The 57,671-nt window shown below is 74.7% G+C and carries 46 protein-coding genes and 2 pseudogenes (1 of these 48 cut by a window edge); 31 read left to right on the plus strand and 17 right to left on the minus strand.

Annotated features, from left to right (window positions below; translation table 11 throughout):
* The coding region (locus ACIPYS_RS07335) for a hypothetical protein (RefSeq protein ID WP_400744327.1) at positions 1-648 on the minus strand (648 nt) is incomplete at its 3' end.
* A 336-nt stretch (positions 649-984) separates the two neighbouring features.
* Between ACIPYS_RS07335 and ACIPYS_RS07340 the strand changes: the two genes are divergently transcribed.
* Entirely contained in the window at positions 985-6,783 is a 5,799-nt protein-coding gene (locus tag ACIPYS_RS07340) for an internalin (RefSeq protein WP_400744330.1), read from the plus strand.
* A gap of 174 nt (positions 6,784-6,957) precedes the next feature.
* Positions 6,958-8,340, plus strand: coding sequence for a serine hydrolase domain-containing protein (locus tag ACIPYS_RS07345; RefSeq protein ID WP_400744333.1), 1,383 nt, complete (start codon positions 6,958-6,960; stop codon positions 8,338-8,340).
* On the opposite strand, the gene ACIPYS_RS07350 is transcribed toward ACIPYS_RS07345, so the two are convergent.
* The 5 genes from ACIPYS_RS07350 to ACIPYS_RS07370 all read right to left on the minus strand — a co-directional run bounded on the left by ACIPYS_RS07350 (position 8,327) and on the right by ACIPYS_RS07370 (position 15,738).
* Positions 8,327-10,345 (minus strand): LamG-like jellyroll fold domain-containing protein, encoded by a 2,019-nt coding sequence (locus ACIPYS_RS07350; RefSeq protein WP_400744336.1) that lies wholly within the window; start codon positions 10,343-10,345, stop codon positions 8,327-8,329. The two genes, ACIPYS_RS07345 and ACIPYS_RS07350, sit on opposite strands and share 14 nt — an antisense overlap.
* A gap of 191 nt (positions 10,346-10,536) precedes the next feature.
* Entirely contained in the window at positions 10,537-11,379 is an 843-nt protein-coding gene (locus tag ACIPYS_RS07355; protein ID WP_400744339.1) for an SDR family NAD(P)-dependent oxidoreductase, read from the minus strand.
* Between the two features lie 164 nt (positions 11,380-11,543).
* Positions 11,544-12,050 carry a hypothetical protein gene (locus tag ACIPYS_RS07360; protein WP_400744342.1) on the minus strand — a complete coding sequence of 169 codons (507 nt, stop codon included), beginning with the start codon at positions 12,048-12,050 and terminating at the stop codon, positions 11,544-11,546.
* Between the two features lie 528 nt (positions 12,051-12,578).
* Positions 12,579-14,753 carry a serine/threonine-protein kinase gene (locus ACIPYS_RS07365; protein WP_400744345.1) on the minus strand — a complete coding sequence of 725 codons (2,175 nt, stop codon included), beginning with the start codon at positions 14,751-14,753 and terminating at the stop codon, positions 12,579-12,581.
* Positions 14,754-15,027: 274 nt separating this feature from the next.
* Entirely contained in the window at positions 15,028-15,738 is a 711-nt protein-coding gene (locus ACIPYS_RS07370; RefSeq protein ID WP_400744348.1) for a TetR/AcrR family transcriptional regulator, read from the minus strand.
* 103 nt (positions 15,739-15,841) lie between these two features.
* Here ACIPYS_RS07370 and ACIPYS_RS07375 point away from each other — a divergent pair, with 103 nt between their 5' ends.
* The 3 genes from ACIPYS_RS07375 (at position 15,842) to ACIPYS_RS07385 (ending at position 20,562) form a co-directional block, all read left to right on the plus strand.
* The gene (locus ACIPYS_RS07375) at positions 15,842-17,374 is read left to right on the plus strand and encodes a purine-cytosine permease family protein (RefSeq protein WP_400744351.1); all 1,533 of its coding nucleotides are present in this window, start codon (positions 15,842-15,844) and stop codon (positions 17,372-17,374) included.
* Between the two features lie 129 nt (positions 17,375-17,503).
* Positions 17,504-19,435 (plus strand): amidohydrolase family protein, encoded by a 1,932-nt coding sequence (locus ACIPYS_RS07380; RefSeq protein WP_400744353.1) that lies wholly within the window; start codon positions 17,504-17,506, stop codon positions 19,433-19,435.
* The gene (locus ACIPYS_RS07385) at positions 19,432-20,562 is read left to right on the plus strand and encodes a C45 family autoproteolytic acyltransferase/hydolase (RefSeq protein ID WP_400744356.1); all 1,131 of its coding nucleotides are present in this window, start codon (positions 19,432-19,434) and stop codon (positions 20,560-20,562) included. Before ACIPYS_RS07380 ends, ACIPYS_RS07385 begins: the two co-directional genes overlap by 4 nt.
* A gap of 5 nt (positions 20,563-20,567) precedes the next feature.
* On the opposite strand, the gene ACIPYS_RS07390 is transcribed toward ACIPYS_RS07385, so the two are convergent.
* Positions 20,568-21,382 (minus strand): IS5 family transposase gene (locus ACIPYS_RS07390; RefSeq protein ID WP_400744359.1). Its coding sequence is split into 2 segments (ribosomal slippage): positions 20,568-21,029 and positions 21,032-21,382, totalling 813 coding nucleotides; the frame shifts between segments, so codons are not numbered across the junction.
* Between the two features lie 127 nt (positions 21,383-21,509).
* Here ACIPYS_RS07390 and ACIPYS_RS07395 point away from each other — a divergent pair.
* A pseudogene (locus tag ACIPYS_RS07395) lies at positions 21,510-22,312 on the plus strand (IS5 family transposase); the annotation flags it as partial.
* A 56-nt stretch (positions 22,313-22,368) separates the two neighbouring features.
* Positions 22,369-22,912: pseudogene (locus ACIPYS_RS07400) on the plus strand (transposase); the annotation flags it as partial.
* A 182-nt stretch (positions 22,913-23,094) separates the two neighbouring features.
* Here the strand turns inward: ACIPYS_RS07400 and ACIPYS_RS07405 are convergent.
* Together ACIPYS_RS07405 and ACIPYS_RS07410 are read right to left on the minus strand one after the other, a co-directional pair.
* Positions 23,095-23,892: an MHYT domain-containing protein gene (locus ACIPYS_RS07405; RefSeq protein ID WP_093863792.1), complete on the minus strand. Its 798-nt coding sequence runs from the start codon at positions 23,890-23,892 to the stop codon at positions 23,095-23,097.
* A gap of 571 nt (positions 23,893-24,463) precedes the next feature.
* Complete coding sequence (locus ACIPYS_RS07410; protein WP_400744362.1) at positions 24,464-25,219, minus strand: esterase/lipase family protein; 756 nt, start codon at positions 25,217-25,219, stop codon at positions 24,464-24,466.
* Between the two features lie 366 nt (positions 25,220-25,585).
* Between ACIPYS_RS07410 and ACIPYS_RS07415 the strand changes: the two genes are divergently transcribed.
* From ACIPYS_RS07415 to ACIPYS_RS07455, 9 genes are all read left to right on the plus strand, one after another.
* Positions 25,586-26,215 (plus strand): TetR family transcriptional regulator, encoded by a 630-nt coding sequence (locus tag ACIPYS_RS07415; RefSeq protein ID WP_400744365.1) that lies wholly within the window; start codon positions 25,586-25,588, stop codon positions 26,213-26,215.
* Between the two features lie 122 nt (positions 26,216-26,337).
* Positions 26,338-27,255, plus strand: coding sequence for a LysR family transcriptional regulator (locus ACIPYS_RS07420; protein ID WP_400744367.1), 918 nt, complete (start codon positions 26,338-26,340; stop codon positions 27,253-27,255).
* A 227-nt stretch (positions 27,256-27,482) separates the two neighbouring features.
* Positions 27,483-28,580, plus strand: a complete 1,098-nt coding sequence (locus ACIPYS_RS07425; RefSeq protein WP_400744370.1) for a vWA domain-containing protein — start codon at positions 27,483-27,485, stop codon at positions 28,578-28,580.
* A 359-nt stretch (positions 28,581-28,939) separates the two neighbouring features.
* A complete protein-coding gene (locus ACIPYS_RS07430; protein WP_093863797.1) occupies positions 28,940-29,710 on the plus strand; it encodes an AfsA-related hotdog domain-containing protein in 771 nt (256 codons plus the stop codon).
* Positions 29,707-30,375 (plus strand): methyltransferase family protein, encoded by a 669-nt coding sequence (locus ACIPYS_RS07435; protein ID WP_400744373.1) that lies wholly within the window; start codon positions 29,707-29,709, stop codon positions 30,373-30,375. Before ACIPYS_RS07430 ends, ACIPYS_RS07435 begins: the two co-directional genes overlap by 4 nt.
* Positions 30,372-31,100 (plus strand): nitroreductase family protein, encoded by a 729-nt coding sequence (locus tag ACIPYS_RS07440; protein WP_400744376.1) that lies wholly within the window; start codon positions 30,372-30,374, stop codon positions 31,098-31,100. Before ACIPYS_RS07435 ends, ACIPYS_RS07440 begins: the two co-directional genes overlap by 4 nt.
* On the plus strand, positions 31,097-34,192 hold the full coding sequence (locus ACIPYS_RS07445; protein ID WP_400744379.1) for a PEP/pyruvate-binding domain-containing protein: 3,096 nt from the start codon (positions 31,097-31,099) through the stop codon (positions 34,190-34,192). The genes ACIPYS_RS07440 and ACIPYS_RS07445 overlap by 4 nt, the downstream gene beginning before the upstream one ends.
* Entirely contained in the window at positions 34,189-35,457 is a 1,269-nt protein-coding gene (locus tag ACIPYS_RS07450) for a cytochrome P450 (RefSeq protein WP_400744382.1), read from the plus strand. Before ACIPYS_RS07445 ends, ACIPYS_RS07450 begins: the two co-directional genes overlap by 4 nt.
* Positions 35,454-36,521 carry a hypothetical protein gene (locus ACIPYS_RS07455; RefSeq protein WP_400744385.1) on the plus strand — a complete coding sequence of 356 codons (1,068 nt, stop codon included), beginning with the start codon at positions 35,454-35,456 and terminating at the stop codon, positions 36,519-36,521. Before ACIPYS_RS07450 ends, ACIPYS_RS07455 begins: the two co-directional genes overlap by 4 nt.
* Positions 36,522-36,578: 57 nt before the next feature.
* On the opposite strand, the gene ACIPYS_RS07460 is transcribed toward ACIPYS_RS07455, so the two are convergent.
* Positions 36,579-37,265 carry an aspartate/glutamate racemase family protein gene (locus ACIPYS_RS07460; protein WP_400744388.1) on the minus strand — a complete coding sequence of 229 codons (687 nt, stop codon included), beginning with the start codon at positions 37,263-37,265 and terminating at the stop codon, positions 36,579-36,581.
* A 177-nt stretch (positions 37,266-37,442) separates the two neighbouring features.
* Here ACIPYS_RS07460 and ACIPYS_RS07465 point away from each other — a divergent pair, with 177 nt between their 5' ends.
* The 5 genes from ACIPYS_RS07465 (at position 37,443) to ACIPYS_RS07485 (ending at position 42,599) form a co-directional block, all read left to right on the plus strand.
* A complete protein-coding gene (locus tag ACIPYS_RS07465; protein ID WP_400744391.1) occupies positions 37,443-38,663 on the plus strand; it encodes a 4-hydroxybenzoate 3-monooxygenase in 1,221 nt (406 codons plus the stop codon).
* A 115-nt stretch (positions 38,664-38,778) separates the two neighbouring features.
* Complete coding sequence (locus tag ACIPYS_RS07470) at positions 38,779-40,653, plus strand: methyltransferase (protein ID WP_400744393.1); 1,875 nt, start codon at positions 38,779-38,781, stop codon at positions 40,651-40,653.
* Positions 40,654-40,756: 103 nt separating this feature from the next.
* Positions 40,757-41,131: a hypothetical protein gene (locus tag ACIPYS_RS07475; protein WP_400744396.1), complete on the plus strand. Its 375-nt coding sequence runs from the start codon at positions 40,757-40,759 to the stop codon at positions 41,129-41,131.
* A 54-nt stretch (positions 41,132-41,185) separates the two neighbouring features.
* On the plus strand, positions 41,186-41,806 hold the full coding sequence (locus ACIPYS_RS07480) for a hypothetical protein (protein WP_400744398.1): 621 nt from the start codon (positions 41,186-41,188) through the stop codon (positions 41,804-41,806).
* A 130-nt stretch (positions 41,807-41,936) separates the two neighbouring features.
* Positions 41,937-42,599 (plus strand): class I SAM-dependent methyltransferase, encoded by a 663-nt coding sequence (locus ACIPYS_RS07485; protein ID WP_400744401.1) that lies wholly within the window; start codon positions 41,937-41,939, stop codon positions 42,597-42,599.
* On the opposite strand, the gene ACIPYS_RS07490 is transcribed toward ACIPYS_RS07485, so the two are convergent.
* The 4 genes from ACIPYS_RS07490 to ACIPYS_RS07505 form a co-directional block, all read right to left on the minus strand.
* A complete protein-coding gene (locus ACIPYS_RS07490) occupies positions 42,578-43,318 on the minus strand; it encodes a helix-turn-helix domain-containing protein (RefSeq protein ID WP_400744404.1) in 741 nt (246 codons plus the stop codon). The genes ACIPYS_RS07485 and ACIPYS_RS07490 overlap by 22 nt on opposite strands.
* 85 nt (positions 43,319-43,403) lie before the next feature.
* A complete protein-coding gene (locus ACIPYS_RS07495; RefSeq protein ID WP_400744407.1) occupies positions 43,404-44,078 on the minus strand; it encodes a restriction endonuclease in 675 nt (224 codons plus the stop codon).
* A 91-nt stretch (positions 44,079-44,169) separates the two neighbouring features.
* On the minus strand, positions 44,170-44,370 hold the full coding sequence (locus ACIPYS_RS07500; protein WP_093863806.1) for a hypothetical protein: 201 nt from the start codon (positions 44,368-44,370) through the stop codon (positions 44,170-44,172).
* 317 nt (positions 44,371-44,687) lie between these two features.
* Positions 44,688-45,788 (minus strand): EamA family transporter, encoded by a 1,101-nt coding sequence (locus ACIPYS_RS07505; protein ID WP_400744410.1) that lies wholly within the window; start codon positions 45,786-45,788, stop codon positions 44,688-44,690.
* Between the two features lie 69 nt (positions 45,789-45,857).
* Here ACIPYS_RS07505 and ACIPYS_RS07510 point away from each other — a divergent pair, with 69 nt between their 5' ends.
* Positions 45,858-46,718: a LysR family transcriptional regulator gene (locus ACIPYS_RS07510; protein ID WP_093863807.1), complete on the plus strand. Its 861-nt coding sequence runs from the start codon at positions 45,858-45,860 to the stop codon at positions 46,716-46,718.
* Between the two features lie 201 nt (positions 46,719-46,919).
* Positions 46,920-48,650, plus strand: coding sequence for a serine hydrolase (locus tag ACIPYS_RS07515; protein WP_400744414.1), 1,731 nt, complete (start codon positions 46,920-46,922; stop codon positions 48,648-48,650).
* A gap of 254 nt (positions 48,651-48,904) precedes the next feature.
* On the opposite strand, the gene ACIPYS_RS07520 is transcribed toward ACIPYS_RS07515, so the two are convergent.
* Together ACIPYS_RS07520 and ACIPYS_RS07525 are read right to left on the minus strand one after the other, a co-directional pair.
* On the minus strand, positions 48,905-50,029 hold the full coding sequence (locus ACIPYS_RS07520; RefSeq protein ID WP_400744417.1) for a hypothetical protein: 1,125 nt from the start codon (positions 50,027-50,029) through the stop codon (positions 48,905-48,907).
* 440 nt (positions 50,030-50,469) lie between these two features.
* Positions 50,470-50,952 (minus strand): GNAT family N-acetyltransferase, encoded by a 483-nt coding sequence (locus ACIPYS_RS07525; RefSeq protein ID WP_093863810.1) that lies wholly within the window; start codon positions 50,950-50,952, stop codon positions 50,470-50,472.
* A gap of 356 nt (positions 50,953-51,308) precedes the next feature.
* Between ACIPYS_RS07525 and ACIPYS_RS07530 the strand changes: the two genes are divergently transcribed.
* The 3 genes from ACIPYS_RS07530 to ACIPYS_RS07540 all read left to right on the plus strand — a co-directional run bounded on the left by ACIPYS_RS07530 (position 51,309) and on the right by ACIPYS_RS07540 (position 54,676).
* A complete protein-coding gene (locus ACIPYS_RS07530) occupies positions 51,309-52,373 on the plus strand; it encodes a polysaccharide deacetylase family protein (protein ID WP_400744421.1) in 1,065 nt (354 codons plus the stop codon).
* 121 nt (positions 52,374-52,494) lie between these two features.
* On the plus strand, positions 52,495-53,169 hold the full coding sequence (locus ACIPYS_RS07535; protein ID WP_400744424.1) for a GPP34 family phosphoprotein: 675 nt from the start codon (positions 52,495-52,497) through the stop codon (positions 53,167-53,169).
* 127 nt (positions 53,170-53,296) lie between these two features.
* Positions 53,297-54,676: a cytochrome P450 gene (locus ACIPYS_RS07540; protein ID WP_400744427.1), complete on the plus strand. Its 1,380-nt coding sequence runs from the start codon at positions 53,297-53,299 to the stop codon at positions 54,674-54,676.
* Positions 54,677-54,728: 52 nt separating this feature from the next.
* Here ACIPYS_RS07540 and ACIPYS_RS07545 read toward each other — a convergent pair whose 3' ends face one another.
* Positions 54,729-55,169 carry a hypothetical protein gene (locus ACIPYS_RS07545; protein WP_400744430.1) on the minus strand — a complete coding sequence of 147 codons (441 nt, stop codon included), beginning with the start codon at positions 55,167-55,169 and terminating at the stop codon, positions 54,729-54,731.
* 223 nt (positions 55,170-55,392) lie between these two features.
* Between ACIPYS_RS07545 and ACIPYS_RS07550 the strand changes: the two genes are divergently transcribed.
* The 5 genes from ACIPYS_RS07550 to ACIPYS_RS07570 all read left to right on the plus strand — a co-directional run.
* Positions 55,393-55,632 (plus strand): hypothetical protein, encoded by a 240-nt coding sequence (locus tag ACIPYS_RS07550; RefSeq protein ID WP_400744433.1) that lies wholly within the window; start codon positions 55,393-55,395, stop codon positions 55,630-55,632.
* A complete protein-coding gene (locus ACIPYS_RS07555) occupies positions 55,629-55,955 on the plus strand; it encodes a type II toxin-antitoxin system PemK/MazF family toxin (protein ID WP_400744436.1) in 327 nt (108 codons plus the stop codon). Before ACIPYS_RS07550 ends, ACIPYS_RS07555 begins: the two co-directional genes overlap by 4 nt.
* Before the next feature lie 143 nt (positions 55,956-56,098).
* On the plus strand, positions 56,099-56,917 hold the full coding sequence (locus ACIPYS_RS07560) for a maleylpyruvate isomerase family mycothiol-dependent enzyme (RefSeq protein ID WP_400744439.1): 819 nt from the start codon (positions 56,099-56,101) through the stop codon (positions 56,915-56,917).
* A 245-nt stretch (positions 56,918-57,162) separates the two neighbouring features.
* A complete protein-coding gene (locus tag ACIPYS_RS07565) occupies positions 57,163-57,492 on the plus strand; it encodes a hypothetical protein (RefSeq protein WP_400744442.1) in 330 nt (109 codons plus the stop codon).
* 50 nt (positions 57,493-57,542) lie between these two features.
* Positions 57,543-57,671, plus strand: the 5' end (the start) of a protein-coding gene (locus tag ACIPYS_RS07570) for a hypothetical protein (RefSeq protein WP_400744445.1). Its footprint extends 228 nt past the window's final position; 129 of the gene's 357 nt are visible here — the first part of the coding sequence; its start codon is at positions 57,543-57,545; the stop codon falls past the right edge of the window.

The following is a 57,671-nucleotide window of genomic DNA, read 5'->3' on the forward strand; positions in this document are numbered from 1 at the left end:
GCCCGGGGGGACGGGCGACTGGGAGCAGACGGTGATCGAGCTCTGGGTGGTGATCCTGACCAGGGTGTAGCTGACGCCGGTGCCGACGCACCCGCTGTTGTTGAAGGCGCCGGTGATGACCCAGCCCGGGGGGATGGGCGACTGCGAGCAGGCGGTGACCGAGCTCAGGTTGGCGACACTGTTGATGGTGTAGCCGACGCCGGTGCCGACGCAGCCGCTGTTGTTGTAGGCGTTGACGATGACCCAGCCCGGGGGGACGGGCGACTGGGAGCAGACGGTGATCGAGCTCTGGGTGGTGATCCTGACCAGGGTGTAGCTGACGCCGGTGCCGACGCACCCGCCGTTGTTGTAGGCGCCGGTGATCACCCAGCCCGCCGGGATCGGCGACTGCGAGCAGACGGCGGAGACACTGGTCAGGTTGCTGGTGTCGGTGATGGTGTAGGCGACGCCGGTGCCGGTACAGCTGCTGCTGTTGTAGGCGCCGGTGATCACCCAGCCCGCCGGGACTGGGGAGTTGGAGCAGATGGTCGCGCTGCCGGTGAGCCGCTGCGGGGTGGCGTGGGCCTGGGCGGAGGCGGCCGTCACCATCCCCAGCATCAGCAGGACGACCGTCATCAGATGGGAGAAGTGGTTCCGTAGGGTCTTCATGCCGGGCCTCGGATTCCTCTTGATGCTCCATGGCGGAATGACAGAGCCGAGGCGGCCAGTGGTCTATACCGGTGGCCGTCCCGGCTGCGATGCTGTCAGAGTCGCTCCGGCGCCACCAGGGTGCCTCGGGGTGGCTCCCCCCTTCAGTGGAGACCCGCTGGTGCCGGTGCGCGGGCCCGGGGGCGAGGCGGGCGCGGTCCGGGTGCGGGCCGGGCGCCGGCCGGCATTCGCAGCCGGACGAGTGATCATCAGATCAACCGTCGGAGTGGGTGTTTGATGATCAGCTCATGCTGTGACTTTCTGTGACTGCCGCCGCCAGCCCACAGGAGTCGTGTCGTGAGGCCACTCGCCGCTTTCGGTCCGTCCGTCGAGCGCAGGCTCGCCCAGTTGCTCGCCCTGCTGCTCGTCCTGCCCTCGCTCGTTCTCTCCGGAGCGGGGCCCGCCCACGCCCAGAGCTGGACGGTGGAGGGGCAGAACGTGCCCTCCGCCTTCGACTGCGACCACCTCTACTACAGCAACTACCGCTCCGGCATGGAGTTCGCCAACGACGCCGCCGGCGCCGCGAGCATCCGCAACACGGTGATCAGCAAGCGGGTCGGCAGCGGACTGCCGGACTACTGGTCGACGAACATGGCGATGGGCACCGACCCCGACACCGGCCGGGTCGCCGCCTTCTACTCCAGCTACACCACCTCGAACCTCAAGCTCTACAAGCACGTCTCCGGCACCGACACGGTCACCGACCAGATCGCCGGCGGTGCCACCCGCAACCTGCCGAGCGGCGTCAACTGGGGCGGCCTGGGCGCGAATCCGCGCACCGGGATGCTCTACGGCGCGCAGAACGGCGGCGCGCCCGTGCTGTTCGAGATGAACCTGGCGACCGGCGCGACCCGCACCTGGTCGCGCGGCAGCACCCTCACCTCCGTCCCGGCGAACGACCCGGTGTTCGCCTCCGGCACCCTGGTGCCGGACATCTTCGTCGACGTCGACGGCGGCGTGTACTACGGGATCGTCTACTCCGGCTCCACCTACATCTACCGGCTCGACCCCGCCACCGGCACCACCGCCCAGGCCGTCCGGCTCACCGGCGCCGGCGCGAGCAACGGCTTCAACAACTACGGCATGGCCTTCTTCGACGGCGCCATCTACCTGGGCTACTACGGCGGCGCGCTCTATCGCGCCGACCCTCGCACCGGCGTCTCGGTTCAGGTCGCCGGCGGCAACGCCCAGGACAACCAGACCGGGCGGATCAGCTCCGAGTCCGGCGGTTCCTGGCCGATCACCGACCTGGCCAGCTGCGCCGTCGCGCCCAACCTGACCTCCCGGCTGGTGGTCGCCAAGACCTCCGACACCGCGACCGCCAAGCCGGGCGGCACCGTCCGCTACACCGTCACCGCCCGCAACGACGGCGCCGTGCCGGTCAGCGGGGCCGTGATCACCGACGACCTGACCGGCGTGCTGGACGACGCGGCCTACAACGGCGACGCGGCCGCCACCAGCGGCGGCAGCCCGACCGCGAACCAGCCGGTGTACGACCCCGCCGGCCGCACCCTGCGCTGGAGCGGGGACGTCGCGGCCGGGGCGACGGTGACTGTCACCTACTCCGTCAAGGTGGCGGACCCGCCGGGCGGGGACGGCGTCCTGCGCAACGCGGTGACCGTGCCCGACAGCAACTGCGGCGCGCTCTCCACCGACCCCGCCTGCACCACCGAGGTCCCGGTCGCCCGGCTGGCGATCCGCAAGTCCGTCACCCCCGAGGCCCCGCAGCCCGGCTCCACCGTCACCTGGACCGTCACCCTCGCCAACGACGGCGAGGCCGACTGGACCGGTGCCACCCTCACCGACGACCTCACCGACGTGGTCGACGACGCCGTCTACAACAACGACGCCGCCGCCCGCAACGCCGACGGCTCCGGCGCCGGTCCCGTCACCTGGACCCCCGCCGACCGCACCCTGCGCTGGACCGGCACCGTCGCCCGCGGCGGCACCGTCACCGTCACCTACTCGGCGCGGATCGGCTCACCACCCGCCGGGAACAAACGCCTCACCAACCGCGCGGTGGGCCCGGACGGCTCCAACTGCGCCGCGGGAAGCACCGATCCCGACTGCACGACGGACGAGACCATCAGCGGCCTGGTCGTCACGAAGAGCGTCTCCACCGCCTCCGCGAAACCCGGTGACACCGTCACCTACACCGTCACCGCCGAGAACACCGGCGGCGTCGCCCGCACCGGGGTCACCCTCACCGACGACCTCTCCGGACTGGTCGACGACGCCGACTACCGGGGCGACGCCACCGCCCGCAGCGGCGGCACGCCCACGCCCACCCAGCCCTCCTACGACGCCGGGGCCGCCCGGCTGACCTGGACCGGTGACATCGCGGTCGGACAGACGGTCGCCATCACCTACTCGGTCACCGTGCGGACGCCCCCGACCGGCGACAAGGTGCTGCGCAACGCCGTCACCGGCCCGACCGACTCCAGCTGCCCGCCCGGCAGCACCGACCCGTCCTGCGGCACCGAAACGCCGCTCGCCGCCCTGGTGATCGCCAAGGCCGCATCGGCCGCCACCGTCTCCGCCGGCGAGCAGCTGACCTGGACGGTCACCGTCACCAACACCGGCCGCGCCGCCTACCCCGGCGCCTCCTTCACCGACGACCTGACCGGCGTGCTGGACGACGCGAGCTGGGACGACGCCGTGACCGCCGGCTCCGGCACCACCTCCTTCGACCCGGTCGCCCGCCGCTTCGGCTGGCGCGGCGACGTTCCCGCGGGAGCCACCGTCACGGTCACCTACCGGGTCACCGTCGGCAGCCCGCCCGCCGGGGACAAGCGGCTGCGCAACGCCGTCACCGGCCCCGACGGCTCCAACTGTCCGGCGGGCAGCACCGATCCGGCCTGCGCCACCGAGACGGACGTCCGCTCGCTCAAGGTCGTCAAGAGCGGCACCCCGGACAACCCGAAGACCGGCGACACCGTCACCTACACCCTGACCGTCACCAACGACGGCACCGCGCCCTACCCCGGCGCCACCCTCACCGACGACCTCACCGACGTGCTCGACGACGCCACCTGGAACGACACGGCGAGCGCCAGCACCGGCAGCACCGCCTTCGACCCCGGCAGCCGGATCCTCACCTGGACCGGCGACCTGGCCGTCGGCGCCACCGCCACCATCACCTACGGCGTCACCGTCACCAACACCGGCGACACCTACCTGCGCAACACCGCCACCGCCACCGACTCCAACTGCCCGCCCGGCTCCACCGACCCGAACTGCCGGTCCGTCATCCCCCGCCCCACCCTCGCCGTCCGCAAGAGCGCCGCCCCCGCCGGCGCCCGCCCCGGCGAGACCGTCACCTACACCCTCACCGTCACCAACCAAAGCGCGGACGCCGACTACCGCGCGGCCACCGTCACCGACGACCTGACCGGCGTGCTCGACGACGCCGTCTGGGACGGGGCGGTGACCGCCTCCGGCGGGTCGGCCGTGTTCGACCCGGCCACGAAGCGGCTCACCTGGACCGGCGACGTGGCCCGCTCCGCCACGGTCACCGTCACCTACACCGTGACCGTCGCCAAGCCTCCGACCGGTGACAAGGAACTGCGCAACGCCGTCACCGGCCCGACCGACTCCAGCTGCCCGCCCGGCAGCACCGACCCGTCCTGCGGCACCGTGACCCCGCTCGCCACCCTGGCGATCGCCAAGACCTCAGTCCCGGCCGAGGCCAGGCCCGGCGAGCGGATCACCTGGACCGTCACCGTCACCAACACCGGCCGCGCCACCTACCGCGGCGCCTCCTTCACCGACGACCTGAGCGGGGTCCTCGACGACGCCGTCTGGGACGACGCGGTGACCGCCTCCACCGGGACCGCCACCTTCGACGCCGCCGCCCGGCGGCTCAGCTGGACCGGCGACCTGCCCCAGGAAGCCTCCGCCACCGTCACCTACAGCGTGACCGTCGCCTCCCCGCCCACCGGGGACCACCGGCTGCGCAACGCCGTCACCGGCCCCGACGGCTCCAACTGCCAGGCGGGCAGCACCGATCCGGCCTGCACGACGGAGACCCTGGTCGCCCGGCTGGTCCTCACCAAGACGGCCGACCCCGCCACCGCGCGCCCCGGCGGCAAGGTCACCTGGACCGTCACCGCCGCCAACCCCGGCACCGCCCCCTACCCGGGCGCCTCCTTCACCGACGACCTGAGCGGCGTCCTCGACGATGCCACCTGGAACGACGACGCGACCGCCACCCTCGGCACCGTCGAGCGCCGCGCCGAGCGGCTGCACTGGAGCGGCGACCTCCCCGCCGGGGCCAGGGCCACCATCACCTACAGCGTGACCGTCGGCAGCCCGCCCGCCGGGGACAAGGTGCTGCGCAACGCCGTCACCGGCCCCACCGACTCCACCTGCGAAGGCAACTGCGGGACCGAGACCCCCGTCGCCGAGCTCGTGATCCGCAAGACCGCCGACCCGGCCGACCCGGTGCCCGGGGGCCGCGTCACCTACACCGTCCGCCTCACCAACCCCGGCACCGCCACCTACACCGGCGCCACCGTCCGCGACGACCTGAGCGGCGTCCTCGACGACGCCACCTGGAACGACGACGCCCGGGCGACCTCCGGCACCCCGACCTACACCCGGCCGGTGCTCGGCTGGACCGGGGACGTCGCCCCCGGCACCCCCGTCGTCATCACCTACAGCGTGACCGTCGGCAGCCCGCCCGCCGGGGACAAGGTGCTGCGCAACGCCGTCACCGGCCCCACCGACTCCACCTGTGAGGGGGACTGCGGCACCGTCACCCCGCTGCCCGCCCTGCGGATCGAGAAGAGCGGAGCCCCCAAGGACGTCAAGGCCGGGGACACCGTCACCTACACCGTCACCGTCACCAACACCGGCGAGGCCCCGTACCCCGGCGCCTCCTTCCGGGACGACCTGAGCGGCGTCCTCGACGACGCCACCTGGAACGGTGACGCCCGGGCGGACACCGGCACCGTCGACTACGCCGCGCCCGTCCTCACCTGGACCGGCACCCTCGCCAAGGGGGAGCGGGCCACCGTCACCTACCGCCTGACCGCCACCCTCGCCGGCGACCAGCGGCTCACCAACACCGTCACCGCGAGCGGCTCCAACTGCGAGGCCGGCTCCACCGACCCCGCCTGCCGGGAGATCCTCCCCGCGCCGCTGCTGCGGGTCCGCAAGTCGGCCGCCCCCGCGGTCGCCACCCCCGGCGGCACCGTCGCCTACACCCTCACCGTCACCAACACCGGCAGCACCGCCTACCGCAACGCCTCCGTCTCCGACGACCTGGCGGGCGTGCTCGGCAACGCCACCTGGAACGGCGACGCCCGGGCGGACACCGGCACCGTCGGCTACGCCGCGCCCGTCCTCACCTGGACCGGCACCCTGGACGCCGGGGCGACCGCCACCGTCGGCTACTCCGTCACCGTCGTCCGTGAACCCACCGGCGACAAGACCCTCCGCAACGCCGTCACCAGCCCCGACCGCACCAACTGCCCGCTGCCGATGGGCGACCGACGGCGGGCGGCGGTCGACCCCGACTGCGTCACCGTCACGCCCGTCCGCTCGCTGCGGCTCACCAAGACCGCCGCGCCCACCGAGGTCCGCCCCGGCGGGACGGTCGGCTACCGCGTCACCGTCGTCAACACCGGCGCCGCCGCGTACGAGGACGCCTCGTTCACCGACGACCTGAGCGGGGTGCTGGACGCCGCCGTCTGGAACGGCGACGCCCGGGCGGACGGCGGCACGCTCGACTGGAGCGCGCCCCGGCTCGCCTGGCACGGGACCCTGGCCGTCGGACGGACCGTCACCGTCACCTACTCGGTCACCGTCCGGACCGACCTCACCGGGACGCGCACGCTGCGCAACGCGGTCACCTCCGGGACGCCGGGTGCCAACTGCGAGGACCCGTCGGAGCCCGGCTGCGGGACCGACACGCCCGTGCGGCCGCCGGTGGTCCCGCCGGTCGTGCCGCCCGTGGTGCCGCCGGTGGTGCCCCCGGTCGAGCCGCCGGTGCTCCCGCCGACGGGAAGCCGGGCGATCGACCTGCTGCCGGCCGTCGCCGCGCTGCTCACCCTCGGCGTCGCCCTGACCGTGCTGCGCCGCCGGACCGACTGACGGGAGGGCGCGGAGGACGGGGCCGGGTGGGCGTGCTCACCCGGCCCCCGCCGTTCGGCCGGGGACCCGGTCCTCCGGACGGAGCGACGATCACCCCCTGGGGAGGAGGCGCGGCCGCGCGGCCGTTGCGATCCTGAAGCCGGCGGCCCGACGGCCGGGTCGGGAGGGGGCACCATGACGAGTGTTCGAGTACGGACGGGCCTTCCGCGGTACGGACGGTTCGGGGCACGGCTCGCCGCTGTCGCGCTGGCCGGCACCACCGTTCTCGCGCTCGCCCCGGCCTCGGCCGCGGCGACCGGCGGCGAGGGCGGCCGGGCGGAGCGCCGGCCCCGCGTCGACGCGCAGCGGGAGTTGCGGGACCTCGTGGAGCACGGCGGGACGACCGCCGCGCTGGCCGAGATCCGCGGCGTCGGCCGCTCCCCGTGGCGGGGCGCCGCCGGGGTGTCCGACCTGGCCACCGGGCAGCCGGCCCGGCCGGACGGACGGTTCCGGATCGGCAGCGTGACCAAGTCCTTCGTGGCGACCGTGGTGCTGCAACTGGTCGGGGAGGGGCGGCTCGGACTGGACGATCCGGTCGAGCGGTACCTGCCGGGGGTGGTCCCCAACGGAGGCGCGATCACCGTCCGGCAACTGCTGAACCACACCAGCGGCGTGTTCAACCACACCGAGGACGAGCGGTTCCTGATCCGGACCCGGGCCGACCTGGAGGACTACGCGTACGGGAGGTGGCGCTACCGGACGTACCGGCCGGAGCAGCTCGCCGCCGTGTCCGCCGAGCACCCGCCGTACTTCGCCCCGGGCGCGGGCTGGCACTACTCCAACACCGGCTACGTGCTCGCCGGGATGATCGTCCGGAAGGTGACCGGCCGGTCCTGGCAGCAGGAGGCGGACCGCCGGATCGTCCGGCCGCTGCACCTGGACGACACGGTCTTCCCGGTGTCCGGGACCGGCTTCGGCGGGCCGCACGCCCACGCGTACCTCGACATGCCCGCCGGTCCGGCCGACATCACCCGGCTCGACCCGTCCGTGGTGGACGCGTCCGGCAGCGGTGTCTCCACCACGTCCGACCTCGACCGTTTCCACGCCGCGCTGTTCGGCGGGAGGCTGCTGCGGCCCGCCGAGACCGCGGCGCTCAAGGACACCGTGGCGACCACGGTGGCGGGCCTGCGGTACGGGCTCGGCGTGGTCCGGATCGACCTGGGACCGGGCTGCGAGGCCGCCTGGGGCCACGACGGCAGCCTGGCCGGCTGGAGCACCCTGCTGCTCGGAAGCGGGGACGGGAAGCGGCAGTTCGCGCTGTCGACCAACCCGTTCGTCGGCAAGGACGGGGCGGGGGGCACGGAACCGATCGGCTCGATCATCGCCAAGACGCTGTGCGAGCCGGGTGCCGGTGCAGATGCCGGTGTGGGTGTGGGAGTGGGTGCCGGTGCGGGCGTGGATGCGGGCGCCGGTGCGGGTGGTCCGGCGGCTGCGGCACCGGTGCCGCAGCCGTTCCCGGGGACGCTTCCGCGCACCGGCCCGGACCTCCCGCTGCCCGACCTCGTCAGCCGGTCATGAAGTCGTTCACCCGCAGGGCCCGCCGCACCACCCGGACGTCGCCGATGTACCCGTGGAACACCTTGTCCAGCACTCCCGCGTACGCGTAGCCGCCCACCATCCAGGGGCGTCCGAGGGTGGCGAGTCCCACGGCCGGGGTCGCCGGGTTGCGGGCCACCTCGCAGCCGTCCACGTACATCCGGCTGAACTTCCCGTCGTTGACGACCGCGACGTGCCACCAGCGGTCCAGCGGCAGCTGGTGACCCCAACACGTGGACGCCCCGGTCTGGTTGACCGGGTAGACACACCACTGGAGCGCGGGCGCCTCGGAGAGGCTGAGCGTCACGACGGGTTCGTCGGCATCCGTGCCGGGGCCGCTCCGGCCCGCCTCGGCCGCCGTTCCCCAGCGGCTGAGCAGGGCGGACCAGCGGCTCCGTCCGGAGTCCCAGTCGGCGGGCAGTTTGCAGAACGCCTCGACGGTGAAGCCGCGTTCGAAGGTCTCCCGGTTCAGCGGGGCGTTGGGCGCGGTCTGCAGATAGGTGCCGCGCACCGGCGAGCGGGTTCCCTTGAACAGGAGGCTGCCGTGGCCCGGCTGGTCCGGGTGGTGCTCGGAGGACCAGGTGAGGCCGCCGTCCGGAGTACCCGGGGCGCTCTGCGGGAACAGGTCGTTGCCCTGCCCCGTCAGGTCCTTGACGACCTGCCGGGCCGTGACCGGGGTGCCGTCGCCGCTGCCGCCGTCGAAGCGCCAGTAGGCCGCGGTGTCCCGGACCAGCAGGTCGGACGCCCGGCGGGCGGGGCGCGCCGGGACGGGCGCGAAGCCCGAGAAGCGCCGGTCGAAGTCGATCGAGAGCGAGAAGCGGTCCACGTCCGAGGTCAGTTCGACCTGCTGCGCGGCCAGGGTGTTGCGCTCCTCGGCCGCGATCTCCTGGATCCACGGCGAGTAGGTCGACACGTCGACGGTGTTGCGGTCCAGGTCGAAGCGGTACGCCCGGATCATCGCGGCGCCGCCGTAGTAGCGGTCCTGGTAGTTGGTGATGTGCACGTGCACGTCGTGACCGGCCTTGTTGGTCAGTACCGTCCGGCCGGGCGGCCAGTAGTGGCCGTTGACGGTCAGGAAGATCTGGTCGTTGGCGCTGATCAACCGCTCCCAGAGCTGCCGGCCGTAGTCGGACAGCTCGGCCCGGCCGGCGTCGTCGGCGTACGCGAGCTCGTGGGTGGTGAGGATCACCGGCACCTTCGGGTTGGCGGCGATGACGGCGTTGGCCCAGGCGAAGCCCGCGTCGGAGAGTCGCCAGTCCAGCGAGAGCAGCATCCACGGGCGGCCGCCGGCCGTGACGATGTGGCAGGTGTTGTAGCCGTCCGGGCTGGAGCTGTGGTACCCGGAGGTGCGGGCGGCCCGGGCCGGGCCGAAGGTCTCCAGGTAGGGCGTGCTGCCGCGCCGGTCGTCGGTGGAGGAGCGGATGTCGTGATTTCCGGCGAGCACGCCGTAGGCCGCGCCGGCGTCGTCCAGCAGGCCGAACACCTTGCTCACGGCGGCGAACTCGGTGGCCAGTCCGTTCTCGGTGACATCGCCGAGATGGGCCAGGAAGACGATGTTGTCGTCCGTCCCGTCCTCCCGGTTGACCCCGCCGTCGAGCACGTGGCGGAGCGCGGCCTCGACCGGGGCCGGGTGGATCCGGTCCTGGTCGAACAGGTACTGGGTGTCCGGCATGACGACGAGGGTGAACCGGCGGGCGTCCGGGTCGGGCTGCCAACGCTGCTTCCCGGCCGGCTTCTTGGCCTTCCCCGGTGCGGCGGCGGACGGGTCGGACCCGGCGGCGGTGCCGGGCGCGCCGGCCGGTCCGGGGCCGGCCGCGTGGGCGGGCGCCGCGCCGAGCAGGCCGAGCCCGGCCGTGCCCACCCCGGCGCCCAACAGGCCGGCGCCGCGCAGGAACCGGCGGCGTCCGGCCGCGGCGGGCCCGTCGCCGTCGAGTTCGGCGGTGCGCGGGCACTCGCAGGGATGTCCGGACTCGTGGTTGTCGTGCATGGTTCGCTCCCGGAAGTGGTGTGGTCCCCGACCGTAGGCACCGGGTCTGGTCGGAGATCATCGGCCGGGCCACGCCCCGCTGAACAGCGGCCGAACCCGTCGGGGCGGGGCCGGGGCGGGGGCGGGGCGGTGCGCGGGTCGGTGGTCGGGGTGCTGCTCGGGACGGCTTCCGGGAGCCGTCGGAGCGGCCGTCAGCCCTGCTGCGGATCCGACCGGTCCAGCAGCAGCGCGCGGGCGGTGGCGAGTTCGGTGTGGGTGGCGTACGCCGCGGCGGTGAGGTGGGCGAAGCTGCCGGGGCCGATCGGGATCCGCACCGGCAGCGGTCCGGAGGTGTCGGCGAGGCGGAGCACCTCCCGGGCGAAGTCCTCGGGGCGGCCGATGCCCGGCAGGGCCGCCATGTCACGCAGCTGCTCGCGCATCGGCCCGGTGGTCGGGCGGTAGGCGTCGGAGCGGCCGGCGGCGTCGGTCACCGAGGCGCCGTACCGGGTGGCGTACCCGCTGGCGGCCAGCGCCACGGCCCGGACGCCGAACGGGGCCGCCTCGGCGGCGAGTGCCTGGGTCATGCCCTCCAGCGCGTGCTTGCCCGTGACGTAGGCGGCCAGACCGGGGAAGGCCGTCCGCCCCGCGAGCGAGGAGACGTTCACGATCAGTCCGCCGCCCTGCGCGCGCATCACCGGCAGCACCAGCCGGGCGAGTCGCCAGGGACCCACGACCAGGGTCTCCAACTGGTCGCGGAGTTCGTGGTCGCCGACCTCCTCCACGGTGCCGAAGACACCGTTCCCGGCGTTGTTCACCAGCACGTCCACGCCGCCGAACCGTTCCACCGCCGTGGCGACGGCCTGCTCGCACTGCTCCGGCTCGCGCACGTCCAGGGGTGCGGCGAGGACCCGTCCGGGATGCTCGCGGACCAGGTCGTCCAAGGTCTCCGTCCGGCGCGCGGTCGCCAGGACGCGGTCCCCGGCGCCGGCCGCGGCCCCGGCCAGCGCCCGGCCCAGCCCGGTCGAACACCCCGTCACCAGCCAACGTCTTGTCATGCTCCGTGCCCCCGATCCGTCCTGCTCGGCTCCCGAGACCGGACACCGTCCCATTCCGGCGGTCCCTCGCCCAGCCCTCCGGCAACCCGCTCCGGAGGCGCGCGGGAGCGTTGGGGTCTCGCGGCTGCGGGAGTGCACGCCCCCGGCACGGCCCGGGGATGCCGTCAGGCCGGGCAGTCGTAGTCGAAGGAAGCGGTCGCGCTCAGGCTGCGGGGGGAGAGGATCTCGACGGTCGCCGTCGCGTGGACGGCGCCGTGGCCGACGAAGGACCAGCCGAGGACCAGGGTGGTGCGGTACTCGCCGGACCGGACGGGTTGCCGCAGCTCGTCGGAGGCGGTGCCGTCGTTGCGCCGCCAGCGGTAACGGAGGGTGCCGGGGCGGCCGTCGGTGGTGACGCTCGCGGTGAACAGGGCGCTGTTGTCGCAGTGCGGGCTGTCGGCAGGGGCGTTCGTCGGGCTGTTCGTCGGGCCGTTCGTGGTGGTGGAGGTGGCGACGGTGGTGACGGTGAGGGTGAGACCGGTCGGGGTGAGGGGAGGCTCGGTGGCCCGGCAGCGGGCGGGCAGTGCGGCGAGCAGCACGACCACCGCGGCCGCCGGGACGAGCCACGGCAGGGTCCGGTGGCGCCGGAGCCGTGCGGCGGGTCGGGCCGGTGGCGGCGGGCGTCGCCACACCGCGGCCACCGCCGGGGGTACGCCGGGGCCGAACCGGCGGACCTCGTGGGGCTGGTGCTGAGCGGGCGCCGGGGCCGGGGCCGCCTGGGTCGGGGCTGGGGGGTTCGCGGGTGGCGATGGCGGCGGGGGTGCGGGCGGTTGTGCGGGGGTGGGGGTGGTGGCCGGGGTGCTCCAGGCGGTCGGGTCGAGGACGGTGGCGCACCCGGCGGCCTCGCCGTCCGTGGTCCGCCCGGCACCTGGCCCGGCGGACGAGGGGGGACGGACGGGCCGGGCGGGTGTGCCGGGAACGCGCGGCTGGACGGGAGGAGGTTGGGGAACGGAGGGGTTGAGACGGACGGTGCGGTCGGGGCCGGACCGGGGGTCCGGCGGGGGCACGGTCACGGGAGCCTCCGGGGCGGGTGCGGGAGGTCGGACGACTGCCCGGGCGGTGGGCGGTGGCGGCGACCGGACGGTGGCGATCGGGAGTGGTGATCCGGGGATGGCGATCGGGGGGTGCTGATCGGGGGGTGCTGATCGGACGGTGCGGGGTCAGCCGGGCTGGCTGCAGTCGATCGCGGGCAGCTCGCGGTAGGCCACGGGTGCGCTCTCCGGCCGCGGGTCGCTGCCGACCAGGACGCCCCACTGGGCCGCTGGGTCCGAGCCGAACACGTGGGAGCGGCTGAGGGTGACGGACCCGGAGCCGAGACGGACGGTCTCCGTGGCGACGGTCGCCGGAGGGTTGGTCGCGCCGGAGTGATGCTGCCAGGACACGGTCAGTGTGGCGCCGGGCGGTCCCGAGGCCACCACCGTGATCCGGGCCTGGAGGCCGAACAGATTGCTGTCCAGGCACTGGAGGGAGTCGACGGTCAGCGACTCCACCCGGACGGGCGGTGCCGGCGGGGAGGTCACGACGGGCGGCTGCGGCGTGCGGGAGGGGGCGGTGCCACCGGGCGGGGCGGTGGAGGTGGCCGGCGGCTCCGTGAGCCGTGGCGAGGGGGAGGGCGGTGACGACGAGGCGGGGGCCGGGGCGTGGGAACCGGCCGGCGGAGCGGTGGTGGCCGGCGGCTGCGGTGCCGCCGACGACGGCGGCGGTACGGCCGAGGGTTGCCGGGGCACGGGCGGCGGGATCGGCGACGGGGAGATCGAGGACGGCCGGTGAGCGGGCGGTGGCGCGAACGGGGAGGACGCCGGGGACGGGCTCGTCGAGGGATGGTTCGTCGATGGCGGACTCGTCGAGGGCGGGGCGGCGACCGCTGGGGTCGACGTCCCGGAGGACGACGGGGAGCGCGGAGCGCCGGAGGAGTCGGCGGGCGCGCCAGGGAAGCGCGGGCTCGTCGACGCGGCCGGCCGGGTGGTCACGTTCCCGACACCCGCCGGGTCCAGGGTGGTGGTGACCCGCAGCATCGGACTGCCCGTCACCGTCGGGTCGTCCGGCCCGGTCGTCCCCGCGAGCGCCGCTCCGGCCAGCACGGCCGCCGTGAGCGTGCCCGCGACCGCCGTGGAGCGCCGCCGACGGCGCGAGCCTCCTGGGTACGACGTGGCCGAGGACACGGTCCGTTCGTGTGGCGTCGTAGCCGGTCCGGCCGGGGCGCCGGTCCCGGAGCCCCGGCCGACGCTGTCCCGGCCGACGCCGTCCCGGGGACGGGGGCGGTCCGGCAACGCGCCCTCCGCAGCGACCAGTTGCAGCGGCGGCGTGACCGCGCCGCCGGGCGCCGCCGCCGCACTCCGGGGCAGCAGCGAGGCCAGCAGCCCCACCAGGACGGCGAGGTCGGCGTGGCCCCGCTCCTCCCAGAGCTCCCCGTACGCGGTGACGGCCGCTGCCTCCAGCAACTGGAGGAACTCCACCGCGCCGGCCGGGCGTTCGTCCGGCCGCTTCGCCATCCCGGCCAGGACCAGCGGCCGCACGGCCTCCGGGACCAGCCCGGTCGGCACCGGCGACTCCAGGTGCTGGACGGCGAGTTCGATCGTCGTCGTGCCGCCGAAGGGCCGGACGCCGGCCAGGCACTCGAAGAAGGTGACGGTGGCCGCGTAGACGTCGGCGGTGGGCGAGGCCGGGGCGCCGGTCCACTGCTCAGGTGCCAGATAGGCGGGAGTGCCGGAGATGTCCTGGGCGTCGCCGCCGGGGACGGCGATGCCGAAGTCCACGAGCTTGGAAGTGGCGTCCGCCGCGACCAGGACGTTGGCCGGCTTGTAGTCGCGGTGGACGAGTCCGGCGGCGTGTGCGGCGGCCAGCCCCAGCAGGGAACCCTTGAGGACCACCAGCGCCGCCTCCGGGGTGGTGGCGCCCTCGGCCCCCAGCAGGGCGCGCAGGGAGAGGCCGTCGACGAGTTCCATCACGATGGCCGCGTTCGGCCCGGCCTCCACGTACTCGTAGAGCCGGGTGACGTGGGGCGAGTCGATCCGGGCCAGGACGGTCGCCTCCCGGCGCAGGTCGGCGCCGTCCGCCGGGTCGTGCAGGTACTTGATCGCGACCGGTGTGCCGGTGGGGCGGTGGTGCGCCAGCCAGACGCGGCCGCTGGCGCCGCTGCCCAACTCCCGTTCGTGGTGGTACTCCGGGAGCCACCAGCCGTCGGCGGACGCTGCGGCCGGGGTGGCGTGCGGTGGGTGTCTTCGGTCCTGCGGGTCGTGTGGGTCCTGCGGGTGGTGCAGGTGTCGCGGGTCCTGCCGGTCCTGTCGGTCCTGCCGGTCCTGTCGGTTCTGTTGTCCCTGGTCCTGGTCGCGCACGGTGGGCCCCTCCGCGAGTCGTCTCGCAGCCGTCGACGCGGCCACCGATCGACGGGTTCCCCCCTTCGGACACGGTCCGAACGTGCCCCGGCGGCCGGTCGTGCACGCCCCTGGGCGTTCCTGCTGGCAGGTGGCCCGACGTGGGCGGACGGCGGCCGGGGACGGAAAGGCGCACTCGGGCGGCGTGCGGTCCGCTTCCGCGCGCCCGGGTGCGCCTCCCCGCTTCCCCACGCGCTCACCGCGAGCGTCTGCGGTCGTCGCCCGAGTGGGTGCGTCAGAACGCTGCGGCGCGCAACAGGCCCGGGGTGAGGCCGAGTCGGTGTTCGGCGACGGTGAGAGCGAGGTCCTGAAGGGCCGGGTGGTCGACGTCGGTGCTGGTTCTGTCGCCGGTGCCGTCCTCGTCGTCGCCGTGGTCGCCGTGGTCGCCGTGGCCGTCGTCGATGTCGTCGTTGGCGTAGGCGGCGAGGCCGTCGACGGTGACCAGGATGTGCAGGGTCGCGCCGAGCGGATCGTCGGTGCGGAACTCACCGCGGCGTACGCCCTCCTCCACCAGTCCGGTCAGGGCCGTCCGGGTGAGCGACTCCTGTTCCCGGACGGTGGCGCGCAGGCCCGGTTTGAAGCGGCTCAAGTGGCGGGCGTTGAGCCAGAGGCGGCTGAGGTCCAGGCAGTCGGCGCCGGTGAGGCGGACGAGGAAGCCGGCGAGCCGAACGGTGGGGGAGCGGTCCGCCTCGTGGGCGCCGGGCGGCAGCAGCGCGTCGCGCTCCTGGGCGGCGGCGTGGGCGAAGGCCTCGCTCACCAGATCGTCGGCGGCCGGGAAGTAGTGACCGATGAGTCCGGGGCGGACGCCGAGCTCGTCGGCGACGCGCCGCAGGGTGATGCGCTCCAGACCTTCGTCCAGGGCGATGCGGGCGGCGGTGTGCAGGATCTCCGCGCGGCGTTCGCCGGGGGGCTTGCGGGTGCGGGCGGCCTGAGGTCTTGACGTCATGGGGGACACGCTATTGGATGTGTGCCCAACATGTTGTTGGCCATCCGACCAATAAGACTGGAACGGCCGGCGGCCGGATCCCTGCCCGACCCGAGAGGCCTTGATGAGACCGACCGACTCCACCCCCGCCCCGAGACCCGCCGACGACTCCCGGCCCGCCCGTCCCGGACCGGGTGCGGGCCCCGGACCGGGCGCCGCCTCCGACGGCCCCGACGGCCCCCGTGGCCGCGACGGCGCCGACGGTGTCGCCCCCGCCCCGCGCACCGGTGGCCCCGAGGTCAGGGGGATCGACCTCGTCCCCGACGAGGAGCGCGGCGGGCGCCCCCGCGACCTGTTCGCCGTCTGGGCCGCGCCGAACGTCAGCTACCTCAGCTTCGTCGTCGGCGCCGCGCTCGTCCTGATGGGGCTCACCCTCCCGCAGGCGCTCGGGGTCGTCCTGGTCGGCAATCTGGTCTGGATCTGCACGGGCGTGGTCGCGGCCGCCGGCCCCGCCGCGGGCACCAGTGGGTCGGTCGTCTCCCGTGCCCTGTACGGGGTGCGCGGCAATCGGGCGGTGGTGGTCGTCACCGGGTGGCTGATCGCCGCCGCCTACCTGGCCCTGAACTGGTCGGCCGCCTCGGTGGCGGGCATCGGCCTCGCCGCCCGGCTCGGCCTGCCCGACTCCCCGGTCGTCGACGCGGCGGTGGTCTGTGCCGTCGCCACCGGCACACTGCTGATCGCCATCTTCGGGTACGGCCTGATCGTGCGCCTCTACGCCGGGCTCAGTGTCGCGCTGACCGTCGTCTTCACCGTGGTCTCCGGGTACGTGCTGGCTGCCGCCGACCTCTCGTACGCCCCGGCCGAACCGCTGCGGGGCGCCGCGCTGGCGGCCGCGCTCGGCGCCGGGTTCACGCTGGTCGCCTCGGCGCCGCTGTCCTACACCAACAGTCCCGACCTCGCCCGCTACCTGCCCCGGGACAGCAGTCCGGTCGCGGTTGCGGGCTGGACCGCGCTCGGGGCCTACCTGCCCAGCGTCGTCTTCACGGCGGTAGGCGCGCTCGCCGCCACCGGGCTCGACATGAGCGACCCGGAGGCGGCGCTGGAGGGCTTGCTGCCCGGCTGGTTCGTGCCGGTCTTCGTTGTCGCGGTCGTCCTCAACACCATGGCCAACAACGGTATGACGGCCTACAGCGCGGGCCTGTCCGTCCAGTCGGTCGGCGTCCGGATCGCCCGGATCCCGGCGGTGCTGGTCATCGGGGTCCTGGGCGCGGCCATGACGCTCTACGCGATCCTCGTCTTCGACTTCCTGACGAGCGTCAGTACCGTGCTCCAGCTCGTGGTGGTGGTCACCGGTCCGGTGATGGCGGTGGCGATGACCGACCTCGTCCTGCGCCGCAACCGTTACAGCGGGCCGGAGCTGCTCGCCCAGCGACGAGGCGGGCCGTTCTGGTACCGCGGTGGTGTCCACTGGGCCGGGGTCCTGGCCCTGGCCGCCGGCGCGCTCGCCGCCGTGCTGTGGGTGCGCACCACCTTCTGGACCGGACCGATCGCGGCGGCCGCGGGCGGCGTCGACCTCTCCGTACCGGCGGGGATGGCCGTCGCTGCTGCTGTCTATTGGGCGGCCACCAGCGCGTTGGCGACGATCCCGCGCCCCTGACGATCGCGGTCCCGATCCTCCCTTCGATGCTATTGGTTGCCTGACCAATAGCACCCCGTTTCACAGTGCTGCGTATTGGTCGAGTGACCAATAAGCAATACCGTCCCCGACCCGAAAGAACCCACCCCCGTGCACGCCGACACCATCCTCCTCGCCCGCACAGTCGAGCTGTTGACCGACCCGACCGACGCGGCCGACCCGACCGACCCGACCGACGCGGCCGCCCCGGTGCGCTCGACCGACCCGACCGGCCCGTTGTGCCCGGCCGACCCGGAGCACCCGACCGGCCCGAGCGACCCGACCGACTCGGCCGACTCGACCGACTCGGCCGACCGCACCGGCCCCGCCGCCCCCACCGGCTTGGTAGGCCCCGCCGCGGACACTCCCCGTACCCTCACCCCGCCGCGGTACGGAGTCGCCATCACCGCCGGCCGGATCACCGCCGTCGGCCCCGCCGAACTCCTCGCCCCGCTGTGCGGCCCCGCCACCGAGGTCCACGAGTTCCCGGGAGCCGCGATCCTGCCCGGCCTCACCGACGCCCACGCCCACCCCGTCTGGGGCGCGATCTCCACCGGCAGCGGCGTGGACCTGTCCGGCGCCGCCACCCTCGCCGACGTCCTCGCCCGCCTCGCCGACGCCGCCACCGGTCGCCCCGCCGAGGACTGGATCACCGGCTACGACCTCGACGTCAACGTGTTCGACGGCGAACCGCACGGCGCCTTCCTCGCCGAGCAACTCCCCGGGCGCCCCGTGTCCCTGCTGACCCGCGACGCCCACGCGCTGGTCGTCAGCCCTCGTGCCGTCGAACTCTCCGGCCTCACCGGCCGCGAGACCTTCACCGACGCCTCCTCCGTCGTGGTCGACCGGGCCGGGCGCCCGACCGGCTACGTGCTCGAACTCCAGGCCATGGACCTGGTCTTCGCCCACTGCCCGGAAGTCCCGCTCGACACCGCCGCCGCCCATGTCCGGGCGCAGCTCGAACGTTTCGCCCGCAGCGGGCTCACCGGACTGCACGCCCTCGACTTCGGCGAGCCCTCGGAGGAGGTGTTCCGGCACCTGGAGGAGCAGGGCGAACTGCCGTTGCGCGTGCGCTGCTCCCCGCTGGTGCCCGCGGACTCCGCACCGGAGGTGTGGCAGCGGATCGCCGGGCTCCAGGGTCTGGGCGGCAGGCGCTGGCAGGTCGACGGGGTGAAGTTCATGCTCGACGGCACGGCCGACAACGGCACCGCCTGGTTCGAACACGCCGACGTCCACGGCGAGAACCGCGAGCCGCTCTGGCGCGACACCGACGCCTACCGCGCCGCCGTCCGCTTCTTCACCGAACGCGGCATCCCCACCGCCACCCACGCCATCGGCGATCGCGCCGTACGCTTCGCCCTCGACGTCATCGAGGAGACCGGCCGGGCCGCCCGTGCGCCGCACCGGATCGAACACCTCGAATCCGTCCCGGACGACCTGCTGCCCCGTTTCGCCCGCCTCGACGTGGTGGCGGGACTGCAACCCGTCCACGCGACCCGGCAGACCCGTGCGGACGGCACCGACAACTGGTCCCGACGGATCGGGCCCGAGCGGGCCGCCCACGGCTGGCGCACCCGCGACCTGCTCGACCACGGCGCCGTCGTCGCCCTGGGGTCGGACTGGCCGATCGGGCCCGGCGATCCGCGCGTCGGACTGGCCGACTGCCAGTTGCGCCGCCCCGTCGAGGAACCGGACGCCGCACCCGTGCAGCCCGGTCAGGCGCTCACGGCGCGCGAGGCCTACCGGGCCATGACCGCCGCGGTCGCCTATGCCGCAGGGGCGGAGGGCGAACTCGGCCGGATCGCCCCGGGCTTCACCGCCGACCTCACCGTCCTCGCCGCCAACCCGCTCGACCTCGACCCCGAGGCCCAGGCGGTGAACCCGGTGCTCGCGACCGTCGTCGGCGGCGCGGTCCAGTTCCACGCGGCCACCCCGGCCGCGCCCACCGTCCGTACCGCGCTCGCCGCCCCGGTCGCGCCCACCGTCCGGACCGCGCCCACCACCCTCGCCGGCCCTGTTGCCGGTCGGAAGGACCAGCCGTGACCCCGACACCGATTCCCCGCCCCGACCACCGCCGCCACGTCCACGTCGACGCCGTCGACCCGCACCGGCGCGGCACCGCCCGCGGCGAGCAGTTGCGCGCGCACCTCCCCGCCGCGCTCGACGTGTACGACCGCCTCTTCGCCCTCGGCGGCATCACCCCCGCCCGGGTCCGTGACGACGCCGAACGCGCTCTCGACGCCGTCGGCGAGTTCCGCCCGGGTGCCCGTGCCGAGATCGAGGGCATCGCCAGCGGCGCCGGGCTCGACCCCTGGCGCCTCGCCGCCCTCAACGCCCGGACCGAGATCCTCGCCCGCAGCGTCACCGTCCCGCCGGGGGAGTGCACCACCCTGGTGCGCCGGGCCGCCCAGCCGTTCGGCAGTCCCGGTGCCCCGGCGACGGCGGTGCGCACCTTCGGCGTGCAGACCTGGGACTGGCACGTCGAACTCAGTGCCCACTGGCACACGCTGGAGTCACGGGGCGGGCGGCACACCGTCGTCGGCCTCACCGAGGACGGCATCCTCGGCAAGATCGGGATCAACAGTGCGGGCCTCGCCCTGCACTTCAACATCCTCGGGCACGCCCGCGACGGCATCGGCGGAGTGCCGGTGCACGTGCTCGCGGCGGTGGTCCTCGCGGAGGCGGGCAGCGTCGCCGAGGCCGTCGACCTGGTCCGCGGCGCGCCGCTCGCCTCCTCCGGCTCGTTCGCGCTCTTCGACGGGACGCAGGCCACCCTGCTCGACCTCAGTCCGGCCGGGGTGTTCGCGGTCGCCCCGGACGAGCGCGGCCTGCTGGTGCGCACCAACCACTTCCTGACGCCGGTACCGGCGGCCGAGGAGAAGAACTGGCTCTACCAGCCGGACTCGGGCGAGCGCCACGAGTTCGTGCGGGCCCGGCTCGCGGGCCTTCGGCAGCTCCCGGACACGCCGGAGTCGCTGGCCCGCTGTCTGGTCACCGGTCCCGGTGAACCGCCCGTCACCTGCCTGCCCGACCCGGCCGAAGCGCTCGGCCGCCGCTGGGCGAGTCTCGCCACCGTCGCCCTGGACCCGGTGACGCGCACGGCGGCAGTCCTCGACGGCACCCCCGCCGATCTCGACACCCGCCCCTGGCGCACCCTCACCGCCACTTAGAGGAGCTAACACAAGGCTCGAACGCGCCGATAGGTGATCACGCAGCAGGCCAGCTTGAGGAAGGCCTCGTGGATGTCGTCGCGGATGTCCCAGCGGATCCGCAGGCGCCGAAAGCCGTGGATCCAGGCGTTCGTTCGCTCGACGACCCACCGCACGGCTCCGAGCCCGGAGCCGTGCGGCACACCGCGGCGGGCGATGACCGGTTTGATGCCCCGCTTCCAGAGCAGACGGCGGTACTTGTCGAAGTCGTAGCCGCGATCGGCGAACAGCCGCTTCGGCCGATGGCGCGGCCGACCGGTCTTCCCGCGGATGCGAGGGATCGCGTCCAGGAGCGGCAGCAGCTGGGTGACGTCATGACGGTTGCCGCCGGTCAGCGTGATGGCCAGCGGCGTGCCCCGGCCATCCGTGATCACGTGGTGCTTCGAGCCCGGCCTCGCGCGGTCGACCGGGCTCGGTCCCGTTCTGGGCCACCGAGACGGGCCTGGTGGTGCGAGCCGTCGATCACCGCCCGCGACCGGTCCAGCTCGCCGGCACGGTGCAGCTCGGTCAGCAGCACCTGGTGAAGCCGGTCCCACACCCCGGCCTCGTGCCAGTCCCGCAGGCGGCGCCAGCAGGTCATACCCGAGCCGAAGCCGAACTCCTGCGGCAACCACTCCCACTGGATCCCCGTGTGCAGCACGAACAGGATCCCCTGCAAGCAGCCCCGGTCGTCCAACGGTGGACGACCGATCCTCCGAATCCGCTGCTGCCGCACCGGCAGCAGCGGCTCGATCCGGCCCCACAGGTCGTCCGACACCAACCACGGCGGTCTCTTCCCCACGGCCTACTCAACGAGCCGATGGACGAACGGACATGGGCGCCGCGCGGTTCTGTTAGCTGCTCTTAAAGGTCCTGACAGAAGTTGCTTTGTGGTGTGACCGTCGGTTGGTCTGCTCGTTGGGCCTTCCGTGGGGAAGAGGAACTCTCGTCCGTGGATCGTGTCGGATGAACTGTGGGGATCGGTCGAGCCGTTGCTGCTCGGGCCGGGGCCGAAGTTGAAGCCGGGGCGGCCTCGGGTGCCGGACCGGCAGGCGCTGTGGGGGATCCTGTTCGTGCTGCACACCGGCACCCAGTGGGAGTACCTGGCCCAGGAGCTCGGCTTCGGTTCGGGCATGACGTGCCGGCGGCGGCTCGCGGCCTGGAACGACGCGGGCGTGTGGGACCGGCTCCACCTGGTCTTGCTGCGGAAACCGCGGTCGGCCCAGCAGCTCGACCGGTCCCGGGCGGTGATCGACTCCAGCCACGTCCGGGCCGCCCGGCGCGGCCCAAGAGCGGACCGAGCCCGGTCGACCGCGCACGGCCGGGCAGCAAGCACCACGTCCTCGTCGACGGCCGGGGCATCCCGCTCGCGGTGTCGCTGACTGGCGGAAACCGCAACGACGTCACCCAGCTGCTGCCCCTGCCGGCCAAGGTCCCGCCGGTGGCCGGCCTGGTCGGCCGGCCACGGCGCAGACCGGACGTCGTGCTCGCCGACCGGGGCTACGACCACGACAAGTACCGACGGCTGGCGTGGAGGCAGGGCATCAAGCCGGTGATCCCCCGCCGCGGAGTACCGCACGGATCAGGCCTCGGTGTCCACCGCTGGGTCGTCGAGCGCACGATCGCCTGGTTCCACGGCTTGCGCCGCCCGCGCGTCCGACGGGAACAACGCGACGACATCCACGAGGCCTTCCTCGGCCTCGCCGCCTGCCTGATCACGCACCGACACGTCCACCGCCTTTGTCAGGACCTATTGGCGGAGCCGACAGAACGGCTTCGTGCCCATGTCTGGTTTCCCATCGGTTCGTTGAGCAGGCCGCGGGGAAGGAACCGCCGTTGCCGGTGTCGGACGACCTGGGGGACCGGATCGAGCCGCTGCTGCCGGTGCGGCAGCAGCGGCTGCGCGGGATCGGCCGCCCACCGCTGGACGGCCGGGGCTGCTTTCAGGGGGTCCTGTTCGTGTTGCCCACAGGACTCCGGTGGGAGTGGCTGCCGCAGGAACTCGGCTTCGGGTCGGGCATGACCTGCCGGCGCCGGCCGCGGGACTGGCACGAGGCCGGGGTGGGGTGGGGGACCGGCTGCGCCAGGTGCTGCCGACCGAACCGCACCGTGCCGGTGAGCCGGGGCTACGACTTCGACAAGTAGCGCCGGCGGCTGTGGAAGCGGGGCATCAAGCCGGTCATCGCCGGTCCAGGAGTGCCGCACGGCTCCGGACCCGGAGCCGTGCGGCGGCTCGTCGAGCGAACGAATCGCCTGGATCCACGGCTTCCGACGCCTGCGGATCCGCTGGGACATCCGCGACGACATCCATGAGGCTCTTCTCGAACTGGGCCGCAGACTCGGGACAGCGCGTCTGACGTCCGGTCGCGCCTCCGGCCGCGCGGCCGCCCCGGTGCGTGGCGGGCCTGCCACGGTGGGCCCGACGCGAAAGGCCCGGCACGGGAACCCCGCGCCGGGCCGTCGGCCCGTGTCCGGCCGCTCGGACCGGTCGGACCGCTCGGACCGGAGGGCCGGTCAGCCCTGCTGCTCGAACAGCGGCACCCGGACCGGCTCCGGCCGGTCGCGGTCCAGCCCCGACAGGGAGGCGTCGTGCGGAGACAGCATCAGCGCGATGCCGCCGAGCGAGAGCAGCACGAGGACCGCCACCGCGAGCGGGGTGATGAACTGCGAGGCGGACAGCCCGCCGGTCGGGACGCGGCCGTCCAGCACCACCGAGACGGCGGCCATGCCGGTGTAGTGCATCGCGACCACCGCGACCCCGGCGACGAGGGACGAGGCGAGCGAGGCGAGCAGACCGGTGATGTTCAGCGTCATCCAGAGTGCGGCGGTCGACGCGGCCACGGCGATCGCGATCGAGCCGGCGACGGTGAGGGTGTCGTAGGACACCTGCCCCTGGACGTGCATCGCCGCCATGCCGAGGTAGTGCATCGCGGCCACACCCAGGCCCATGACGGTGCCGCCGATCAGCAGCGTGCCGACGGTCCGCGGCCGGTAGCCGACGTAGAGGATGCCGAGACCGCAGACCGCGATCGCCAGCACCAGGCTGCACAGCGTCATCGGGACGTTGTAGAGGACGGTCGAGCCGGTGACGTTGAAGCCCAGCATGGCGATGAAGTGCATCGTCCAGATGCCGCAGCCGATCTCGGCGGCCCCCAGCAGCAGCCAGCCGAGCCGTCGGCGCGGCGGCAGGTCGAGGGCGCGGACGGTGCAGCGCAGTCCGAGCGCGGCGCCGGTGCAGGCCACCAGGTAGGAGAGGACCGGGTTGAGCCAGCCGTAATGGAAGCCGTCGATGACGGCGGTATGGGGGTGCATGAAGGTACCTGAGCTGATGTGTCGTTGATGGATGCGGACGGGCGAGGCCCGCACGGGGCGGAGCCCGGTGCGGGCCCGCCGCCGGAGGGAGGGCGTGGGGAAGGGCGTGTGGGGACGGAACCCCCGGGGGCGGCGGGGCACCGGGACCAGCACCGGGCCACGGCCGCACCCGGCCCGGTCGGTGTCCCGTCACATCGCTCCTCGAGGGCCCTGGTTCGGCGACCCCGGTGGTCCGTCCGGCGTCGAGGGTCACAGGCGGCGCCACGGGGTGTCGGCAGACGGGGGCGGGCATGCGGGACGGCCTCGTGAGCCCCCGCACGCGACGGGAAGCCGTCTGCCGGGCCTCACGTGCGGGTACATACTATCTGCCCGCCGAGGTCAAGGTCTGTCAGGGGGTACTTTCGGGGATCTTCGGTGAAGGCCGTCGGCCGGCATCACTCCGGCACCACTCCGGCGCCGCTCCGGTGCGGGTCAACCGGAGGCCGCCCGGAGGCCGCCAGGAGGTCGGCCGCCGGTCGGATGCAGGTCGGCTGCCGCCAGGCCCCTGCCCTGCCGCGCTCGGTGGACGGCCTCAGCCACCGGTGAGGACGGCGGCGACCCGGGCGAGCACCGCCGCGTTGCCGAGGAAGTCGTTGTGCTTGAGACCGGGGACCTCGGTGTTGGTGGCGCCGTCGAGTCGGGTGCTCGAGGCGGGGGTTATCTGTTCGTCGGCCGGTGACCAGAAGGTCCAGTAGTGGACCGGGGCGGGCGTCTCCGGGGTGCGGTTCAGGTGGCTGACGACGTAGGAACCGGGCGTCATGTCCCGGCAGCCCTGGTCCCAGGCGGCGCAGAGCCAGGCCAGGCCGGTGCCGTGGTTGGGGCCGGCCAGCGAGATCCAGTTCTTCACCGTGCGGCTGCCGTTGCCGAACTTGACGTACCAGCGGCTGGGCAGGCTGCCGAGGCTGTGGGCGACGATGTCGACCTTGGCGGCACCGGTCTGCGCGAGCACCTGGTCGACGTAGGCGGAGAGCCGGTCGGCGAGGGTCTCGTTCGTGGACAGCGAGGTGTCGTACGACCAGGTGAAGAGCCGGCTGCGGTCGTAGCCCTTCGAGAGCAGGACGTCGATCGCGGTGCCCCAGACCCCGGGGTCGGCGTTGCGCCCGTGAATGAGGACGACCGGGTTGGTCGCGGGGGCGGCGAGGGCCGGGGTGACGGCGACGGGTGCCGCGAGGAGGGCGGCGGCCGAGGCGACGACGAGGGCGGTCCGGACGGTGCTGCGGACCGCGGTCGGCGAGGTGGCCGGGGCGGTCGGGGTGGCCGGGGTGACGGTCTGGGCGGTGCGGCGCATGGTGCGTCCTCCGGGATCGGTCGACGGTGGCGGCGCGCGACGCCGTGTCCGGAGGTGGTGCGGACACGGCGCTTCCCACGTCCGACATCATCCGCGACGGGTTCCTCGGTCGGCAGGGCGCGTCGGTCGGGTGCGGCCGTCGGGGCGGTATCGGACAGGACGGTGCTGGACAGGACGGTGCTGGACAGGACGGTGCTGGACAGGACGGTGCTGGACAGGACGGGTCGGCAGGTCGGCGCGCCAGGGCATTTCCCCCCGGGAGGGCGGGAGCAGGGTCCGCGACCGGCTACGCTCTTCGCCGAGGGATATGGACCGAGGGTCCGTTTCCTCGGAGCGGACCCGGAGGAACGAGAAGGGCGGAACGGCATGTCCGAGCACAGGTCCCGCAAGGACGCCGTCCGCAACAGGGCGGCCGTTCTCGCGGCCGCCGACGCCCTGTTCGCCCGGCGGGAGAACGCCGAGGACGTCACCATGGCCGAGGTCGCGGCCGCGGCCGGTGTCGGCAAGGGCACGATCTTCCGGGCCTTCGGGGACCGGGCCGGACTGCTCCGCGCGCTGTACGAGGCCCGGCTCGAACCGCTCGGAGCCGCGGTCGGGACGGGCCCGCCGCCGCTCGGGCCGGACGCCCCGCCGGCCGAGCGGGTCCCCGCCCTGCTCGACGCCCTGCTCCGCTTCAAGCTCGACAACCGCGCGCTCGCCCTGGCGCTGGAGGACGGCGACACCAGCCCCTACCGGACGGAGCACTACGCGCGCTGGCACGATCTGCTCCGCACGCTGCTGGAGCGGATCCCGCTCGCGGCCGACAGCGGCTTCACCGCCCACGTGCTGCTCGCCGCGGTCCGCGCCGACCTGGTCGAGTACCTGGCCGGACCGGGCGGCACGGACCGGGAGGAGCTGCGGGCGCGGCTGGCGGAGCTGGTCGGTACGGTTCTGACGCCCGCTCCGCCGGACCGGGGACCGGGATCGGGGTCGGGGCCGGGGCCCGCCGGAGGCTGAGCGAGCGGCTGCCCGCCCGTCCGCCCGTCCGTACGCGGAAGCGCCGCCGCCGGGGTACTGTCCTCTCCGCGCCGCCCGCCGAGGAGGGCGGCGGCACCGGCGCGCACTCGGGGGGAACGACCATGCTCGACGTCAGGCGGCTCACCATGCTCCAGGCCGTGGCCGAGCACGGCAGCTTCAACCGCGCCGCCACCGCGCTGCTGCTGACACCCTCCGCCGTCTCCCAGCAGATCGCGGCCCTCGAACGCGGTCTCGGCACCACCGTGGTGGAGCGGTCGACGCGCGGGGTGCGGCTGACCGAGGCGGGTCGGCTGCTGGTCGACGCCGCCGTCGCGGTGGGCGCCGAACTGCGGCACGCCGAGGAACGGATCGCGAGCCTGGGCGCGGACCGGCCCCGGCTGACGCTCGCCACCTTCACCAGCGGCGGCCGCCACCTGCTGCCCCCGGTGCTGGCCCGGTTCGCGGCGGCGCACCCGGAGGTGGAACTGCGGATCGTCGAGCGCGAGCCGGAGGACAGCCTCCCGATGGTCCGCGACGGCAGCGCCGACCTCGCCCTCGCCTACCACTTCGACGGGCCGCTGCCCGTCGTCCCGGGCGACCGCTCCGGCCTGGAGTGGACGCCGCTGATGACGGACCCGCTGTCGGTCGTCCTGCCCGAGCACCATCCGCTGGCCGGCCGGGCCGCCCTCGACCTCTCCGAACTCGCCGACGACCCCTGGGTGCTGGGCTGCTCGAAGACCGAGGCCTTCCTGCGCCGCCACGCCCTGATGGCCGGTTTCGAACTGCGGGTGGCGGGCTCCACCACCGACTACTTCTTCGCCCGCTCCCTGGTCGCCGCCGGCGTCGGCGTCTCCCTCGTCCCGCAGGTCGCCCTCGACCCGCCGCAGCCCGGCACCCGGGTCGTCCCCGTCACCCCGCCGCGCCCCGCCCGGCACTTCGGCCTCGCGCTGCCCCGTCGGCGCCGCGCCCGCCCGTACGCCGACGTGCTGGCCGCCCTGCTGCACGACCGCGCCACGGGTGCCGCCCCCGGTCCGGCCTGACGCTCTGCTCCGGCCCGGACCGATGCCCCCGACCGATGCCCCGGACCGATGCTCTGGCCCGGCCCGAATCCCCCGCCCGAATCCCCCGCCCGAATCCCCCGCCCCCTTCCCCGGCCGCGGCAGCCTCCCGGTCCGGCGGAATTGTCAGTGCCTCCCCATAGGGTTGGAACAACGCCGAGGGGAGCGCCGGAAGGCGCCGGAAATGGCGTTGGGAAAAGGGGAGAAGAATGTCCACGAACAGGATCGACCACAAGGTCAACCACGTTTCGCTGGTGGTCGACAAGTCCGGCTCGATGCGCCAGCACGAGCAGCAGCTGGTCCGGGTCGTGGACGAGTTCGTCAAGGGTCTCCAGGAGGAGTCCGACCGGCTCGGGCACGAGACCAGGATCAGCCTCTACGCCTTCGACCACGAAGTGCGGAACCTCGTCTGGGACATGGACGTCAAGCACCTGCCCTCGCTGAAGGGCCTCTACCGGGTCGACAACGGCGCGACGGCGCTGATCGAGGCGGCCGTGAAGTCCGTCGACGATCTGAAGAACATCTGGGAGGGCTACGGGGAGCACTCCTTCCTCCAGGTCGTCGTGACCGACGGGGAGGAGAACGCCTCCGGCTGTTCCGAGAGCGGAAAGATGCACATCCGCATTCCGGGCGCCAAGGGGAAGGCCGTGCTGCAGGGGTGGATGGAGCGGATCCACACGGCCATGGCCGGGCTGCCCGACCAGTGGACCTCGGCGATTCTGGTCCCGAATTCGCTGGCCAAGCGCACCGCCCAGGAGTACGGATTCCCCGCGGGCAATATCGCGATCTGGGACGCCGACTCCAGCAAGGGCGTCGAGGAGGCCATCGGCACCGTCAAGTCCGCCGCCACGAGCTTCCTGCGCGGCCGCGAGAAGGGTGTGCGGGGCACCAAGAACCTCTTCACCATGGGCCAGGACCTCAGCGCCGCCGAGGTCACCGCCGAGCTCGACGCCCTGGACCCGGGTGCGTACGCGCTCGTCCCGGTCGACAAGCAGCTGCCCATCCGCGAGTTCGTCACCGGCGCCGGGCACGCCTACCGGACGGGCTGCGCCTTCTACGAGCTGTCCAAGCGGGAGCGGATCCAGGGCGGCAAGCAGCTCGCCGTCGCGGAGAAGGACCCGGCCACCGGCCGGATGACCGGCAGGGTGTTCTCGGGCCCGGCGGCCCGCCGACTGCTCGGCCTGCCGTCCTCGGAGGCCACGGTCAAGCCCGGCGACAATCCGGCCTACACGGTGTTCGTCCAGTCCACCTCCGTCAACCGGAAGTTGGTACCGGGTACGGAGCTTCTCGTCATGCTGCAGCCGTAGTCGGGCGCGGCCCGGAGCGGCGGCCCCGCCGTCCCGGGCCTCCCCGGGCCGGGGTGCCCCCCTTGCCCTCCCGGCTCTGTCCGGGGGATGCAGCGGGGTGGTGTCGGCGACGGGGTTTTCGGCCATCGTTGCGGGTGTTTTTGGTCGCCGGTGGGGCCCGGTCGGGGTGTGGACCGGTCCGGGTTGCTCGGACAGGTGATCGATGGTTACCTCGGCCCGTGACCTCGTTGGTACCAGGTGTCTCATATGGAACTGACGTTCCATCGGTTCATGACAGTTCGTCAGAAGACTTCCGGGGGGAGGGATTCGACCAAACAGATGGGGTTCCGTCCGCAAATGTCGGCGGATCGGGGCCGGGAGTGGTCGTCCCGGTGGTGGTGGACGAGAAGGACGTGTGTTTCTTCGATCACCCGCTGGACCATGTGCCCGGAATGGTGCTGGTGGCGGGAGTGCTGGACTTCGTCGGGGCCCGGGCACCGGAACAGCTCGATGCGGACGGTGGCCGGCTGCGGCTCACGATGAGCTTCGACCGGATGTGTGAGCTGGGTTCACCGGTGTGGCTGAGCGGCGGCCCGATCGCGGCCGACGACGGGCCGGCGTGGGAGCTGGCGGCGTTGCAGGACGGCGAGGCCGTCAGCCGGGCCACGATCCGCCTGGGCGGGACACCCTCCCCGCTCCGAACGGGGCGGGAGGCCGCGGTACCCGCCGATCCGGGGCTGGTGCACCGGCACCGGCCGGAGAACGTCCTGCTGGGCGGTGCGGTGCGGGTCGAACGGGCCGCGGTGCTGGTTCCGCCGACGGGCCACCGGCTGGCGGGCGGCGGGGTGCACACCCCGGGGGCGCTGGTCGAGTCGGCCCGGCAGATGGCGACGATGCTCGGCCACACGGCCCACGGGCGGGACGTCGACGCGCAGATGCTCTGGCTGTCGCTGGAGGCGGACCTGCCGACCGGCCTGCCGATCGAGGTGCCGTTGGAGTTGCGGTGGGAGTTCGCACCGGCGCGCGGGGCGCGCGCGGTGTACGGGTTCGCGGTCGTGGACGCGGAGAGCGGCGAGGGGTACGGCCGGATGCAGATCGGCGTCCACACCCTCAGTCGCGCGGGTTACTTGAAGCGGAGGTCGGCGAAGTGAGCGGGGCGGAACAGACGGCGGGCACGGGCTCGTCGTGGGCGGTGCGGGCACCGCAGTTGTTGTTCGTGGTCGCGGTGAGCGCGGTGGCCACCGGGCTGGTGGTCCACCTGCGGCACGCGGGCGAGGGGGTGGACCTGGTGGCGGCCGTGCTGGCCGCCTTCTACCTGGCGTGGCTGGCGGTCGAGATCCCGGTGACCTTCCGGACCTCCGGCTCGGCGCCGCGCGAGTCGGCGTCGCTGCTGTTCTACGCGACGGCCCGGATCGCGACCGTGTCCGCGGCCGTGCTGGGGCCGCTGCCCTGGGACGCGTGGTCGCCGCTGCTGCTGCTCCCGGCGGCGGTGTTCGTCGGCGGGGTCGTGCTGCGGCAGGTGGCGATCCGCACGCTGGGGCGGTTCTACTCGCACCACGTGACCCGGCAGACGGACCACCAGGTCGTCACCTGGGGCGTCTACCGGTTCATCCGCCACCCCGCCTACGCGGGAATGCTGTCGGCGCACGTCGGCTTCGTGGTGTTCTTCCTGAACCCGCTGAGCGTGGCGCTGCTGGTGGTGCTCGCCGCGGCGATCACCTTCCGGATCCGCACCGAGGAGCGGATGCTGCTGAACATCCCCGGCTACCGCGACTACGCGGCCGGGCACTCCCGCCTCGTGCCGGGTCTCTGGTGAGCGCCTCCGCCCGCCCGCCGCGGGTCGCGGTGCCGGCGACACCGGACGAACTGCTCACGACCACGCGTTCGGTGCGGCTGCGGCTGGACCTCTCCCGCCCGGTGGACCTCGACCTGGTCCGCGAGTGCGTGGAGATCGCGCTCCAGGCGCCCAACGGCGGCAACACCCAGCGCTGGCACTGGCTGGTGGTGGCCGAGGACGGGCTGCGCAAGCGGATCGCCGAGGTCTACCGGAGGTCGTTCGAGGCCCGCTACCCGCCGGCCGCCGCCGCCACCGCCGGGGCGACCGCCGCCACCGCCGCCGCGACCGGGGACACCGCGGCGGCCGACGGGGTGTCGGACCGGATGCTGGCCGGTGGCCGGCACCTGGCGGAGCACCTGCACGAGGTGCCGGTGCTGGTGGTCCCGTGCCTGGAGCTCGGCAGCCGCCGGCTCACGGCGGCCAACCAGGCGGGGGTGTGGGGCTCGCTCCTCCCCGCCGCCTGGAGCTACATGCTCGCCGCCCGCGCCCGCGGCCTGGGAACGGCGTGGACGACGGTGCACCTGGACGCCGAGCAGGAGGTCGCCGACCTCCTCGGGCTGCCGGGCGACGTGCGCCAGGGGGCCCTGATCCCCACCGCGCACGTGCTGGGGGACGGATTCGGACCGGCGCCGCGCCGGCCGGTGGACAGCGTGCTGCACCTGGACGGCTGGGGCGGCACGGGATGGGGCGGTGGGAGCGCATGACCGAACTCGTGGTGACCACGACGACGGACGGCGGCGAGGTGCTGGCCGACGCCGCGCGGGTCGGCAACAAGTTCGCCCGGCAGGAGGTGCTGCGGCGGGCCGGGTTCCGGGTGCCGGAGTTCTTCTGCCTGCCCGCCGCCGCCTTCGACGAGGCCCTGGACGCGCTGCGCCCGACCCTGCCGGCCGGGCCGGCGGACGGCGCGGGCCCGGCGGAGGTGGAGGCATGGTGCGCGGCTGCCCGGGAGGCCCTGGGCGGCGCGCGGCTGCCGGTGGCGCTGGCCGAGCGGATCCGCAAGGAGTTCGCGGCCGTCGCCGGGCCGGACGGCCTGGTCGCGGTCCGGGCGTGCGTGGTCCCGGCCGCCGCCGCGTCCGGCGCTGCCGTGTCCGGTGCCGACGACGCCTCCGCTGCCGCCGCACCGGAGACCGGCGCGGCCGAGGGGGCCGAGCCGGCCGAGCAGGCCGAGGCGATCGGCGAGGACAGCGCGGTCGACCCGTTCGCCGGCATGAGCGACAGCTTCCTCTACGTCGACGAGGACGGCCTCGAGGACGCCGTCCTGCGCTGCTGGGCCTCCGCGTTCAACCCGCAGGCCGTGCGCTACCGGGCCCTGCGCGGCCTGGACCCGTTGCGGGCCAGGGTGGCGGTCGGCGTCCAGCGGATGGTGCTCGGCACCCGCTCGTTCGTCGCGTTCACCCGCGACCCGCGCGACGGCGCGGTCCGCCGCGTCGTCGCGGCCGCCTACGGCATCGGCGAGGGCGTCGTCCAGGAGAAGGCGGACATCGACCACTTCTTCCACGATCCGGCCACCGACGAGGTGACCGCGCTGACCGTGCGCAAGCAGTGGTCGATGGGCCTGCCCGCGGATGCCGCCGCCGGTTCTCCGGTGCTGCTGCCGGTGGCCGCCGAACTCGCCGACGTCCCGGTGCTGGACGACGGCCAGGTGCGCGCGGTGGCGGAGCTGGCCGCTCGGGTGGAGGAACTCTTCGGCGTCCCCCAGGACATCGAGGGCGCCCTCACCGAGGACGGTGTCGTCCACCTCCTCCAGGCCCGCCCGCTGGTCACCGCGCCGCCCACGGCAACGGCGACAGCAACGGCAACGATCACAACCACGGCCACGGCCACGGCCACGGCCACGGCCACGGCCACGGCCACCGCCCCGGCCGGAACCGGCCCGGCGACCGGAACCGCCGCGCCGGAGCAGCCCGGGGGTGCCCGAACCCACTGGGGCAACCACAACATCACCGAGAGCTTCCCCGGCGTCTCCGGCGCGCTGACCTACTCCCAGTCCCGCGAGTTCTACCGCCGCTCCTTCGCCGACCTCTACCGGCGGATGGGCGTGCCCGAGTCCTGGGTGCGGGACAACGCCCACCGCCTCGCCCGGATGGTCGGCTACCTGGAGGGCCAGGTCTACTACCGGCTGGACGACTGGCACGCCCTGCACGGGCAGATGCCGATGTTCGAACTCGTGCGCCGGGGCTGGGAACAGGCGATGGGCATCACCGGTCCGGCCCGCGGCGAGCGCCGCTGGGCCGCCCCGGCCGTCGCCCTGGCACTGCCCCGGCTGGCCTGGCGCAGCGCCCTCCACCCGTGGCAGGTCAAGAGCTTCCTGCGCTGGTGGGACCGGCAGATGGCCGAGGCCGAGACCGTCGGCGACTCGCCGGAGGAGCTGATCGCCTTCTACCGGCGGCTCTGGGAGCGCGCCGGCGAGCGCTGGGGCGTCACCCTGGTGAACGCGTTCATCGCACTCGTCGTGCTCGGCGCGGGCAGCGTCCTGCTGCGCCGCTGGACCGGTGAGGGCCCGCAGGTCCTGGTCGGGCTGATGGGCGGCGGGCGGGAGAACCGTTCGCTGGAGGCGGTGCGCGCGGCGATGGGCCTGGCCGAACTCGTCGGCGCCGTCCCCGAACTGCGGGCCGCCGTGCTCGACGACGCGAGCGATCCCGAGCAGCTGTGGCAGCAGATCGTCGAGGGCCGGCACGGTGCGGCCGTCGGTGATGCCGCACGCGGCTACGTCGCCCGCTACGGCGACCGGGCGCTGCACGACCTGAAGCTGGAGGAGCCCACGCCGCGCCAGCGCCCGTGGACGGTGCTCGCGCTGATCCGCCCGCTGGTGCGCCAGGGCGCGACGGTGGCGGCGAGCCGGGCCGACGAGCAGGCGGCCGCCCGGAGGGCCCGCGAGCGACTGCGCGAGGTGCTGCCGAACCCGGCCCGGCGGGCCGTCCTGCTCGGCGTCACCTCCCTCGCCCGCGACCTCGCCCGGATCCGCGAGGACACCCGGTTCTGCCGCACCCAGCTGTTCGGGCTGTCGCGTGACGTGATGTGGCGGCTCGGCGCGGAACTCGCCCGCACCGGCGTCCTGGACGACGCGCTCGACGTCGCCGACCTGACCGTGGAGGAGGTCATCGGCGCCTTCGACGGCACCGGCACCGTGACCGACCTGCGCGCCCTGGTGGTGCTGCGCCGCACGCAGCGCGAGCGCTGGGAGAAGACCCCGCAGCGTCCCGCCCTGCTGAGCACCCCCGCCGGACTTCCGCTCGCCCGGGCGCTGCCGGGGGCGAGCGCGGTGGGCGAGGCCGCCGCCGCGGACGACGGCGTGCTGCGGGGCATCGGCTCCAGCGGCGGTGTGGTGCGCGGCCGCGCCAAGGTGGTGCTGGACCCGTCCACCGACCCGGACCTCGCCGCCGGGCGGATCCTGGTCGCCCGGGAGACCGATCCGGGCTGGCTGTTCCTGATGATGTCCGCGACCGGCATGGTCGTCGAACGCGGCACCCTGCTGTCCCACACGGCCATCACCGGGCGCCTGCTCGGCGTCCCCACCGTGGTCGCCGTCCCGGGGGCCACCACGGCGATACCCGACGGCGCCTGGATCGAGATCGACGGCGCGGCCGGGACGGTGCGGCTGCTGCCGCCGTCCGAACAGCCGGAGGAACCGGGGGAGCCCGGGGAACCGGCCGGGGCGGTGCCGGTGGACGGGGCCACCACGGTCGAGGGGACCGCCACCGCCGACGGGGCCGTTGCGACCGACAGGACGGCGACCGCCGACGGCCCCGTTCCGACCGACCGGCCCACCGGCACCGAGAAGGGCGACAGGACATGACCGACGAACCGGCCCGTTTCCCCTTCCCGCCCGCCGGGGACGTGCGCCCGCCGGACGCGTACCACGACGTCCTGCACGCCCGTGCCCCGCACCCGGTGCAGCTGTCCAGCGGGCAGCCCGCCCTGCTGGTCACCCGGCACGAGGACGTCACGGCCGTGCTCGGCGACGACCGCTTCAGCCGGGCCGGCTACACCGAGCTGGCCCGCCCGCTGTTCGCCCGCAAGACCGAGTCCGTCCTGCTGGCCACCGCCGACGCGCCCGACCACACCCGGCGTCGGCGGGCGATCCTCCCGGCGTTCACCGCCCGGCAGGTCCGCCTGCTGCGGCCGCGCCTGGAGGCCCTCGCCGAGGAACTGCTCGACGACCTGACCGCGGGTGCCGGCGCCGGTGAGAGCGACCTGGTGGGCGGCTTCACCGTGCCCTTCCCGATGCGGGTCATCTGCGAGGTGCTCGGCGTCCCGCTGGAGGACGGCGCGATGCTGCGCGCGGAGGTGGACATCCTCATGTCCACCTCCGGCCACACCCGCGAGGAGGTCTCCGCCGCCCAGGCACGGATGGACGAGTACTTCACCGCGCTGGTCGACGGCAAGCGGCGCGCCGCCGAGGCGGGCACCCCGGCGGACGACCTGCTCACCAGGCTGGCGCTGCGCCCGGACGACGATCCCGACCAGCGGCTGTCCGCCCGGGAGGTGGTGTCCCTCGGCTCGGGCATGCTGATGGCCGGCTACGAGACGACCGGCAACTCCTTCGGCATGTGCGTGCTGCTCCTGCTGCGCCACCCCGACCTGGTGAAGCGCCTGCGCGCGGAGCCCGAGCGGATCCCGGCGGCGGTCGAGGAGATGCTGCGCTTCAGCTCCCTCAACAACACCGGCGGGGCACCGCACCTGGTGACCGAGGACACCGTGCTGGGTGGCTGCCCGGTGGCGGCCGGGCGGATCGTGGTGCCGCTCACCGACACGGCCAACCGTGACCCGGCCGTCTTCGCCGACCCGGACGCCTTCGACCCGGACCGTGCGGACGCGGGCTCCCACCTCGCCTTCGGTTACGGCCGCCATCTGTGCCTGGGCGCCGAACTCGCCCGGGCCGAGCTGCAGATCGGCGTCAGCGCGCTGCTGAACCGCTTCGAGGTGCTGGAACTCGCCGTTCCCGAGAACGAGTTGGACTGGCGGCGGACGATGTTCATCAACGGCGTCTGGCAGTTGCCGGTCCGCTGGACGGCGGCCGGCGGCGCGGCGGTCCCCGCCGCGGAGGGGCGGCCGGCGTGAGCACTCCGGCCGCCCGGTCCGCCGCCACCGGCCCGGAGGCAGGGCGCGGCCCCGAGGCGGGCACCGGTCCGGGAGCGGGCACCGCTGCAAGGGCGGGCACCGCTGCGGGGGCACCCGCCCCGACCGGCGCCCCCGCCGACCCGGGGCCGCTCGCTGTCCGCCTCGGTGCCTTCCTGCGCGGCAGCTTCCCGCTGCCCCTGTCGGTGGTGTTCGCCGGGGTGTGGGCGGTGGGCGCCACCGGACTGTTCGCCGCCGCCGACGCACGGGTCGGGCACTGGCGGCCGGGCTGGGGCACGGTGGGCGCCGCGCTGACCGTGCTGGTCGACCTGCTCCTGATGCGGGCCGCGGACGACCTGCGCGACCTGCCGTACGACCGGCGCCACAACCCGTCCCGCCCGCTGGCGCGCGGCGCCGTACTGCCGCGCGACCTGTACCTCCTCTTCGGTGCCGGGGCCGCCTTCCTGCTCCTCCTCAACGCCGCCAACCGGGCCGCCCTGCTGCTGATCGCCGCCCAACTCGTCTACACCGCACTGCTGGTGGGGGCCGAGCTGCGGCTGGGGTGGCCGCGGGGCGACGCCGTCGTCAGCGGCGTCCTGCTGAGCTCCCCGGTCCAGGTGCTGCTCAACCTCTACCTGTACGCGGTCTTCCTGCACGACACGGGGCTGGACGGGGACACGGTCGCACGGGCCGGGAGGCACGTGCTGCCGCTGCTGGCGGTGATCATGCTGGCCGCAACCCACCACGAACTGGTCCGCAAGGTCGTCCGCGTGCCGGGCGCGCACGAGCGCACCTATGTCCGGGTCTTCGGCCTGCGCGGGACCGTCGCGTTCGCGCTCGGTTCCGCCGTGGCGTCCGCGGCGGTGTCGCTGGCGGTGCTGCGGCCGTGGGCCGGCGGACCGGCCGGGTGGGGGTGGCTGGCGCTGCTGCCGGTCGCCCTCGCGGCCCTCGCCGCCCGTCGCTTCGGTCGGACCGGGGCGGCCCGCTGGCCCGTCGGGGCCGTGGTCGGCTACCTGCCGGCCGTGTTCGTCTGCCATCTGCTGATCGGCCTGGGGGGCACTTCGTAGGGACCGGGACCCCCCGGGATGGGTCACCTCCCCGGGGGGCCGTCCGCGGCACCGGAGTCACAGCGCGGCGGTGACGGCGGCCTCGGCGTGGATGCGGGTGGTGGGGAAGACCGGGACGGCGCTGTCGCCGGGCCCGACCAGGAGCTCGATCTCGGTGCAGCCGAGGATCACGCCCTCCGCGCCCGCCGCGACCAGCTCGGAGATCACCCGGCGGTACTCGGCCCGGGACTCCTCGCGCACCACGCCGAGGCAGAGCTCCTCGTAGATCACCCGGTGCACCAGGGCCCGGCCCGCCGGATCGGGCACCATGACGTCCAGTCCGTGGGAGGCCAGCCGGTCCCGGTAGAAGTCCTGCTCCATGGTGAAGGCGGTGCCCAGCAGCCCGACCCGCGTCACCCCGGCGGTCAGGACCGCCGCTGCCGTCGCGTCGGCGAGGTGCACCAGCGGGACGGACACCGCGCCGGCCACCTGGTCGGCGACCTTGTGCATGGTGTTGGTGCAGATCAGCAGCAGTTCCGCGCCCGCCGCCTCGACCGCGCGGGCGGCATCGGCGAGCAGCCGGCCCGCGGCCTCCCACTCCCCGGCGGTCTGGAGCCGCTCGACCTCGGCGAAGTCCACCGAGTAGAGCACGCACTTGGCGGAGTGCAGGCCGCCGAGCCGGTCCCGGGTGAGTTCGTTGAGGAGGCGGTAGTAGGTCGCGGTGGATTCCCAGCTCATACCGCCCAGCAGGCCGATGGTCTTCATCGCGCCACTCTGCCACGGCCGCCGGGGGAGCGGCGAACCGGACCGTGGGTGGACGATCGACATCCACGACCGGAAAGGAATCATTGTCACCCTATTCACCCGCGAGGGTGATTTACGTCGTTTCATGTATCCAGCGGTGATTATGATCCACTTCCTGTGACTGAGCGTCAGAATTCCTTGACCACGGACAACACCGCCGGAAGCCCGACCGACAGCCCGCCCCACAGTCAGGTGGTCGTTCTCGGCGCGGGACCGGCCGGTCTGGTCCTCGCCAACCTGCTGCACCGGGACGGCATCGACTGCGTCGTCCTGGAACGCGCCGACCGGGCCCGCCTGCACAGCCGGGCCAGGGCCGGCTTCCTCGCCGAGAACACCGTCCGGATCCTGGACCGCCACGGCCTCGGCGATGGCCTGCGCCGCCGCGGCCGACCCCACGCCACCTGCGAGTTCCGCACCGAGGACGGCAGCTTCCGCCTCGACTACGCCCGGCTCGCCCGCGGCGAGCGCCACACCGTCTACCCGCAGCAGTACCTCGTCGCGGACCTGCTCGCCGCCTTCGAGGAGGCCGGTGGGAAGGTCCGGTTCGGCACCGAGGCCCAACGCGTCCTGGACCTCGACGGCGAACACCCGACCGTCGAGGCACGCGGGCCCGACGGGGAGCCCCTCCGGTGGCGCGCCCGGTACGTCGCCGGCTGCGACGGCCGGCACGGCGCCGCCCGCCGCTCACTGCCGCCCGGCGCGGTCGTCCACCGCCACGACCACGGCCTGTCCTGGCTGGGCCTGCTGGTCGAGGCACCGCCCAGCCTGGACGCGGTCGGTTACGCGGTGCACGAGCGTGGCTTCGCCGGCCACATGGCCCGCACCTCCGACATCACCCGCTACTACCTCGAGTGCGAGCGCGGCACCGCGCCCGAGGACTGGGACGAGGACCGGGTCTGGCACGAGCTGGACCTGCGGATGCGTGCCGCACGGCACGGCCCGCTGCACCGGGGGAGCGTCGTCGCGCGCACCGTCGTCGACCTGGAGAGCGACGTCGTCGAACCGCTGCGCCACGGTTCCCTGCTGCTCGCGGGCGACGCCGCGAGCATGCCCACCCCGTCGGCGGCCAAGGGGGCGAACCTCGCGGTGCTGGAGGCGGAACTCCTGGCCGCCGCCCTCGTCGACGACCTCGCGCACGGCGACGGCCGGGCCCTGGCCGACTACTCCCGGCGCTGCCTGGAGCACATCTGGCGCGCGATGGAGTTCTCGCACTGGATGGTCCGGCTGCTGCACGCGACGCCCACCCCGTCCGGCGTCCCGTCGGGCTTCGACGCGGGACTCCGCCGCGCCCGGCTGGAGGCGCTGCGCACCTCGCGCGCCCAGCAGGACTGGTTCGCCGAGAACTACGTCGGCCTCTGAGCGGCTGAGCGAACCGCCTCACCGCACGTTCCCGATCCCCGACAGCTCACCGATCCCCCGTCGGCCCACCGAGCAGCACCGGCCGCCGGCGCACCGCACCGAGGACACCCCTGCCATGACCACTCCCGCCACGACCACCCCTGCCACGACCGCCGGAGCCGTGACCGCTCCCGCGATGACCGCCGGCGCCGTGACCGCTGCCGCCGTTGTCGCGCCCGCCACCGGTCCGGACGGCCGGGCCGACGACGCCGCCTGTCTGCGTGCGGCCGCCGACTTCGTCCGGCGCCACGACACCGCCACGCTCCTCCCGCTCCTCCTCCCCGGCCTCGACGGGCCACAACTGCACTCCCTCACGCGCCACTTGTCCTTCGCCCATGCGGCCGTGCTGGTGTTCCCGCCCGACCCGGCGACCCTGCGCGCCGAGCTCGCGGCCTGCGGCCTGACCGCCGATGCCCCGCCGCTCCCCAGCTCCGTCGTCCGCGACCGGCTCGCCGCCCGGCACGGCCGCGACGCCGCCGGACTCGACGTGTCGATCCTGCGCCCCGGGGTGCGGGCGGCGGACGGCACCCGACGCGCGGTCGAGGTGTTCGCGCTGACCGTTCCGGCGGGTTCGGACCTGGGGGCCGTCGCCGAGCACGAGCGGGCCCACCAGCACGAGGCACATCTCGCCTTCGAGGTCCTGCGCCCGGAACCGCTGCTCCTGCGCGGACTGTGCGCCCTGCTCGCCGACCGGGGCGCCGTCCCCGACGGCGGCGGCCACAACCCGCACGAGAACGGCACCGTGTTCTACTTCACCGCGCCCGCCGCCTCGCTGGCGGGGTACCGGCGGGTGGAGTTGTACGCACCGGGCGACCACCGCGACGTCCTGGCCGGCCACCTGGCGGACAGCACCTCCGACACCATGTCCGACACCATGTCCGGCAGCACGGCCGACCGCACCGGCACCCGCCCGTCCGCCGGTGCGCCGGCCGACCAGCCTGCCGAAACGCTCCTGCGCCTGCTCACCGGAGCCTGGACCACCCAGGCACTGGCAGCCGCCGCCCGGTTGCGCCTGCCCGACGCCGTCCCGCCGGGGGAGCCGATCGACCGGGCCGCCCTGGCCCGCCGCACCGCTACCGATCCCCGGGCCCTGGCCACCCTGCTGCGCTACCTCGCGATGCTCGGCGTGGTGACCGCCGAGGGGGAGCGCGTCCGCCTCACCGAGGTCGGTGCCCTGCTCCGCGAGGACGCCCCGGCGTCGATGCGGCCGCTCGCCCTGATGTACGGCGGACCGTTCTACCACTCCTTCGGCGCTCTCGACCACACCGTGCGCACCGGCGAGACCGCCTTCGACCACCTGTTCGGCGAGAACCACTTCGACCACTTCGCCCGCGACCCCGAACTCGCCGACCTGTTCGACCGCTCGATGGCCGCCAGCACCCGCATGTTCGACCCCGTCCCCGCCCACCCCGCGCTCGCCGCCGCGGCCGCGCGGCCCGGCGGCGGCACCGTCGTGGACGTCGCGGGCGGCAACGGCGAACTCCTCGCCCGGGTCCTCACCGCCCACCCGGGTCTGCGCGGCGTGCTCCTGGAGCGCCCGCACGCCGTCGAGGCCGCCCGCCGCACCATGGCGGAGGCCGGCTGCGCCGACCGCTGCACCTACCGGTCCGGCGACTTCGCCGACGTCCCGGCCGAGGGCGACGTCTACCTGCTGTCCCGGGTGCTGCACGACTGGGACGACGACCGCTGCCGCGCCATCCTGCGCCACTGCGAGCGTGCGATGCCCGCGCACGCGGACCTGCTGATCGTCGAACGCCTGCTGCCCGCCGACGGATCCGCCTCCCTGGCGACCGCCTGGGACGTCCACATGATGTGCAACGTCGGCGGCCGCGAGCGCCGCGCCGACCACTACGCCGACCTCCTCGCCGCCGCCGGCCTGGACCTCCTCGCCGACACCCCCCTCCCGCTCGACGCCGCCCTCCTCCACGCCCGCCGCCCCACCCGCCCGTAGGGGCCCGTCGGCCGGCCGGACCCGGGCGCGAAGCGGCCGGCGTGCGCGGGCCCGCACTCCTTGGTGCGGGCCCGCGCACGTACTGATGTACCGGGTACGCCGCATGCCGGAGTTCGGTGATGCCCCGCCCCGACCAAAGCTGGAGTTCGACCTCGCTCTCGCCGCTCTTGCCGCCGCCCCGCCACCCCATCACCGCGCCGACGGACCGTCCAACGCCGTCGGCTCCACCCGCCCTGCTCGTCCCGGGCCATCGGTACTCGTCGAACGCGACGGCGACTACAACAGCGGGCAGTGGAACCAGCGGGCCACCCCCGCCGGCGGCGGAACCGCCACCGGCCTCACCGCCGGCTTCACCCAGCAGACCCCGGGCCGCCCCACCCCCGTGCGGGTGGGACGGCCCCTGCCGTTGCCGTCCTCCGAGGTCCTCGACGAGGTGCGGCTCGCGGTGGCGGAAGGGTTCGCCCGCGAAAGACGCTAGTGTGTCGGCCGCACCATTCATCTGATCATGTGTTGACACGGGGGTTCCTTCGTCATGCCCTTTTCCAGGAGACTGCTCGCCGCGGCGCTCGTCACGACCGCCGCACTCGGCCTGGCCGCCTGCGGTCCGGACAACTCGCCCGACCAGAGCGCCAAGGGCACCACCGCCCCGGCCGCCGCCACCGCGCCCGGTGGGACCGGCGCGCCCGCCACCAAGGGCGCCGCGCCGACCACTGCGCCGCCGGCGTCCCCGGCGCCCGCTACGCCCGGTGCGTCCGCCTCGGTCGCCTCGCCCGGCTCCGACGAGCCGGAGGGCTTCTGCACCCATGTGCCGCTGCCCGCCGGTCAGAAGTGGATCTACCCGGTGAAGGGGACCACCACCGGCACCCTCACCTACCGGGACACCAAGGACGCCTGCGGTGTCAACGACGTGTCCTTCGAACCGGTCGGCGCCGACCGGACCGCGGCCTTCGCACCCACCGCCAAGGGTCACCTCAGCTCGGTGATGGCGGCCCCGAAGGACGTCGACCTGGCCGGTGTCGTCAAGCACATCAACGAGTGCCTCGCCTCCCCGCACAGCGAGAAGGGTTCCTACCCCTGCTCGGCGGGCGACTACAAGGTGGCCGTCGACGCCTCCGGCAAGGTCACCGAACTCTGGGAACGCGCCCACTCCTGACGGCTGGACCGGTCCGGACCGGTCCGGGTCGGCACGGGTCGGTCCGGACCGGTCCGGGGCGGTACGGGCGCGCCCGCGGCGAGCGATTCGTTCAAGACGCGACCCTGATGTCACGTCAAGACTGCTGTCCATGAGCGAACGCAGTTTCACCCCCGCCGCCGGACGCTTCGCGCCGGTCCGCCTCTACGACCCGGTGGTCGCCCTCACCCGCGAGCGGCTGTGGCGCAGCCTGGTCGCCATGCACGTCGCGCCGCGGCCGCAGGACGTGGTCGTCGACGTCGGCTGCGGCACCGGTTCGCTGGCGGTGCTCCTGAACCGGGTCGAGCCGCGCGCCACCGTGATCGGCGTCGACCCCGACCCGGAGGCCCTGGCCGTGGCCCGGCGCAAGTCCGCCGCCGCCGGCGCGGCGGACAACGCCCCGGAGTGGCGGCTCGGCATGGGTGACGCCGTGGCGGGGCTCGTGGGCGCCGGGACGGCCGACACCGTCGTCTCCAGCCTCGTCCTGCACCAGTGCCCCGTCCCGATGAAGCACGCGGTGCTGGCCGCGATGCACGAGACGCTGCGCCCCGGTGGCAAGTTGGTGATCGCCGACTACGGCAAGCAGCGCACGGCCGCGATGCGGCTGGCGTTCCGGGTCGTGCAACTGGCCGACGGGAAGGCGGACACCCAGCCCAACGCCGACGGCGTCCTGCCCCGGCTGATCGCGGAGGCGGGCTTCCAGGACGTGCGGGAGAGCGAGACCGTCGCGACGCTCACCGGCTCCCTCTCGCTCTACGTGGCGCGCCGGCCCTGACCGTTCGCGGGTTCCCGGCCGTCCGCAGGGCGCAGGGCCGGGAGCACCGCGGCGGGCGTCAGCCCCGTCATCTCCCGCATCCGGCGGCCGAAGTGCGCCTGGTCCGCGAAGCCGCCGAGGAGCGCGGCCTCGGCCGGGGTGCTGCCCGCGCGCAGCGCGTCGGCCGCGCGGGCCAGCCGTCGCCAGATCCGCCAGCGCGCCAGCGGCAGGCCCAACTGCTCCTGCGCGAGGGCCCGCAGGCGCTGCGGGGAGAGCCCGACCCGTGCGGCCAGACCGGCCAGTGGGACGTCGTCGTCGCCGGCGGCCTCCATCGCCGCGCGCAGCCGGGGGTCGACCCGGGCCGAGGGCAGCGCCCCGCCGGGGCGGACCTGCTCCTCCCGCAGGCCGCGCCACTGCGGCGCGACCGTGATGCCCCGGCCGCCGGGGGACCGCAGCCGGTCCGCGAACGCGCAGTGCGGGTCGATGAAGTAGGTCACCAACTGCCTTACCGGGTGCATTCGGTGGCGGACCATCGGTGCCACCACGAGTGCGGCGCCGCAGTGCCGCACGCCGTCCGCGTCGGTGGCCGTCACCGTGGGCACGGGGTCGGCCGCCCCGAGCGCGAAGGCGACCTGGAAGGCCGCGTGCCGGTGGGTGTGGCTGTCCGCGAGCGGTCCCCGGTACAGCGCGTACCCCGCCCCGACGACCAGCCGGGGCCCCGTCCCCTCGCCGTTCTCCATTGGGCCGATCCTGCCAGAGCCCGCCCGGCGGTGGCACCGCCCGGTAGCCGCACGGGTGGGTGGTCGGTGGTCGGCGGTCGGCCCGTCACCGGGGGCGGCCCCGGCGGGGCGCCGGTACGCGGGGCCCGGGGACGCGGAGCCCCGGGATACGGGCCTGCGGAACACGGGGCTCCGGAACGCGGGACAGGACCTCCCGGAGCGGGTCGCCGCCCCCGGCCCAGCGAGCCAGCGAGGGTCGGTCGACGAGCAGGATGCCCTGCTCCGCCCCCCACTTGAGCGCCTCGCGGGAAAAACGGCCGTTGGTGACGACGACGGCGACATGGGCACCGTGGCTGCGCCGGTAGGTGCCGGCGAGCGCGTACAGGACGCCGACGCCCACCGGTCTGCCGCCGACGGGGTCCCGCTTGTGCTTGCACTGCACCGCCCAGCGGCGGCCCGTCGGGTCCTCTGCGAGGACGTCCACGCCCCGGTCGTTCGTCCCGCCGACCTTGCGCGCGCGGCAGCCGTCCCGCTCCAGGAGGTCCCGCACCGCGTACTCGAAGGCGTCCGGGGTCAGCCGGTCGAGGCCGCCAGGGCCGGTCAGCGCCAGCCGCAACCGCGCGGTGCGCGAGCGCTGTTCGCGCGCCGCGCGGAGCCGCCGGTGCGTCGCGGCCGCCACCGCGACGGCGGTCGCGACGGCTGCGAGGACGGGCAGCCACCAGTGCGCCGCCAGCCAGCGCAGCACCGGGACGGCCGCGCCGACCGCGACCGCCGTGCCCACCAGCCAGGTTGTCGCATCGCCCGGTGGGCGGCGGCCACGCCCGCGACGCCGTACGGGAGCTCGGCGACCGGTCAACCGCCTGCCGCCCCGGTCACTGGGTGGCCCGGGCGGCCACGCCGACGAGTTGGAGGATCGCGTGCCCCCAGGCCGTGCCGGCGATCAGGACGCCGAGCACGATGCTGCTGAACACGGTGAACGCCTCGTCGCCCCGGCTGCGGGCCTCGGTCCGGCGCCGGAGCCGGATCAGGATGATGATCGCGACGAACGCCGCCGCGCTGATCGAGTACTGCACGTGCCCACCCGGACCCTCGTCAACGGTGTGTGACGCTCCGACTACTCGGAGCGCTTTGCCGCTGGTGAGCATGGCGGGCGCCGGGGGCTCTCGGGGGGTGGTGCGGGGAATTCGGCCGGATCCGAACTGTCGGACTGGCGCATTCGTGACGTCCGGGGGCTGCCGGGGCATTCGTCCTTCGATCCCGCGTTCGGCGGGCGAAGGGCCGATCGTGGTGAGGGGGGCCGCGCCCGGTCCGTCGTCCGCACCGGGCCGAGCCCCGTCGGTAACCCGCGCCGGGCCCCGTCGGTAACCCGTGCCGGACCGCTCTCCGTCGGTCACCCGCGCCGGACCGAACCGGGGTCGCACGGGCGGGCGCGCCGTCCGCCCGGTGACCTCGGGGTGCCCGCCCGGACCGCGCCCGCGCCGGCCGCCACCACCAGGACCACCGCCAGGCACTGGGCCGCCGACAGCTCCTGCCCCAGCACCAGGAATCCGGCCAGTGCCCCGACCGCCGGGGCCAGCCCGGTCAGAACGGCGAAGACCGGCGCCGACAGCCGTCGCAGCGCCAGCAGCTCCAGCGTGTACGGCAGCCCGGAGGACAGCAGCGCCACCACCAGTCCGAGGCCCAGCACCCCGGGTTCCAGCAGGGTGGCGCCGGCCGAACCGACCCCCAGCGGCAGGCTCATCAGCGCGGCCACGGTCATCGCCACCGCGAGCCCGTCCAGCCCGGGGAAGCGCCGCCCCGCCCGGGAGCCGAGCAGAATGTAGGCCGCGCACATCGCGCCCGCGCCGAGTGCGAAGCCGGCACCCGCCGGGTCGAGCCGGTCGAAGCCGTCCCGCCCGAGCAGCAGGACGCCCGTGAACGCCAGCCCGGCCCACAGCACGCCGGCCGCCCGCCGGGTGGCGACGACCGACATCAGCAGCGGTCCGAGGACCTCCAGGGTCACCGCCGGGCCGAGCGGGATCCGGTCGATCGCCTGGTAGAAGAGGATGTTCATCCCGCCGAGCGCGACGCCGTAGGCGCCCGCGACGGACCAGTCCGCCCGGCCGTACCCGCGCAGCCGGGGCCGGCAGACGGCGAGCAGCAGCACGGCCGTGATCGTCACCCGCAGCGCCACGGTGCCCAGGGCGCCGGCCCGGGGGAACAGCAGGGCGGCGACGGCGGACCCGAACTGCACGGAGAGGGTGCCGGCCAGCACCATGCCGACACCGGTGGCACGGCCCACCCGGGCGGGCACGCTCACCGTCCGGAGTCCGCCGCCTGTCAGCGGTCCGCCCCCGGCCGGTAACCCGCCCCCGGCCCGTGGCCCGCCCCCGCCCCGTAGCCCGCCCCCTGCCCGCCGTGCGCCGCCGCTCCGGAGGCGGCCGCCCGCCGAGAATCCCGCCGGCGCACCCGTGGCCGTGCTCCCTGAACCCGTGTCCGTCAAGCTCGTCATGCCCTCCACGCTAGGAATCCGCCCCCGGCGCGTGAAATGCCGGTCCGACGGCGGTTATGCTCCCCGGGCATGACCATCGAGCTGCGCCACCTGCGAGCGTTCCTCGCCATCGCCGAGGAAGGCACGATCACCCGCGCCGCGGTCCGTCTGCACACCGGCCAGCCGGCCCTGTCCCGCACCCTGCGCCAGCTGGAGCAGCACCTGGGCACCCGGCTGATCGACCGCTCCACCCACCACCTCGAGCTGACCGTCGCCGGCCGGGCCTTCCGCGACCGGGCCGCGGCCGCCCTCGCCGCCGTCGACCTCGCCCTCGACCCCCGCGCTCTCACCGTCCTCCCGCTGCGCCTCGGCCACCCCTGGCCCGCGCTCGGCGAGTACACCGTGCCCCTGCTGCGCCGCTGGGACCGCGAGCACCCGGACCAGCCGCTCGAACTGCGCCGGATCGACGACCGCACCGCCGGTCTCGCCCGGGGCCGGGCGGACGTCGCCCTGCTGCGGGGCGAGGTCACCGCACCCGGGCTGGTCACCGAACTGCTGCTGGAGGAGGAGCGGGTGGCGGCCGTTCCCGCGGACAGCGAGCTCGCCGGGCGGGCCACCCTCACGCTCGCGGACCTCGCCGCCCGGCCGGTCGCGCTGAACACGGTCGCCGGCACCACCACCCTCGACCTCTGGCCGCCCGGGGCCCGGCCCCCGGCGACGATCGAGGTCGACAACACCGACGAGTGGCTCACCGCGATCGCCGGTGGCCGCGCCGTGGGTGTCTCGACGTCGGCGACCCCCCGGTTGCACAGCCACCCGATGATCGCCTACCGGCCGCTCGCCGACGCCCCGCCGGTACCGCTGTTCCTCGCCCGGCGCGCCGACACCCCGCCGCACCCGGCCGTCCCGGCGCTGGTCCGCCTGATCCGCGAGCTGCTGTCCGGGACCTGACCGGGGTCGTGGCAGGAGGCAGGACCCGCGCCGCGCCGCGCCGCGCCCCGTCGGCCCGGCGCCGCCGGACGGGTGGATTGCGGCAGGCCCGGGCGCGCGGCGGGAGCGGGCACCGCACGGGGCGTCGAATACTCGCGCCGTGAGGCGGACGACGGCGCCGCCGAATGCGGGCCGCGCCGCCCCGGACGAGGGAGGATCCCGATGCATCGTCACGGCGCACCCCGGCGGGCCGCCGCCGGGCCCGGCCGGACCACGCCCCTGCTGGTGGCCGGTCTGCTGCTGGGCGTTCCGCTGCTCGGCGGGTGCACCGCGGGCTCCTCCGGCGGCGACCCCGAAGCCGCGCCCACGAGCCCCGCCTCCCCGTCCTCGGCCGCCTCCTTCTCCTCGGCCTCCTCGACCTCCTCGGTCTCCGCCCCGTCCTCGGCGTCCGCCCCGGCCACCGCTCCGCCGCGGCAGCCCCCGGCCGAGCTGACCGAGGACCAGGTGGACGCCGCCGTGGCCCGGATCGACGGCTACGCGCAGAACGCCCTGGCGAAGACCGGCGTGCCGGGGCTGGCCCTCGCCGTCGTGTACAAGGACAAGGTGATCCACGCCAAGGGCCTGGGCGTCCGTCAGCTCGGCAAGCCGGAGGCGGTGGACCCGGACACGGTGTTCCAGCTCGCCTCGCTCTCCAAGCCGATCGCCTCGACGGTGGTCGCCGGGGTGGTCGGCCAGAAGGCGGTGAAGTGGGACGACCCGGTCACCGCGCACGACCCCGGCTTCGCCCTGGCCGACCCCTGGGTGAGCAGCCACGTGACGATCGCCGATCTGTTCGCCCACCGCAGCGGTCTGCCGGACCACGCCGGCGACCTGCTGGAGGACCTCGGCTACCAGCGCGACTACATCCTGCAGCACCTCCGGGACCACGGGCTGGCGCCGTTCCGGGCGAGCTACGCCTACACCAACTACGGCCTGACCGAAGCCGCCGTGGCCGTCGCCAAGGCCAAGGGCGTGGCCTGGGAGGACCTCGCGGCGGACGTGCTCTACAAGCCGGTCGGGATGAACTCCACCAGCTCCCTGCGCTCCGCCTACGACAGCGCGGCGAACAAGGCGACGCCGCACGTGCGTGACGCCGCCGGCTGGCGGGTCAGTGCCACCGAGAACCCCGACCCGCAGGCCCCGGCGGGCGGGGTGAGCTCCACCGTCCAGGACCTCGGCCGGTGGATGCGGCTGCAGCTCGCCGACGGCACCTTCGAGGGCAGGCAGATCGTCGACCCGGCGGGTCTGAACGAGACCCGGCTGCCGCAGATCGTCTCCAACCCGACCACCGCGCCCGCCGGCCGGAGCGGCTTCTACGGCCTGGGCTGGAACGTCAGCTACGACGCCGAGGGCCGGCTGCGGCTGAACCACTCCGGCGCCTTCTCGCTCGGTGCGGCGACCGTGGTGACCCTGCTGCCGTCGGAGCAGCTGGGGATCGTGGTCCTGACCAACGGCCAGCCCTCCGGCGTGCCCGAGGCGGTGGCCGAGGAGTTCTTCGACCTCGCCCAGTACGGTCACGAGACGGTCGACTGGCTGGGCTTCATGGGCAAGGTGGTGCCCGCCGCCGCCCAGAGCCCGGCCTCGCCCACCGACTACGCCTCCCCGCCGGCCGGAGCGGCCCCGGCGAAGCCGGACAGCGCCTACCTCGGCACGTACGGCAACGACTACTTCGGTCCGATGACGGTGGGTCCCGGGGACGGCGGCGGGCTGGTGATGAGCCTGGGGCCGGACAGTCTGCGCTTCCCGCTCCAGCACTACGACGGCGACGTGTTCAGCTTCCGGACCCGGGGCGAGAACGCCGCGGGCCTGTCCGGGGTGACGTTCGCCGTGGGGGCGGACGGGCGGGCCGCCACCGTGGTCGTCGAGCAGTTCGACCACGACGGGCTCGGCACCTTCACCCGGAACGGCCAGTAGCCGGACGCGGGCCGACCGGTCCACGGCGCGGGGGAGTCGTGGACCGGTGGGGCCGTTCCCGGCCGGTGTCCGGGGCGGTAGCCTGGCCGCCGCCGCGGCCACCGGTACCGGGGCGTCAGGAGGCTCCGTCACGTCCGGTCGGACGGGCGGCGACCGATCCGGGCGCCCGGGCACCGGCTGTTCCGAACTGTCCGACGAACGGGTGCGTGACGGCCGGGGAGGCGGGAACACCCGCTCCCCGGCCGTCGGCGCGGTCAGAACGCCGAGGTGTAGGCGGTGAAGAAGCGGGACGCGATCGGCGAGCCCGAGCCGTTGAAGCACAGCGGGAACAGGTTCACGGTGCCGGTGCTGCGGTTCCAGGGCGTGGCCAGTCCGCAGTAGTCCGTGCCGGGGCCGAAGGCCGTGACCTGGGCGGTGTCCGAGGGCACCGCGACGTTCGGCAGGTTGACGGTGTAGGGCACCGAACCGGTGAGGGTGTTGACGGCCCCGGAGGAGTTGTAGTTGGTGCCCGGGGGGACGGCGCCGTTGTACCAGAGGTAGCCGAAGGAGTTGGGCGGGAAGGCCGGGCCGTGCACGGCCCGCTTCTCCGAGTAGCTCAGCGTCCAGCGGGTGTTGTACGGCGCGTTGGCCGCGTTGAAGCAGGCGACCACGACGGTCTGGCCGGTGCTCGACGGGGACCAGTCGGCGACCTTGCAGCGGGCGCCGGCGGACGCGTCCACGGCGGTGACCTCGAGGTTGCCGACCGGGGCGGACTGGCCCAGGCCGGGCAGCCAGACCTTCCAGATGCCGGTGCCGCCGGGGCCCACCGTGTTGGTGCCGCCGGCCGAGTTGTACTGGGTGACCACCGAGCCGGTGGGGTTGGCGAACACGTAGCCGTAGCTGCCGGCGGGCGGGGACGGTACGCCGCTGCTGGTGGTGTAGAGCACGGTGAACTGGTTGTTCACGGGCGCGCCGCCCGGACGGTAGCAGCCCACCGCGACGTCCTGGCCGGTGCCGGCCGTGCCCCAGCCCCGGACCTGGCACCAGCTGCCGGTGCGGCCGACGGCCGTCACGTGCGCGATGCCGCCGGGCCCGGCGATCAGCGGGAAGTGCACCACGTAGGAGCCGGTGCCGACCTGGTCCACCTTCACCGGGTTGGTGGCCGGGGTGGGCCAACTGCCCCACTGGCGGCTGGTGTCGGGGACGTAGCCGAGCGGCGGGGTCGGGTTGTCGAGGTAGGCGAAGCCCCAGCGGTCGGGCACCGCGGCGTGGGCCGGTCCGGCCGCCGGCAGGCTGACGCCCACCAGGGCCGCCAGCACGGCGAGGACGAGGAGCAGGGCGCGGACGGCGCGGGCGCCGCCGACGGGTCTGACCGGTGGTGCGAAGGTACCGGCGTGCATGGGCATACCCCTTGGACGGTGAGGAATCACGGGTGGCCTGCGCGGTGCTGCCCGCACCGCTGCTCCGCCCGGGGCCCCTGCCGGGGCCGGTGAGCGGCGGCCGACGGGACGACGGTCCCTCAGGGAGGACCGGTGCGGCCCGGCGTCGGCCGGCGGTGACGGGGTCGGGGGTCAGGCCCGACGGCGCTCACATCGTAGGGGCGCGCCGGGCGGTGGCACAGGCCTCCGGCACGGGCCGCCCGGTCCGCCGTCGGCCGTTCGCGCGGCGGCCGTCCGTCGCCCCACCCGCCCCCGGCGGCCCGCCCGCCCCGTCCGTTCCCGCACCGGAACCAGCCGCCCCACCGCGCCCGCGCCGCCCCGCCCCCGGCCTGGCCGGAACCGGCCGCTCCGCTGCCGCTCTCCCGCCGGGTCGGTGCGCCCGCGCGCACGGAACACCCGCCTCAGAGGGCCAGCTTGAACCCGTCGTGGCTGCGGGTGAAGCCCAGCCCGGCGTAGAAGCGGTGCGCGGCCTCGCGCTGCTTGTTGCTGGTCAGCTGGACCAGCTCGCAGCCGCGCGAACGGGCCCTGGCGATCGCGAGCGTCATCAGGACGCGGCCGAGGCCGCCCCCGCGCCGGTCCGCGCGGATCCGCACCGCTTCGAGCAGGGCGCGCTCGGCGCCGCCCTTGCCGAGGCCGGGGATGTAGGTGGCCTGGAGGCAGCCGATCACGGCGCCGTCCGTGTCCGCGAGGACGAGCAGCTCGTTGCGCGGGTCGGTGTCGATCGCGTGGAAGGCGCGCTCGTACGGCTCGGTCACCACGACGGTCGCCGGGTCCACCACCCGGTCCTCGTCCGCCAGCAGGGCCAGGAGCGTGGGCAGGTCCTCGCGGGTGGCGGGGCGCAGGGTGTGGGTGGTGGGGCGCAGGGGGCGGGTGGCGGCAGACATGGGCCCGACCCTAACCGGTGCACGGGGTTCCGGTCCCGCCCCTGTCCCTTCCCGGTCCCTTCCCGTCCTGCCCCGTTGCGGCCCTTCCCGCCGCCCTTGCCCCGGCCCCCGGGGTCGGCTCTCCGACCCCGGCCCCGCCGGTCGGCCGGAAGCTGCCTTCCGTACCTGTCGTCCCGGAGGCCGCGCGTCCGTATGATCTGGGCAGCCCGCCGATCGGGGTGCGCGCCGGGCGGACGTCGAGGGTGCCCGAAGTGGTCCGTTGCGGCCCGCCGTCGGCGGCCGCCGGCCGCCGCCCGTTGCCGTCCCGCCGGCCTCGAACGGTCCAAGGGAGGCGCAGCGCAGTGCGGTTCGCAGGTGTGGGTCTGACGCGTGAGGGTTACCGGATCGTCGTGGCGGGCGCCGAGGGCGGGCCGTCCGGCGTGGACGGCGTAGGCGGCGGGGCCGGCGCGGACGTGGTCGACGAGGTGTACGAACACTGCTCCCTGGAACGGCCGTTGGCGCGCCTGGCCGAGCTGGCGGGGCAGTCGCCGGACGGCCTCGCGGTGGTCCTCGACAGCGCCAACGGCATCATGGACGCCCCGCTCGCCGCCCTCGGCATACCCGTACTCCGCGCCGACCCGCCACTGCTGACCGACGGTCGGACCACCGCGAGCTCCCTCGCCGCGCTCGGCCGCTCCCGTCGCGGGGCGCTGACGGCACTGCCCCCGGACGGCTGGACCATGGCCGGCCGCGAGGACGGGATCGCCGCCGCGGAGGCGGCCTGCGCCCCGGTCGAGCGCGAACTCGCCGAGCAGGGAATGCTGTTGGCGGGCGGCGGAGGAGTCGCCCCGCTGGTGGCGCTGACCTTCGACGACGGCCCGCACCCGGAGTACACCCCGCAGGTGCTGGACGTGCTCGCCCGGTACGACGCGCCCGCCGCGTTCTTCTGCATCGGCCTGCACGCCCTGGCCCACCCCGGGGTCGTCCGCCGGATCGCCGCCGAGGGCCACCTCCTGGGCAACCACAGCTGGTCCCACGCCTATCTGCCGGACCTCGGCCCGATCGGGCTCCGCGAGCAGCTCGGCTTCACCGCCGACACCCTGGCCCGCGCCGTCGGGACCACCCGCGCGTCGAGCTGGCTGCGCCCCCCGTACGGCGGCCGAAGCCCCGAACTGCTCCGGGCGGTCGCCGGGATGGGCCTCACCACGGTGCTCTGGGACGTCGACGCCAAGGACTGGTCCAGGCCCGGCCCCGGGATCGTCGCGGACCGGGTGCTGCGCGCCGTCGGTCCGGGCTCGGTGGTGCTGATGCACGACGGCGGCGGCGACCGTTCGCAGACCGTCGCCGCCCTGCCCGGCGTGATCACCGGCCTGCGCCGGCGCGGCTACCGGATCGTCGGCCTCGACGAGCTGCTCGCCGCCCGCCCGGCCCGTACCTTCTGAGTCCCTCCCGGGGGAAATGATCTATCATCGGCTGATCGTTCGAAGTCGTCCGATCGGCCCGACGGAGCGCTCGACGCCCCCGGACCGGGGACGTTCGTACCTCGACCACGGGGGTGGACCCATGCGCGTCACGCTGGCCGAAGAGATCATGCTGCTGTCCCTGGACGACGAGAGCGGCCAGGCCAAGGACCGCTGGACGGTCGGCTGGATCGTCGCCGGCGGCCTGCTGCTGGAGCTGGCGCTCGCCGAGCGCGTCCGGGTGGACGACAACCGGGTGGAGGTGGTCGACACCTCCTCGACCGGCGACGCGCTGCTCGACGACCGGCTGGAGGCGATCGCGGCCTGGGCCGGGAGCGCCAGGGCCGCGACGGTGGCCGCCTGGCTGAGGAAGGACCAGCTGAAGAGCATCGAGGCCACCCTGGCCGGTCTGTGCGCACGCGGCATCGTCACCGAGGAGCGGCACCGGGCGCTCGGGCTCTTCCCGGTCCGCCGCTTCCCCGAGGCGGACGGCACGGTGGAGCGCGAGCTGCGCGAGCGGCTGAACCGGGTCGTGCTGGAGGACGCCGAGCCGGACCTGCGGACCGCCGGGCTGATCGGCCTGCTCCACGGCGCGCGGCTGCACCGGCTGGCCTTCCCCGGTGAGCCGCGCAAGCGGGTGGAACCGAGGATGGCCGCCGTCGCCGAGGGTCAGTGGGCGGCCGAGGCCGTGCAGGACACGATCCGCGCCACCCAGGTCGCGATCATGGCCGCCACCGCGGCGGCGAGCGCCGCTGCCGCTGCCGCGGCGGTCTCCTGACCGACTGTCCGCGACCCGCCCCGGGTGCCCGGCGCCCGGCGCCCGGCGCCCGGGGTCCCGCGAGACCCGGGCGCGGCGCCCGCGCGGGTACTGTCGCCCGCCCCCGCCCGTGTCTACGCTGCTGCACGTGTCCTCGTCCGCGCGGGATGCCGCGCCCCCCGCCTACGTCCACGCGAGCCTGCCCGGGGCGGTGCCGCTGCTCGGGCACCTGCCCGCGCTGGTGCGCGACCCGGCCGCGCTGCTGGCCGGGCTGCACCGGCACGGCGACCTGGTGGACCTCCGCCTGGGACCGAACCGGCTGGTGGTGCCCTGCCATCCGGAGCTGCTGCGGCAGGTCTACGCCGACGACCGCACCTTCGACAAGGGCGGCCCGATCTACGGGCGCTTCCGGGAGATCCTCGGCAACGGGGTGGCGACCTGCGCCCACGCCGACCACCGCCGCCAACGCCGGATGCTGCAACCGGAGTTCCGGCCCGACCGGATCGCCGCGTACGCGGAGGTGATGACCCGGGAGGCGGCGCTGCTCGCCGACTCCTGGCGGCCCGGCGAGGTGGTGGACGTCTTCCCGTCCTGCTACCGCTTCACCCTGCGGGTGGTGACGCGCACCCTGCTCGGCACCGAGGTGCCGGACGTCCTGGCCGGCCGGCTCCAGCGGGCCTTCGAGACCGCGTTCGCCGGAGCCCTGCGACGGGTGGTCCGGCTGCCCGCCGGCCCCGGCTACCGGGCGGCCGTGCGCACCCTGCGGAGCGCCGTCAACGAGCTGGTGCGCGACCACCGGGCGCACGGCACCGACCGCACCGGCCTGCTCGCGGGCCTGGTCGCCGCCCGCGACGAGGACGGCACGGCCCTGTCCGACGCCGAACTGCACGACCAGGTCGTCGCCATGCTGCTCGCCGGCACCGAGACCACCGCCTCCCAGCTCTCCTGGACCCTGCGCCTGCTGACCGCCCGTCCCGACGTCCTCGCCGCCCTGCACCGCGAGCTCGACGAGGTGCTGCCGGACGGCCGGGCCGCCCGGTTCGCCGACCTGCACCGGCTGCCGTACACCGGGCGGGTGCTGACCGAGGCCCTGCGGCTGTACCCGCCGGGCTGGGTCCTGCTGCGCACCTGTACCCGGACCGTCGAACTCGGCGGCCGCACCCTGCCGCGCGGCACCCAGGTGGTGCTCAGCCCCTATGTCGCCCACCACCACTCCGGGATCTTCGCCGACCCGGCCCGCTTCGACCCGGACCGCTGGCTGCCCGAGCGGGCCGCCGCGCTCCCGCGCTGGGCCTTCGCCGGCTTCGCCAACGGCCCCCGCCAGTGCCTGGGCGCGGACTTCGCCCGCACCGAGGCCGCCATCGCGCTGGCCACCCTGCTGGCACGCCGACGCCCCGTCGCGCTGTCCGGCCGTCGACGCTCCGACGACCGCCCGGTGCGCCTGACCACCGTCCTGCGGCCGCACCGGCTGCGCCTGCGGGTGCTCGACCGCCGCCCGACCGGCACGCCCGCCCGGCCGGGGGCCTGACGCGGTGGAGCCCCCGCCCCGGCGGGTGCGGGGGCTCCGGGAGCCGCTGCCGTCAGTGCGAGTTGGTGTACGCGTAGCCGCCGCTGCTCCAGTTGTAGACGGCGAGCTTGATCGTCTTGCCGGCGTCGGAGCGTCCGAGGTCGAGGGCGCCCCACTGCCCGTTGTGCTCGTCGATGGTGGCGGGGACACCGGCCCAGTCCCAGCCGCTGCCGTTCCAGGTCAGGATCCACAGGTTCTGGCCCTGGTGGAAGGTGTTGAGGAACGCGTCGATGTACTCGTGGCCGTCGCTGCCCCAGTAGACGTTCATCTGCGCGTACGCCTCGCTGGTGCTCACCGCGTCGCACCAGTGGTACTTGCTGCTCGCACAGGCGACCTGGTAGTCGGCCTGCCCGGTGGCGGCGGAGGCCGGTCCGGCGGCGGTGAGGGTGGTGCCGACGAGGGCCGCCCCGGCCGCGAGAGCGGTCAGGGCCTTGCGGGCGTAGGGGATGGGCATGGCTGTTCTCCTGTCGGATGTGAGGAACGCGCCTGGCCGTGGTGCCGCCGACCAGGAGAGCAGGCGCCGGCCGCTGTCGGGGCTGTCAAGGGGGCCCGTGCGGCGGGTATGTCCGGCGCGGGCGGGGTCGGGGGCCGGGCGCCGCGTCTTGACACCCGGAAGCCCCGGCGCGGGTCCCGTCGGTACCTGGCCTCCGGTACCGGATGCCGGTACCTTCATGGTCATGCCAGCCTTGAACGTCTCCTTCACGGAGGCCGAGCTGACCCGGATCCGTCGGGCCGCGGCGGCCGCCGGACTCCCGGTCAAGCGATTCGTCCACACCGCCGCCCTCGACCGGGCGCTGGCCGTCAGCCTGGAGGCGGGCTACCGGGACATGAGCCGCAGGCTCGGGCGTTCCGAGGAGACGGCGCTCGCCGACCGGGCCACCTACTTCGCCGTCAGCGCCATGGAGGGGGACCTGTGACCTCCCTGCGACGCGGGGACGTGATCGTCGTCGGGCGCGACGGCATGGGCGGGATGTGGGTGGTGATCTCCAACGACACCCGCAACGCCGTCCTGGACACCGTCGTCGTCGCGCAGATCGGCACCGGCTCCGACGAGTGGCCCACCGCCGTGTCCATCGGTGAGCACCAGGGGTGCGCGGTGGACGGCGTCGCCGGGCACGTGCTGGCCGACTTCGTGACCACGATCCGCCCCGGCCTCTACGACGTCGAGGTGCAGGAGAAGCGGCTCGACGAGCGGACGATGCACGCCGTCAGTGAGCGGCTGCGCCTCGCCCTGCCCTGAGCCGGGCCGGGCAGCGCGCCCTGCGGCGCGGGTCCGGACACGGGGAGTGGAGTGCCGTGCGGCGCGGGTCCGGACACGGGCAGGGAGCCGCCCTGCGGCGCGGGTCTGGACACGGGCAGGGGAGTGCGCCAGTGTTCTCCCCCATGACTTCTCAGCTCCCCGCGCAGGGGCCCGGCGCCGAGCGCGGCGCGCTTTTCGACGCGGTCACCGAGGTCGGTGACGCGGCCGTCGCCCTGCTCGCCGACTGCCGCGGCGCCACCCCGGTCCCCGGTGCGCGGTGGACGGTCGCCGAGGCGGCCGCGCACCTGGCGATGGCCAACGAGCTGATGGCGGAACTCGCGGCCGGCGCGGACCGGCCCTACGGGGACGGCACCCCCGGCTCGCTGGCGGCGGCCAACGAGGCCTCGCTGGCCGCACGTCCGGAGCGGGACCCGACCGTGCTCGGCGCGGAGATCGCCCGGCAGGCCCGGCGGTTCACCGCGGCGGCCGGCCACCGCGACGGCGGGGAGGCGGTCCTGACACCGCTGGGCCGCATGGACCTGGACACCCTCGGTGCCTACCTGCTGACCCACATGCTGGGCCACCTCTACGACATCGCCGTCGCGCTCGGGCGGCCGCACCCGATCGACCGGCGGCGGGTCGGGCTGACGATGCCCTTCCTGCGGACGGCCATGCCGCTGGTGGTGGACGCCCGCGCGGCGGCCGGCCACAGCGCCTGCTACCGCCTGCGGGTGCGGGGTCTGGACGGCTTCGCGGTGACCTTCACGGACGGTGCGGCCGTGGTGAGCCAGGAGCCGCCGCGCCGTCCGGACTGCACCGTCCTCACCGAACCGGTCGCGTTCCTCCTGATCGCGCTGGGCCGTTTCACCGCCACCGACGCGCTCCGCCGGGGCAAGGTGCTGGCCTGGGGCCGTCGGCCGTGGCTGGCCTCCTCCTTCCCGGGGCTGTTCGCGGCTCCCTGAGCGGCCGCCTGAGTGGCCGCCTGAGTGGCCCCCGGAGCTGCTCCCGGAGCTGCTCCCGAGCGGGTCGTCCGACAGTCCTCCGAGGGGCGTCGGCCGGGCGTCCCGAGTCCGGATTCGACGGTGCTCGAAGGGCTTTGTCCGGCCGAACTCCGTACACGGAGACTGGTTCCGCCGACCCCGCCCCGGCGTTCGTCCGGGGCCCGGGCCGTCGTCGTGACCATCGGATCCGTTCTGGAGGAGTTCCCATGAGCCGTTCTTCCTCGCTCCGTCTGCGCGCCACCGTCGTCGCGGTCGCCGCCTCCGCCTGTCTGCTCGGCGGCGCCGCCACCGCCGGGGCCGCCCCGGCGTCCCCCGCCGGGACGGCCACGATCGCCGCGACCGAGATGGCGACGTTCACCGGCAGCGGGACCGGAGGCACGCAGTCCTCGGCGATCACCAGCGCGGCCAACGTGGCCTTCGCGAACGCCCAGCGGGCCGGCTGGCAGCGGAGCCAGTGCTACCTGCGTGCCTCCGACGTCCGGGCGACCGGCAGCGGCTGGTTCAGCGCCGTGGCCGAGGTGTTCTGCCAGCGCTGACGCGTCCGACCCGTCCCGATGTCCACCGCGAAGAAAGAGGAACCACCGAAATGAAGCCGATGTTCGTCCGGGGCGGCGCGGCCCTCGCCCTTGCTGCTCTGGCGGCGCTCGTGCCGACCGCCGCCCACGCCACCTCCGGCGCCGGCACTGCCGCCCACGCCACCTCCGGCGCCGCCGTC

The sequence above is a fragment of the Kitasatospora sp. NPDC089913 genome, from assembly GCF_044748625.1.
GTDB lineage: Bacteria > Actinomycetota > Actinomycetes > Streptomycetales > Streptomycetaceae > Kitasatospora.

Excerpts from the sequence above, each read along its gene's own strand:
- ACIPYS_RS07345 (WP_400744333.1), top strand. The coding sequence starts at position 6,958 with ATGACGAGTGTTCGAGTACGGACGGGCCTTCCGCGGTACGGACGGTTC.
- ACIPYS_RS07350 (WP_400744336.1), bottom strand. The coding sequence starts at position 10,345 with ATGCACGACAACCACGAGTCCGGACATCCCTGCGAGTGCCCGCGCACC.
- ACIPYS_RS07355 (WP_400744339.1), bottom strand. The coding sequence starts at position 11,379 with ATGACAAGACGTTGGCTGGTGACGGGGTGTTCGACCGGGCTGGGCCGG.
- ACIPYS_RS07370 (WP_400744348.1), bottom strand. The coding sequence starts at position 15,738 with ATGACGTCAAGACCTCAGGCCGCCCGCACCCGCAAGCCCCCCGGCGAA.
- ACIPYS_RS07375 (WP_400744351.1), top strand. The coding sequence starts at position 15,842 with ATGAGACCGACCGACTCCACCCCCGCCCCGAGACCCGCCGACGACTCC.
- ACIPYS_RS07405 (WP_093863792.1), bottom strand. The coding sequence starts at position 23,892 with ATGCACCCCCATACCGCCGTCATCGACGGCTTCCATTACGGCTGGCTC.
- ACIPYS_RS07410 (WP_400744362.1), bottom strand. The coding sequence starts at position 25,219 with ATGCGCCGCACCGCCCAGACCGTCACCCCGGCCACCCCGACCGCCCCG.
- ACIPYS_RS07415 (WP_400744365.1), top strand. The coding sequence starts at position 25,586 with ATGTCCGAGCACAGGTCCCGCAAGGACGCCGTCCGCAACAGGGCGGCC.
- ACIPYS_RS07420 (WP_400744367.1), top strand. The coding sequence starts at position 26,338 with ATGCTCGACGTCAGGCGGCTCACCATGCTCCAGGCCGTGGCCGAGCAC.
- ACIPYS_RS07425 (WP_400744370.1), top strand. The coding sequence starts at position 27,483 with ATGTCCACGAACAGGATCGACCACAAGGTCAACCACGTTTCGCTGGTG.
- ACIPYS_RS07445 (WP_400744379.1), top strand. The coding sequence starts at position 31,097 with ATGACCGAACTCGTGGTGACCACGACGACGGACGGCGGCGAGGTGCTG.
- ACIPYS_RS07450 (WP_400744382.1), top strand. The coding sequence starts at position 34,189 with ATGACCGACGAACCGGCCCGTTTCCCCTTCCCGCCCGCCGGGGACGTG.
- ACIPYS_RS07460 (WP_400744388.1), bottom strand. The coding sequence starts at position 37,265 with ATGAAGACCATCGGCCTGCTGGGCGGTATGAGCTGGGAATCCACCGCG.
- ACIPYS_RS07470 (WP_400744393.1), top strand. The coding sequence starts at position 38,779 with ATGACCACTCCCGCCACGACCACCCCTGCCACGACCGCCGGAGCCGTG.
- ACIPYS_RS07475 (WP_400744396.1), top strand. The coding sequence starts at position 40,757 with ATGCCGGAGTTCGGTGATGCCCCGCCCCGACCAAAGCTGGAGTTCGAC.
- ACIPYS_RS07480 (WP_400744398.1), top strand. The coding sequence starts at position 41,186 with ATGCCCTTTTCCAGGAGACTGCTCGCCGCGGCGCTCGTCACGACCGCC.
- ACIPYS_RS07485 (WP_400744401.1), top strand. The coding sequence starts at position 41,937 with ATGAGCGAACGCAGTTTCACCCCCGCCGCCGGACGCTTCGCGCCGGTC.
- ACIPYS_RS07490 (WP_400744404.1), bottom strand. The coding sequence starts at position 43,318 with ATGGAGAACGGCGAGGGGACGGGGCCCCGGCTGGTCGTCGGGGCGGGG.
- ACIPYS_RS07505 (WP_400744410.1), bottom strand. The coding sequence starts at position 45,788 with ATGACGAGCTTGACGGACACGGGTTCAGGGAGCACGGCCACGGGTGCG.
- ACIPYS_RS07510 (WP_093863807.1), top strand. The coding sequence starts at position 45,858 with ATGACCATCGAGCTGCGCCACCTGCGAGCGTTCCTCGCCATCGCCGAG.
- ACIPYS_RS07515 (WP_400744414.1), top strand. The coding sequence starts at position 46,920 with ATGCATCGTCACGGCGCACCCCGGCGGGCCGCCGCCGGGCCCGGCCGG.
- ACIPYS_RS07520 (WP_400744417.1), bottom strand. The coding sequence starts at position 50,029 with ATGCACGCCGGTACCTTCGCACCACCGGTCAGACCCGTCGGCGGCGCC.
- ACIPYS_RS07525 (WP_093863810.1), bottom strand. The coding sequence starts at position 50,952 with ATGTCTGCCGCCACCCGCCCCCTGCGCCCCACCACCCACACCCTGCGC.
- ACIPYS_RS07535 (WP_400744424.1), top strand. The coding sequence starts at position 52,495 with ATGCGCGTCACGCTGGCCGAAGAGATCATGCTGCTGTCCCTGGACGAC.
- ACIPYS_RS07545 (WP_400744430.1), bottom strand. The coding sequence starts at position 55,169 with ATGCCCATCCCCTACGCCCGCAAGGCCCTGACCGCTCTCGCGGCCGGG.
- ACIPYS_RS07550 (WP_400744433.1), top strand. The coding sequence starts at position 55,393 with ATGCCAGCCTTGAACGTCTCCTTCACGGAGGCCGAGCTGACCCGGATC.
- ACIPYS_RS07560 (WP_400744439.1), top strand. The coding sequence starts at position 56,099 with ATGACTTCTCAGCTCCCCGCGCAGGGGCCCGGCGCCGAGCGCGGCGCG.
- ACIPYS_RS07565 (WP_400744442.1), top strand. The coding sequence starts at position 57,163 with ATGAGCCGTTCTTCCTCGCTCCGTCTGCGCGCCACCGTCGTCGCGGTC.